This window comes from Mycobacterium fragae (genome assembly GCF_002102185.1).
Classification (GTDB): domain Bacteria; phylum Actinomycetota; class Actinomycetes; order Mycobacteriales; family Mycobacteriaceae; genus Mycobacterium; species Mycobacterium fragae.
Map to the genome: position 1 here is coordinate 108,542 of NZ_LQOW01000016.1, position 57,211 is coordinate 165,752.

Genomic DNA, 57,211 nt, shown 5'->3' on the forward strand with positions numbered 1-57,211 from the left:
CCGGCGGCGCGGCGGGTGGCCGAATCGATTGTCGGCAACAACCAGAACGCGGTGCGGGCGCTGCTGACCTCCTACCACCGCATCGACGAGTCGCAGACCGGTACGGGCCTGTGGCTGGAGGCTGAGGCAGCCAGACAATTCCGGACCAGCGGCGACGACATCGCCGCCAACCGGGAAGCCGTGCTGCAGCGGGGACGCGCGCAGGTGCGGTAGTGCTCGATGGCGACTCAGGTCCCCGTCACCGCCCAGCGACCCGAAACAGCGCGGGCGCCAACGAATATCAGCCGCAACACAATAAATGCCGTCAGCCCCGACCAGATACCCGCCAACCCCCAGCCGAACACCAGTGACAGCCAGACCAGTGGCAGGAAACCCACGAGCGCGCTGAACACGGTCGCGGTGCGCATGAATGCGGCATCGCCCGCCCCGAGCAGCACCCCGTCGAGAGCGAAAACTATTCCGGCGAAAGGTAATTGGGCCACCAGGAACCACCATGGCACGGCGATCACGGCCAGTACCGAACGGTCGTCGGTGAACAACCGGGGCAGCACCGTAACACCGGCGGCGAAGATCGCGGCCAGCATTCCCGCGGCGGCCGTCGAAAAGACGGTGACCCGCCGCGCCACCGATTTGGCATGCTCCACCCGATCCGCCCCGAGCGCCGCACCCACCAGCGCCTGCGCCGCTACCGCCAACGAATCCAGAACGAGCGCAAGGAAAGTCCACAACTGCAGCACCACCTGATGCGCGCCAAGGGCCGCGGCGCCGAACCGGGCCGCCACCGCCGCCGCCGAAACGAAGCAGGCCTGGAAAGCCAAGGTCCGCACCATCAAGTCGCGGCCCATCACCAGCTGCGCCCGTAGTGCAGCACGGTCGAACCGCAGCGGCACCCGCTGCGCCAGCAGCGCACGTCCGAACAGCAGAGCGGCCAGCCACTGCCCCACAAGGTTGGCCACCGCCGACCCGGCCAGCTCGAGGCGGGGCAACCCCAGCCAGCCGTAGACCAGCGGCGGGCACAGCAGCGCCGACAGCCCGAACCCCGCGACCACATAGCGCAGCGGACGGACGGTGTCCTGGACGCCGCGCAGCCACCCGTTGCCGGCCAGCGACACCAGGATCGCCGGTGCACCCAGGATCGCGATCCGCAGCCACGGCAACGCGGCGGCGGCGATATCGCCGCCGGAGGCAATCCCCGCCACCAGTGGCACCGCGGCGACCTCCACCACGACGACGATCAACGCACCGAGACCCAGCGCCAGCCAGGTCGCCTGCACACCTTCTGCTACCGCCGAAACCCGGTCGCCGGCACCGAAATAACGGGCCGATCGCGCCGTCGTGCCATACGACAGGAACGTCAGATCCGAGGCGACGAGCCCGAGTATCAGTGCCCCGACAGCCAAACCGGCCAGGCTCAGTGCGCCGAGCCGACCGACAACCGCGGTATCGAACAACAGATAGAGCGGCTCGGCCGCGAGCACGCCCAACGCCGGCAGCGCCAGGCCGATGATTGTGGCGCGCTGGTCAGCCAAGCGCCGAGCGCAGGCTCGCCACCACGTCGTCGATCGAGCCGGCGCTCGAGTAGCCGGCGGCCAGCTGATGGCCACCGCCACCGAACGTCGACGCGACCGCCGCGAGATCCACCGCGGCCTTCGCGCGCATCGACACCGACCACTGCTGCGGCTCGATCTCTTTGAACACCGCCGCCACCTCGGCCTGCTCGGTGGTGCGCACGATGTCCACGATGCTTTCCACTTCCTCCGGGCGTGCGCTGATCCATTCCTGGTGCCCGACAACGACGTACACCAGCCCACGTCCGCCGACGGCGTCGGGCAGCAGCTGCGCCGAGCCCAGCACCCGGGACAGCATCGTGAGCCAGGCAAACGGATGGGTGTCGAGCAAGGAGCGGCTGATCGCGGCGTTGTCCACACCGAGCTCAACCAGCCGCGCCGCCAACCGATGTGCGCGGGCGCTAGCCCAGCGGAACGACCCGGTGTCGGTCGTCAGCCCGGCGTAAATACAGTGCGCCACTTCGGTGTCGATCGGCTTGCCCCATGCGTCCAGCAGCTCGGCGACCAGCAGCGTGGTGGAGTCCGCCGACGGGTCGACGAAGTTGGCGGTGCCGAACAGCTGATTCGACGCGTGGTGGTCGATCACCAGCAGCTCCTGGCCTTCAGCCGCCAGATCGCTCAGCCCGCCGAGTCGGTTGACGCTCGGAATGTCCACGGTCACAACCAGATCGACGTCGCGGCGCATCGTATCGGGGTTGACCAGAAGCCGACCGCCGGGCAGCGACTGCAGGGACTCCGGAAGCGCCGCCGGTGCCGCGAAGCTGACCTGGACGGCCTTGCCGCATTGGTCGAGCACCAAAGCCAGCGCCAGCCCGGCTCCGATGGTGTCGGCGTCCGGATAGACATGGCAGACCACCCCGATCGTGGCTGCCTCGGACAGCAGCTCGGCGGCGCCCATCGCGTCGACGCGTCGCCCGGTGGCGGTCGGCTCAGTCGTCGGTTTGATCGTCGTCACCGGCGTCTCCCTTGCTGCGGTAGGGATCGGCCTCCCCGGCCGGTTTGGCGCCCGCGCGCACGCGGGCCAGATCGGCGTCGGCGGCGCGGGCGCGTGACAGCAGCTCCTCCATCCGATGCGCGGCATCGGGCACCGTGTCCCTGCTGAACGTCAGCGTGGGGGTGAACCGCACACCGGTCCCCGCGCCGACCTTGGTGCGCAGCACACCCTTCGCGCTTTCCAGCGCCGCGGCCGCCCCCGCGTAGTCCGGCTCGTCCTCCAGCGTGCGCCCCATCACCGTGTAGTACAGGGTCGCGTCATGCAGATCGGCGGTCACCTTGGCATCGGTGATCGTGACACCCGCCAGTCGCGGATCTTTGATCTCGTACTCGATCGCCGACGCGACGATCGTCGAGATCCGCTTGGCCAGCCTGCGCGCGCGGGCCGGGTCAGCCATCAGGCGCGTTCCTTTTGCACCAGCTCGTAGGTTTCGACGACATCGCCTTCCTTGATGTCGTTGTAGCCCAGCGTCAGACCGCACTCGTAGCCGTCGCGGACCTCGGTGACGTCGTCCTTCTCCCGGCGCAGCGACTGCACGGTCAGGTTCTCGGTGACCACGATGTTGTCCCGCAGCAGCCGCGCCTTGGCGTTGCGGCGCACCACCCCGGAGGTGACCAGACAGCCGGCGATGAGCCCGACCTTCGAGGACCGGAACAGCGCCCGGATCTCGGCGCGGCCCAACTGCACCTCTTCGTAGATCGGCTTGAGCATGCCGCGCAGGGCCTTCTCGATCTCGTCGATCGCCTGGTAGATCACCGAGTAGTAGCGGATGTCGACGCCGTCGCGGTTGGCCAGCTCGGTCGCCTTGCCCTCGGCGCGCACGTTGAAACCGATGATCACCGCATCCGAAGCCGATGCGAGGTTGACGTTGGTCTCGGTGATACCGCCGACACCGCGGTCGATGACCCGCAGCGCCACCTCGTCGTCGACCTGGATACCCATCAGGGCCTCCTCCAGCGCTTCGACGGTACCGGCGTTGTCGCCCTTGAGGATCAGGTTCAGCTGGCTGGTTTCCTTCAGCGCCGAATCCAGGTCCTCCAGGCTGATCCGCTTGCGTGACCGCGCCGCCAGCGCGTTGCGCTTGCGTGCGCTGCGCCGGTCGGCGATCTGACGGGCGATGCGGTCCTCGTCGACGACGAGGAAGTTGTCACCGGCGCCGGGCACCGAGGTGAAGCCGATGACCTGCACCGGACGCGACGGCAGCGCCGCCTCGACGTCCTCGCCGTATTCGTCGACCATCCGTCGGACCCGGCCGTAGGCGTCGCCGGCCACCACCGAGTCGCCGATGTGCAGCGTGCCGCGCTGCACCAGCACGGTGGCCACCGGCCCACGGCCCCGGTCCAGGTGGGCCTCGATCGCCACACCCTGGGCCTCCATATCGGGGTTGGCCCGCAGGTCCAGGGCCGCATCGGCGGTCAGCAGCACCGCCTCTTCCAGCGCCTCGATGTTGGTGCCCTGCTTGGCGGAGATGTCGACGAACATCGTGTCGCCGCCGAATTCCTCTGGCACTAGACCATATTCGGTGAGCTGCCCTCGGATCTTGGCCGGGTCGGCGCCTTCCTTGTCGATCTTGTTGACCGCCACCACGATCGGCACGTCGGCAGCCTGGGCGTGGTTGATGGCCTCCACCGTCTGCGGCATGACGCCGTCGTCGGCGGCGACCACCAGGATCGCGATGTCGGTGGCCTTGGCGCCGCGGGCACGCATGGCGGTGAACGCCTCATGACCCGGGGTGTCGATGAAGGTGATCGGCCGCTCGGTGCCGTCGAGGTTGACCGACACCTGGTAGGCGCCGATGTGCTGGGTGATGCCACCGGCCTCGGCCTCGCGGACGCTGGCATTGCGGATGGTGTCCAGCAGTCGGGTCTTCCCGTGGTCGACGTGGCCCATCACGGTCACCACCGGCGGACGGGTCTGCAGGTCCTCCTCGGTGCCTTCGTCTTCGCCGTAGGTCAGGTCGAAGGATTCCAGCAGTTCACGGTCTTCGTCCTCCGGGCTGACGACCTGAACGTTGTAGTTCATCTCGCTGCCCAGCAGTTCGAGTGTCTCGTCGCCGACCGACTGGGTGGCCGTCACCATCTCGCCGAGGTTGAACAGCGCCTGCACCAGCGCGGCCGGGTTGGCGTCGATCTTCTCGGCGAAGTCGGAGAGCGATGCACCGCGGGCCAGCCGGATGGTTTCGCCGTTGCCGTGGGGCAACCGGACACCGCCGACGACCGGGGCCTGCATCGAGTCGTATTCCTGACGCTTTTGCCGCTTGGATTTGCGGCCACGCTTGGGCGCACCGCCGGGGCGGCCGAAGGCGCCCGCCGCGCCGCCGCGCTGGCCGGGGCGACCGCCACCACCGCCGGGACGGCCGCGATAGCCGCCCGGAGGGGCGCCAACTGCACCGCCGCCACCTCGGTAGTTACCGCCACCGCCGCCGGAGCGACCACCGGTCGGCGCACCTGGCCGGCCACCGGGCCCCGGTCGACCGGCGCCGGGCCGCGGAGGTCGGCCCTGGGCGCCGGCGGGCCCACCGGGACGCGGCGGCATGCTGCCGGGCGACACTCCCGGGCGCGGGATGCTGGGCCGGGCGCCGCCCGGACGAGGCGCCACCGGACGCGGAATCGGGCGCTCGACGGGCTGCGCGGACGAGAACGGGTTGTTGCCGACGCGCGGGGTCCGAATCCCCGGCTTCGGGGCCGGACGCGGGCCAGGTGCCGGCGCCGGGCGGGGAGGGCTGGGTGCCGCCGCGGCCGGCGGCTGCTCGGCGGCCGGCGGTGCCGGAGGCGCGGGGGGCTCGGCGGGGGGCGGCGCAGCCTCTTTGCGGGCGGTGGTTTTCTCCGGCTTGGTGCCGGGGCCGGCGTCGGCTTTGGTGCCGGCCGCGCCGTTGCCGGCGGCCTTCTCGTCCACCTTTACGGCGGGCTTGCCGCCGCCGAATGACTCACGCAGCCGTCGCGCGACGGGCGCTTCCACCGTCGAGGACGCTGATTTGACGAATTCGCCCTGTTCGCTCAGCCGGGCGAGAACTTCCTTGCTGGTAACACCGAGTTCCTTAGCCAACTCGTGTACGCGCGCCTTGCCTGCCACTACATCTCCTGTCTATGAGGCGACAGCGGTGGTGGGCGCCGCGCCTCGGGTTTAGCTATGACGCATGGTCATCGGGACTTCACGGTGTGCTCATGTTCTTTGCTACCTGTTCTGTTGCCGGGTGTGCCGAGCAAATCGATATGCCCGACCACCGCGGATGTGTCCGGTGTACCGGCGATACGCAGCGCTCGAGCGAATGCTCGCCGTCGGATCGCTTCGCGTGCGCACTGCGGTACGGGATGCAGCCATGCACCCCGCCCCGGAAGGGTACCTGCTGGGTCAACGATCACGGCATATTTGCCGTTCCCGCTCGACACAGCCACCACTCGAAGCAGTTCGACGGCCAACTCTCGCTTTCGGCACCCGACACAGGTCCGCACCGGTCCTTCGGGGCGTCGATGCGCCTTCCTAGCCTCGGGAGCCGAAATCTCGCGCTGGATCACGGCTTAGTTTACCTGCACCGAACCGATGCGCAGAACCGCCCGCGGGGTTCGGCTGAGTCGCCGGTCCGGGCCGAATTATTCGTCCCGCCGACCGTCCGCTGTTGAGTAAAGTCGGCTCGTGTTCGCGCGGTCGGCGCAGCTGGCGGCGGCCTTCCTACTCGCCGCGGTCCAGCTGGCTGGATGCGCCGCCTCGGGGCCGCCCCATTCGCATCTGGTCGAGCTGACGCTGCCTGCCGGGTCGACGCCCAGTCCGCCGCCGATAAGAGGTCAGCGACCGGCGGACGAAGAATCATGGGACATTCCGCAGCCCTACGCGGACGCTGTCGGCGCCATGCGCAAGCTGCTACCGCTGCACCGTGACTTCGACGGGGTGCCGTGGTGTGACGGCAACGAAGACCCCGGAGACACCACATGGCTGTGGGAGAAGGCCGGCGAAAAAATACAAATCGATATCTCAGGTGGCCCGCAAACTTCCGGAATGACCATCACCCGCGACCGCGGCGCCCAGCTCAAGTGCGTACCGTTTCCACGGCCTGGTCCGCCCCAGCTTTCGACAGCCGGCAACGCGACGGCGATCGGGCTGTGGTTCGAACCTTCTGAGCTGACATACAGCTCCGGCTCCGACAAGCTCTACGTCACGCAGCTCGCTTCCAAACAGGCGATCTACGTGCTGTCACTGTCAGACCTGACGAAAACCCCTCCACTACTGGATAAGTCGATCACCGACGGCACCCGTCACCTTGCGGTCAACAACAAGCTCAAACTCGGCTATGCGCTGAATAACGCAGGGGGCGTGCGGGTGTTCAACACCGACACCGACAAGCTCTTGTCGACCACGGAGCGTCGATCGTGCGAGGCGGAGGTCATCGCCGTCGACGAGGAGACCGGCGTGGTCTACGGCGGTGGCGCGTCACCCACCGGAGAGTGCCTCGTCAAATTCGACTCTGCAGGCCGCCTTCTCGCAGAGCATGACGTCGCTCCCCGACGAGCCGGCCAAAACCGGATGATCCAACGGATCGCGGCCGACCCTGCCAGCGGCGACGTCGTCTACCTGGACCCCTACAGCGTGGGACGCGCCGACCAGGCGCTGACCGAGAACTGGCGCACGCCTGCGCCGTTCGTAAGTCCTTCCGGCGACGGCATTTCCGGGCCGAAGGCGGACGACATGGGCTACGAACCGCGCTCTGCCACCGCGTATGTCTGCGTGCGCCGAACGTCGGTGACCGGGCCGGCGACGATCGTCAGCTTCGACGGACACACCGGTAAGAAGACCGCCGAGTTCATCGCGCCTGCCTCGTCAAGCCAGTTCGCCGCCGACCAGCAGGGTCGACTGTTCGTTGCGCTCAGCAACTCCCGGGACATATACGTCGTGGACGACGGGGCTCAATCGCTGACGAAGTTCGACACGTTGCCTGCTGTTCCGGACGGGTCCACGAGGAGCGTCGAGTGGTTGGCCGTTGATCCGGTCAAGCACCGGCTGTTCGTTTCTCCGGGCAGCGGAAACAGCGTCTACCAATACCCGTACTGATCCTCGTCGCTACCGGTCGTGGGCCAGCCCGTGGCTGGCGCCGTGCTCGGGCTGAGCCGCTGGTTGACCTGGTGAATCGCCGCGGATGTCGATGCGCCATCCGGTGAGCCGGGCGGCCAGCCGGGCATTCTGGCCTTCCTTGCCGATGGCCAGCGACAACTGGAAGTCGGGCACCACCACGCGGGCCGCTCGGGCGCTCTGGTCGATCACCGTCACCGAGACCACCTTGGCCGGCGACAGGGCATTGGCCACAAAGCGGGCCGGGTCCTCGTCGTAGTCGATGATGTCGATCTTCTCCCCGGACAATTCGCTCATCACGTTGCGCACACGCTGACCCATCGGGCCGATGCAGGCGCCTTTGGCGTTCAGGCCGGGGACATTCGACCGCACCGCGATCTTCGAGCGGTGGCCGGCTTCCCGGGCGACCGCGACGATTTCCACTGACCCGTCGGCGATTTCGGGGACTTCCAGCGAGAACAGCTTGCGCACCAGGTTCGGGTGGGTGCGGGACAACGTGATCAGCGGCTCGCGGGCACCCCTGGTCACGCCCACCACATAGCAGCGCAGCCGGTCACCGTGCTCATACGTTTCGCCGGGCACCTGTTCGGCGGCGGGGATCACACCTTCGGATCCCTTGGTTTCGCTGCCCACCCGAACGACGACCAGGCCACGCGCGTTGGCCCGGCTGTCGCGTTGGATCACTCCGGCGACGATTTCGCCCTCACGGGTGGAGAACTCGCCGTAGTTGCGCTCGTTCTCCGCATCGCGGAGTCGCTGCAGGATCACCTGCCGCGCGGTGGTGGCGGCGATACGGCCGAAACCCTCGGGCGTATCGTCCCATTCGCTCAAGACGTTGCCGTCGGCGTCGAGTTCACGGGCGATCACCCGGACAGCGCCGGTTTTGCGGTCGATGTCGATGTGCGCGTCCTGCTGGTGTCCCTCGGTGTGCCGGTAGGCGGTGAGCAATGCCGACTTGATGGTCTCGACAACGACGTCCACCGAGATGCCTTTGTCCGCTTCGATCGCATGCAGAGCGGCCATGTCGATGTTCATGTTCCGGCCTCCGTCTGCGCAAGCTCCAGCTCCCTTTTCGGAGGAGCCGAAAACTCAACCTGCACAACGGCTTTCACGATCTCCTTGAGAGGGATGGCCCGAAGCGCCCAGTCGCGGGCCCGGTCGTCGCGGACCACCAACGTCATTGTGTCGCCGGAGGTCTCACCGACCCGGCCGGTCAGTTGCGTTCCGTCGGCCAACGCCACTTCGACCTTGCGGCCGCGCGCGCGACGGAAGTGCTTCTCGCTGGTCAGCGGGCGCTCCACACCGGGCGAGCTGACTTCCAGCACGTAGCGGCCCTGAATGCTCTTCACGGCATCCAGCAATGTGGACGCGCGCCGGGACAGCGCGGCTATGGTGTCCAGGTCCAGTGCAGTGTCACCGTCGACAATCACCGTGATGCGCGGCAGGCGAGCCCGGGCGTCGATGACGACGTCTTCGATCTCGTAGCCTGCGCGCGCGAACTCGCCATCGAGTAGCTCGATCACCTGCGTCTGCGAAGGTAGCCCGGTGGCCACGGCGAGCTCCTCATCTTGAGTTGTCCGGTCATCAACGCTCCAGGGAGCCAGTCACCAACGATACGCCAGGAAACTGGTATCAGCCCTGATCCCGGCGCCTTGTCATCGGGCGATGCCGGCGTTCGGGGCACCGCCTACGCAATGGCAGGATGTTGGCGTGCCACCCACCGAGCCTGTTTTCAAGCCGCTCGTCGGCAGGCGACGCGTACTGGCCGGTGGCGCGGTGCTCGCCATCGCCGGGATCACCGGGGCCGGATGCGGTTCGCATCCCGCGCCGGCGTCGACCGACGAACTGGAAGCGCAATTGAGCCGCGCCCGCCAGGACAGCGAGCTGGCCACCGCGGCGGCAAAGGCGGCTCCGCAGCGGGTTCGTGCGGCGCTGACCGAGGTCGCTTCCGAACGAAGCCGACACGCCCAGGCCCTGGCCGCCGAGATCACCCGCCTCGCGGAAACGCCGACATCCACCGCCAGCGAGACGACCAGCCCGGCACCCACTTCCGCGGCGGGGCCGCCGCCGTCGCTGGCGGATGTGGTCAACTCCTTGCGCGCGTCGGCCGGTGACGCCGGCCGGCTGGCAACCACGGCGTCGGGCTACCGGGCGGGGCTGCTCGGCTCCATCGCCGCCGCCTGCACAGCCGCCTACTCCGTCGCGCTCGTGGTCGGGGAATCCGCGTCGTGACCTCCGTCGAGCCCACTCCCGACGCGTCGGCACCCTGCGACAGCGCATTGTGCGCCGCGCTCAGCACCGAGCATGCCGTCATCTACGGCTACGGCATGGTGTCGGCGCACTCGGAAGCCGACACCAACAAGCTGGTGTCCTACGCCCTGAGCCAGCACCGGGAGCGTCGCGACCGGGTGATCGGGATGCTGGCGGCCCGCTCGGTCAGCGGGCCGGTAGCCGCCGCGGGCTACAAGCTGCCGATGCCGGTGAACAATGCGACCGACGCGGCGCGCCTGGCGGTGCAAATGGAGAAGGACACACAGGTGGCCTGGCGGGCGGTCATCGAACAGGCCCAGACCCCAGAGGACCGCAAGTTCGGCGTGACCGCGTTGACCCAGAGCGCCGTCCTGGCCGCACGCTGGAACCAGGTGCTGGGGGTCTGGCCGATCACCACGGCGTTCCCGGGCGGCAGCGAATAGCGCGGCTAGCCGGAGATCGCCGTCGTGATGTCGGTGGCCAGACCGACGCCGACGGGCAGTTCACGGGTCTGGACGCTGAACCGGTTACGCAGCTCGACCACGCCCTGCGCCCAGCCTCGGCCCACCACGACGATCCATGGCACTCCGAGCAGTTCGGCGTCCTTGAACTTCACCCCGGGCGACGCCTGGCGGTCGTCGAGCAACACCTCGACACCCAGCCGGTCCAGGTCGGCGGCCAGCGTGCCGGCCCCGGCACGGGCGTCCGCGTCCTTGTTGGCGATCACCAGGTGCACGTCGAACGGCGCGACCTCGGACGGCCAACGCAGCCCCAGCTCGTCATGGTGCTGTTCGGCGATGACCGCCACCAGCCGCGACACCCCGACGCCGTAGGAGCCCATGGTCAGCCGCACCGGCTTGCCGTCCTCGCCGAGCACGTCGGCCGCGAAGGCGTCGGTGTATTTGCGGCCGAGCTGGAAGATGTGGCCGATCTCGATCCCGCGGGCGGACACCAGCGGCCCGGCGCCGTCGGGTGAGGGATCGCCGTCGCGCACTTCCGCGGCCTCGATGGTGCCGTCGGCGGTGAAGTCGCGACCGGCGACCAGCCCCACGACATGCTTGCCTTGCTGGTCGGCCCCGGTGATCCAGCTGGTGCCGTCCACCACTCGCGGGTCGACAAGATAGCGAATACCGTTGTCGCGCAACGATTTCGGGCCGATATAACCCTTCACGAGAAACGGATATCTGCGGAAGTCGTCGTCGTCGAGCAGTGCGTAGTCGGCCGGTTCGAGCGCGGCGGCCAGCCGCTTGTCGTCGACGTCGCGGTCACCGGGTACACCGATGGCCAGCAATTCCCAGTCCCCGCCCGGCTGGCGCACCTTGAGCAGGACGTTCTTCAGCGTGTCCGCCGCGGTGACCGTGCGGCCGAGGTCCGCGCCGTTGGCCCAGTCCACCAGGGTGGCGATGGTCGGCGTGTCGCCGGTGTCGTAGACCACCGGCTCGGGCAGCCCCTCGATGGGCAGGCTCTCCGGGCGCGCGGTGATGACCGCCTCGACATTGGCGGCGTAGCCGGATGCCGGGCAGCGCACGAAGGTGTCCTCGCCGATGGGGCTTTCGGCCAGGAACTCCTCGGAGGCGCTGCCGCCCATGGCGCCGGAGACCGCGGACACGATGACGTAGCTCACCTGCAGCCGATCGAAGATGCGCTGATAGGCCTCGCGGTGCGCGTGGTAGGCGGCTTTGAGCCCGGCGTCGTCGATGTCGAAGGAGTAGGAGTCCTTCATCAAGAACTCCCGGGCCCGCAGGATGCCGGCTCGCGGCCGTGCCTCGTCGCGGTATTTCGTCTGGATCTGGTAGAGCACCAGCGGGAAGTCCTTGTAGGAGCTGTACTCGCCCTTGACCGTGAGGGTGAACACCTCTTCGTGCGTCGGGGCGAGCATGTAGTCGTTTTGCCGACGGTCTTTGAGCCGAAATACGCTCTCGCCGTACTCGGTCCAGCGATTGGTGGTCTCATACGGCCCCCGCGGCACCAGTGCCGGCAGCAGGATCTCCTGGCCGCCGATGGCGTTCATCTCTTCCCGCACGACCCGTTCGATCTTGCGCAGCACCCGTAGCCCGAGCGGCAGCCAGCTGTACAGGCCGGGCGCGACCGGTCGGATGTAGCCGGCCCGAATCAGCAGTTTGTGACTGGGAACTTCGGCGTCGGCGGGATCGTCGCGCAGCGTGCGCAAGAACAGCTCGGACATCCGGGTGATCACAGCGGGCAAGCCTAATGGTCGCCGTCGAGACTGCGATGTGGGCGTCGAGACTGCGTCAGGGGCGGGGTTCTTGCCGCTTTGACGACCGTGAGCGCAGTTTCGACGGCGTTATGGCGCCTGGGACTACAGCTCTCCCGCGTCGATGGCTTGCTGGACTTCCTGGGCGTGAGCCACTTGCTTGGCGCTGTACCCGATGAGCAGGGCCACGCCGCCGGTCAGGACCGCCACGCCCGCCACCCACAGCAGGCCGTAGGTGTAGCCGTGGTCCAGGGCATGCAATTGGGCGGCGTTCATGTTCTTCACCGGTCCGTTGGTGCCGCCCAGATACAGGGTGCGCGATGTGATCACGGCCTGGATGACGGCCAGCACCACCGGCCCGCCCAGGTTCTGCAACATCAGTGCGATCGCCGAGGTGGGACCGATCCGGTCGAACCCGACGTCGGTGATCGCCGAGAGCACCAGCGGGACGATGATCATGCCGATACCGATCCCGCCGAGGCTGATCAGCACCACCAGGGTCGGGAAGTACGGCATGCCGCGGTCGAGCGTCGAGCCGTACAGCATTGCGCCCAGCACCAGGATTCCGCCACCGATCACCACCACCCGCGGCGGGAACCATGACACCAGTTGCGACGAGACGCCCAGGCCGATGCCCATGGCGATGGTGAACGGGATGAAGCCGACGCCCGCGCGCAGCGCGCTGTAGCCCATCAGCTCCTGCACATACAGGCCGATCAGCACGATCAGCGTGAACAGCACACCGCCGGCCAGGAAGATGGCCACGAACGTGGCCAGCCGGTTGCGGTCGAAGAACAGATCGAACGGCACGACGGGGTTTTCCGCGGTGCGCTCGACGACGGCGAACGCCAGGAACGCGCAAAGGGCCACCAGCCCCGAGCCGATCGTCGTCACCGAGATCCAGCCCTTTTCCGGGCCCATCGAGAAGGCGAACACCGCGGCGGTACAGGTCAGCGTCGCCAGGAATGCCCCGGTGGCGTCCAGCTTCATCCGCTCCTTGACGGTTTCCCGCAGCGTGGTGCGAGCCAGGTAGATCATCACCAGCCCGATCGGCACGTTCACCAAAAACGCCAGCCGCCACGACACCTCGGTGAGCGCCCCGCCGACCACCAGCCCCATCACCGAGCCGACACCGGCCATTGCGCCCAGGACCGCCGTTGCCGCATTGCGCGCCGGTCCCTTCGGGAAGGTGGTGGCGATCAGCGCCAGGCCAGTCGGTGTGGCGATCGCGGCGCCGACGCCCTGCAGCAGCCGCGCGGTGACCAGGGTGGGGTCGTCCCAGGCGATGCCGCACAGCGCGGAGGCGATGGTGAACAGCGTGACGCCGACGATGAACGTGCGCTTGCGGCCGATGGTGTCGCCGAGACGTCCGCCGAGCAGCATCAACCCGCCATAGGTCAGCACGTAGGCGGTGATCACCCAGCTGCGTCCGGCGTCGGACAGGCTCAGCTCGTTTTGAATCTTAGGAAGCGCGACGATCGCGATGGTGCCGTCCATGGTGCCCATCAGCTGCATGCCGCAGATGGCAATCACGGCGGCGATGAAGCGCCATGACGGCGTCCAGGTCGGAAAATACCTGGTAATCGGGTTCAAGGCGGTCTTTTCTGAGTGCACGGGGGCCATTTCGACTGTTCGTTCGGAGGGTTCAGTCGTCCGGTTTTGGACAGCCCGCTCTGCATCGTTGAGAGCCGTCATAACGGGCCACCCTACAGTAAACCTTAAGAATTGTTTAAGCTCCGAAGGCCGCCACCGCGCCGATGACGATGATCGCGGGCGGGCGGATGCCCTCGGAACGGATCTTCTCCGGGGCGTCGGCGAGGGTGGCCCGCAACGTTTGTTCTGCGGCCGTCGTGCCGTGCTGAACCACCAGCACCGGCGTATCCGCAGGTCGGCCCCCTTTCAGCAGGGCCTCGGTGAAAAGCTCGATGCGCTCGACGGCCATCAGCAAAACGATGGTGCCCGACATCGCCGCGAGTGCGTCCCAATTCACTAACGATTCGGGGTGTCCCGGCGCGATATGACCACTGACCACCACAAACTCGTGATTCACCGACCGGTGCGTGACCGGGACACCCACCGAGGCGGGCACCGCTATGGCGCTGGTCACACCGGGCACCACGGTGACCGGAATCCCGGCGTCGGCGCATGCCAGCACCTCCTCGTAGCCGCGGGCGAAGACAAACGGATCACCGCCCTTGAGGCGCACGACGAACTGGCCGGCTTTCGCCCGCTCGATCATGACCGCGTTGATGGCGTCCTGGGCCATCGCCCGCCCGTAGGGGATCTTGGCGGCGTCGATCACCTCCACGTGCGGGGGCAGCTCGGCGAGCAGTTCCGGTGGCGCCAGCCGGTCGGCGACGACGACGTCGGCGTGAGCGAGCAGACGGCGCCCGCGCACGGTGATCAGCTCGGGATCGCCCGGTCCGCCGCCCACCAGCGCCACCCCACCGCGCACGACGTCGTCGCTCTCGACGCCCTCCGGGGTGATGACGCCCTGCTGCAAGGCCTCGCGGATCGCCGAGCGGATCGCCGCCGAGCGGCGGTGTTCGCCGCCGGCCAGCACGCCTACCGACAGCCCGGCGTAGTCGAACGAGGCGGGGGTGACGGCGCTGCCTTCGACGGCAATGTCGGCGCGGACGCAAAAGATTCGCCGCCGGTCGGCTTCGGCGACCACCGCGGCGTTCACCTCCGGGTCGTCGGTGGCGGCGATCGCATACCAGGCGCCGTCGAGATCGCCGTCGTGGTAGTCGCGCAGCGACAACGTGATTCGGCTCATCGCCTCGACCGCGCGGGTGGCCGAACGCGTGATGACGTGCACGTCTGCCCCGCTGGCGATGAGCAGTGGAAGCCGGCGCTGGGCGACGGTGCCGCCGCCGATCACCACGACCTTTTTGCCGGCCAGCCGTAACCCGACCAGATAGGCGTTCTCGGTCACCGGGTGAGTCTAGAGGCTTTGGTAGCGGCGTGCGCGACGAAGCGCGCCACCGTATTCGGCGCCGCGGCCGGATGGGTGTGCAGGTACGCGGCGTGCACACCGCGGTGCACGGCACCGTCACGCTCGCCGTCGGCATACACCCATGCCGGCTGGTAGTCTTCGGTGAATTCTATTGCGGTGCGGTGAAATTCGTGTCCGACGATACGTTGGCCGGCATCGCAGAGCGATGAATCGGTCACCGCGACCGCCTCGCGATAGCCCAATGTGAGGTGCTCGGTGAAGCGGGCAGTTCCGTTCAGCACGCCGCACATCGGGTGCCCGTCGAGTTTGGAAACCAGATACAGCAGCCCGGCGCATTCTGCATGGACCGGAGCCCCGGCGGCGGCCAGCGCATTGATCTGGCGGCGGGCCGCGTCGTTGCCGGACAGTTCGGCGGCGAACTGCTCGGGGAATCCCCCCGGCAGCAGCACCGCGTCGGTGCCGTCGGGCAGGGGGTCGACGAGCGGATCGAATTCGGCCAGGTCGGCACCCGCCGCGCGGGCCAGCTCGGCATGTTCGGGATAGCCGAAAGTGAACGCCTTTCCGCCGGCCAGCGCGACGGTGACCGCTGCGCGTTCGACGTCCTCGATCGCGGCCGACGGGTCCCATGGCTGATCGGTGACGCGGGTGCGGGCGAGCCCGAACACGGCGCCGACGTCGACGTGGCGGGCGATCAGCGCCGTCATGGCTTCGACCGCGTGGTGGGCACGGCGATCGTATTCCAGTGCGGTCACCAGGCCGAGATACCTTGCCGGTACTTCTAATTCGTCTCGCCGCGGGATGGCGCCCAGCACCGCGACACCGGCCTGCTCGCATGCCTGGCGCAACACCTGCTCGTGTCTCGCCGAGCCGACGCGGTTCAGCACGACACCCGCGATGCGGATGCCGGTTTCGAACGTCGAAAACCCGTGTAGCAGCGCGGCGATGCTCTGGCTCTGCCCGCGGGCATCGACCACCAGGATGACCGGGGCGCTCAGCAGAGCCGCGACATGTGCGGTGGACCCAGGCGCCGGCGTTGTCGCATGCGTGTCGATGCGCCCGTCGAAAAGGCCCATCACGCCTTCGACCACGGCGATGTCCGCACCGGCGGAGCCGTGCGCATACAACGGACCGATCAGGTTCTCCCCCACCAGAACCGGGTCCAGGTTGCGGCCGACGCGGGCAGCCGCGAGCGCGTGATACCCCGGGTCGATGAAGTCAGGGCCGACCTTGAACGGCGCGACGGTGTGGCCGGCCTGCCGCAGTGCACCGATCAGACCCGTTGCGACAGTGGTCTTTCCGCTGCCCGACGCCGGTGCGGCGATCACGACTGCGGGAACGCTCACCATTCGATGCCTTTTTGGCCTTTGCGCCCGGCGTCCATCGGGTGCTTGACCTTGGTCATCTCGGTGACCAGATCGGCGGCCTCGACCAGCCGCTGCGGGGCGTCGCGACCGGTGATCACCACATGCTGGCTGCCGGGGCGGGCGAGCAGGGTATCGACCACGTCGTCGACGTCGATCCAGCCCCACTTCAGCGGATAGGTGAACTCGTCGAGCAGGTAGAAGTCGTGCTGTTGAGTGCTCAGCCGACGTGCGATCTCGGCCCAGCCGTCGGCGGCTGCCGCCGCGTGGTCGTCCTCGCTGCCCGTCTTACGCGTCCAGGACCATCCGGCGCCCATCTTGTGCCATTCCACCGGCCCGCCCACACCGTGCTCGTCGTGCAGCTGCCCGAGCGCCCGGAACGCCGCCTCCTCGCCGACCTTCCACTTGGCGCTCTTCACGAACTGGAACACCGCGACGTTAAGCCCGGAGTTCCACGCCCGCAAGGCCATTCCGAATGCTGCGGTGGATTTGCCCTTGCCGTCACCGGTGTGCACGGCCAGCACCGGCGCGTTGCGCCGGGTCCGGGTGGTCAGCCCGTCCTCGGGAACCGACAGCGGACGGCCCTGTGGCATAAGCGGTTACCTCTCGGCGGTTCAGGCCGCGCTGCGCACGGCCTCGGTCAGATAATCGGCCCGCAAATGCTCCAGGCGCACCGTTGGTGCGCGAAGCTGGGCGGCCAGCTGCTCGGCCAACCCAAGCCGCACATACGATGTTTCGCAGTCGACGACCACCGCGGCCGTGCCCTCGGCGACCAGCAGCGCCGCCGCGGATCGACTGCGGCCCAACGGATCCGGCCCCGCGGTGGCCCGGCCGTCGGTGAGCACCACGACCAGGGGCCGGCGCGACCGGTCGCGGGCCTTCTCGCGGAGCACAAGTTCGCGGGCGGCGAGCAGACCTTCGGCCAGCGGCGTCTTACCCCCGGTGTCAAAGCGCGCCAGCCGGCGCCCGGCGATGTGCGCCGACGTCGTCGGCGGCAGGAGCACCTGCGCTTGTTGTTGCCGGAAAGTGATCACCGCGACCTTGTCGCGTCGCTGGTAGGCGTCGCGCAACAGCGACAACGTGGCGCCGCTGACGGCGGCCATCCGGTCGCGGGCCGCCATCGAGCCGGATGCGTCGACGACGAAGATGACCAGGTTGCCTTCTCGGCCCTCGCGCACGGCGCGGCGCACATCGTCCGGGCGCAGCCGTAACGGGCCGGCTGTTTGTGCGTTTTCGGCGGCGGCCAACACAGTGCCGAACAGGTGCAAGCCGTGACCGGCCGAGCTTTCACCGGTGGCGGCCACCGCGCTGCCGGCTGCGTTGCGGGCCCGCGACCGCCGGCCCGGCGCACCGTCGCCCACACCGGGCACCGTCAACGCGCGGGTACGAAATGGGGCGGACGGCGGTGCGCTGGGCTGCGGCGGTCTCGGCGCTGAATGTGAATTCGGTTGGGAATCAGTGTCTTTGGCGCTCAAACCGCCGCCCGGCGGGTCGGGATCGGGTTCAGGGTCGCTATCTGTTTGCGCCAGTGCGGCGTTGAGTTGCTCGTGGTCGATGCCGGGGTCGTCGAACGGGTCACGGCGACGCCGATGCGGCAGCGCCAGCTCGGCCGCCACTCGGATGTCCTGTTCTTCCACCATGCCGGAGCCGCGCCAAGCCGCGTGGGCGACCGCAGTACGGGCGACCACCAGATCGGCGCGCATGCCGTCGACATCGAACGCGGCGCACAGCGCCGCGATGCGACGTAACTCGTTGTCCGGCAACACGACGTCGTCGACGAGCACGCGAGCGCCGGCTATCCGGCGGGCCAGCTCGGCGTCGTCGGCGGCATAGCGCGCCGCGAAGGCGTCCGGGTCGGCCTCGTAAGCCATCCGCTGCCGAATGACCTGCGCCCGCACGTCGACGTCCCGCGAGGCGTGCACATCGACGGTGAGCCCGAAGCGGTCCAGCAGCTGCGGGCGTAACTCGCCCTCTTCCGGGTTCATCGTGCCGATCAACACGAACCGGGCCTCGTGCGAATGCGAGATCCCGTCGCGCTCAACGTGCACCCGGCCCATCGCGGCCGCGTCGAGCAGCAAGTCGACAAGGTGGTCGTGCAGCAGGTTGACCTCGTCGACATAGAGCACGCCGCCGTGCGCGCGGGCCAGCAGCCCCGGTGAGAAGGCATGCTCGCCGTCGCGCAGCACGCGCTGCAGATCCAGCGAGCCGACCACCCTGTCCTCGGTGGCACCGATGGGCAATTCGACCAGGCGCGCTTCGGTGTTCGCGGTTGACAGCAGTGCGGCCAGCCCCCGCACGGCCGTCGACTTCGCGGTGCCCTTCTCGCCGCGGATGAGAACCCCGCCGATCTCGGGGCGCACCGCGGACAAGATCAGCGCCAGTCGCAGCTGCTCGTGACCGACGATCGCGCTGAACGGGAAGGGTTTCACGGCGATGTGCCCCCGCGAGCGGGTGGTACCCCCACCGTACCGGTCCCGGGCTTCAGCATCGGCACATGCGGAATGCCGTCTTCGACGAAGTCGTCGCCGTCGCGGACGAATCCGTGCCGGGCGTACATGTCGGCCAGATAGACCTGGGCGTTGATCCGGCACGGGTAGTCGCCCACCTCTGCCAACGCCGCTTGCAGCAGTCTGGTGGTGTGGCCTTGTCCGCGGGCGCCGCGTTTGGTGCACAGCCGACCGATCCGGAACGCCTTCTCGCCGCCGGCGTGCTCCTCCATCAGCCGCAGCGTGCAGATCACTTCCCCATCGGGGGATTCCAGCCAGAAATGTCGCGTTTCGGCGAACAGGTCGCGCCCGTCCAGCTCGGGATACGGGCAGGCCTGCTCGACGACGAAAACCTCGACCCGCAGCTTGAGCAGCTCGTAAAGTGTCGGCGCATCAAGGTCTTTGGCCCATGCGCGGCGCAACGCAATGGTCATAGCCCCAGCACCTTGCTGCCCCACGTCCACACCTCCTCGAATAGTGCCGGCTCACGCGACAAGGTTGCGCCCAACGACGGCACCATCTCCTTGAGGGTAGGCAGCCAGGCCTGATACCGGTCGGGAAAGCAGCGATGCAGCACGTCGAGCATGGCCGATACCGCCGTGGACGCCCCCGGCGACGCCCCGAGAAGACCGGCGATGCTGCCGTCGGCGGCGCTGCACACCGTGGTGTCGAACTCGAGCCTCCCCCGGCGGATCACCTGCACGCGTTGGCCGGCCACCGTCGGCTCCCAGTCGGAGTCCTCCGCGCTGGGCGCGAATTCCCGCAGCGTGTCGACGCAGGCGGGTTGGGCCAGCTGCAGTTGACCGATCAGGTAAGTGACCAGTTTGAGCTGGCTGATACCGGCGGCGAGCAGTGACACCAGGTTGGCCGGTGTCACCGAGCGTGGCAGGTCGGTGATGCGGCCCTGTTTGAGGAACTTCGGCGACCAGCCCGCGAACGGCCCGAACAACAGCCAGGGCTTGCCGTGCACGATCCGCAGGTCCAGATGCGGCGCCGTCATCGCCGGGGCACCGGGCGCGGGCAGACCATACACCTTGGCGCGGTGTGCCCCGACGATCGCAGGATTGCCGCTGCGCAGGAATTGGCCGCCGATCGGAAACCCACCGAATCCCTTGATCTCCCCGATGGCGGACTTCTGTAACAGCGGAAGCGCCCCGCCGCCCGCCCCGACGAAGACGAATCGCGCTCCGAGCCGGCGGTTTTCGCCCGTGCGGCGATTGCGGATCGTCAGCGTCCAGCTGCCGTCGCGCTGCCGGGAGAGGTTGCGCACCTCGTGTCCGAACAGCGCAGTGGTGCCATTGCGCACGGCGTAACCGATGAGCTGCCGGGAGAGCACGCCGAAGTCGACGTCGGTGCCGTCGGCGACCCAGTCGAGTGCCACCGGTTCATGCAAGTCGCGTCCGGCGGCCATGAACGGCAGCCGGCGGGCGAACTCGTCGGAGTCGTCGATCAATTCGGTGCGGGCGAAGAGCGGGTTGGCCGCCAGCGCCTGTCGGCGGCGCCGCAGGTAGCCGACTTGTTCGGTGCCCTGCGCGAAGCTGACATGCGGAATCGGGTTGAGGAAGCTGCGCACGTCGGAGAGGATGCCGCTTTCCACCGCGTAGGCCCAGAACTGACGGCTGACCTGAAACTGCTCGTTGACGCGCACGGCTTTTTCCGGGGTGTAGAACAGCTCGCACAGCCCGGAATGTCCGGTACCGGCGTTGTTCCACGCGGCGCTGCTCTCAGCCGCGGCGGCGTCGAGCCGTTCGACCAGGGTGATCGACCAGTCCGGCTCGAGACGCCGCAGCAGCGCACCCAACGTGGCGCTCATGATGCCCGCTCCCACCAGCGCGACGTCGACCTTTGCCGTTTTGGTCATCGGTCATCAGGTTATCGGCAGCGGTCACAAGGCACGCTTTGAGCTGGCCTCTAAGCTGGCACCGTGACTGGCTGGCAGCCCGATGTCCTGCCCGGTTACTGGCAGCTCACCATCGGCCTGGGCGCCGATCCCGACGGCGAGGGCGATATCTTCGCGACACTGCTTCGCCGCGGCCGGGAAGATGATGCCGCTGCGGCTTCCCACGCCGTGCTGGCGGTGCACGGATACACCGACTACTTCTTCCACACCTCGCTGGCCGATCACTTCGCCCGTCGCGGGTTCGCGTTCTACGCGCTGGACCTGCGTAAATGCGGGCGGTCGTGGCGGCCCGGCCAAACCCCGCACTTCACCACCGACCTGGCCCGCTACGACACCGAACTCGACCGCGCTCTGGCCGTGATCCGCGAGCAGACCGATTCGGCCCAAGTACTGGTGTACGGCCATTCCGCCGGGGGATTGATCGTGTCGCTGTGGCTGGATCGGCTACGAGAGCGCGGCGCGACCAGGCGCGCGGGCGTCGGCGGCCTGGTCCTCAACAGCCCGTTGCTGGACCTGCCCGGCCATGCGATCCTGCGGTGGGCGTTGACCTCGGCGCTGATCGCCGCCGTTGCGCGGGTGGCCAAATTACGCGTGGCGCGAGGGCCGGGCCAGGGTGGCTATGGCGCCAGCCTGCATCGCGACTATCACGGCGAGTTCGACTATGACCTGCAGTGGAAACCGCTGGGCGGCTTCCCGATCACCTTCGGCTGGCTGCATGCGGTCCGGCGCGGTCAGCTGCGACTGCATCGAGGGCTGGATGTCGGTGTGCCGAACCTGATTCTGCGCTCGGATCACAGCGTGACCGAGACCGCAGACCCCGTCGGCCTGCAATGCGGCGACGCGGTTCTCGACGTCACACAGATCGCGCGGTGGGCCGGCTGCATCGGTAACCGCAGCACCGTCGTTCCGATCATCGACGCCAAACACGACGTGTTCTTGTCGATGCCGCAACCGCGGCAGGTGGCCTACGACAAACTGGATACCTGGCTTGACGACTACCTCGGTGCGTCGGCACCGGCAACGTCCGGGAAGGGATGACGCCCGTGGAGACTTACGATCTGGCAATCATCGGAACCGGTTCGGGCAACAGCATTCTCGATGAACGCTATGCCGGGAAACGAGTGGCGATCTGTGAACAGGGCACCTTCGGCGGCACGTGCCTCAACGTGGGCTGCATCCCCACGAAGATGTTCGTCTACGCCGCCGGGGTCGCCGACACCGTGCGCACCGCGGCCCGCTACGGCGTCGACGCGCACATCGACCGAGTGCGTTGGGATGACATCGTCTCGCGCATCTTCGGGCGGATCGACCCGATTGCGATCGGCGGCGAAGATTATCGGCGGGCCGCGCCCAATATCGATGTCTATGACCGGCATACCCGGTTCGGGCCGGTGCAGCCGGACGGCCGCTATCTGCTGCGCACCGACGACGGGGACGAATTCACCGCCGATCAGGTGGTGATCGCCGCGGGATCACGACCGGTGATCCCGCCGGCCATCCTCGACTGCGGAGTTGACTATCACACCAGCGACACCATCATGCGGATTGCGGATTTGCCCGAGCATCTGGTGATTGTCGGAGGTGGTTACGTAGCAGCCGAATTCGCGCATATCTTCTCCGCGCTCGGTGTCCGGATCACCTTGGTGATCCGTGGCGGCACCCTGCTGCGGCAATTGGATGACACCATTGGCGAACGGTTCACCCGCATCGCATCGGCGAAATGGGAAATGCGGTTCCGGCGCAACGTCATCGGCGCGCACCGCGAGCGGTCGGGCATCGTGCTGGAACTCGACGACGGCTCAAGGCTGCCCGCGGACACCGTGCTGGTGGCCACTGGGCGGATTCCCAACGGCGACCTGCTGGACGCCGAGCAGGCCGGGATCGACGTCGACGGCACTCGGGTAGTTGTTGACGAATACCAACGAACTTCAGCACGTGGTGTTTTCGCGCTCGGCGATGTGTCGTCACCGTATGAGCTCAAGCATGTGGCCAACCACGAAGCGCGCGTTGTGCAGCACAATCTGCTCTGCGACTGGGACGACACCGAAGCGATGGTGGCCACCGACCACCGCTACGTCCCCTCCGCGGTGTTCACCGATCCGCAGATCGCCAGCGCGGGGTTGACCGAGAATCAGGCTGTCGCAAAGGGCTTCGATGTCTCTGTGGCGGTTCAGGACTACGGGGACGTCGCTTACGGCTGGGCCATGGAGGACACCTCCGGCATTGTCAAGCTGGTCGCCGAGTGCGGGACCGGGCGGCTGCTCGGTGCGCACATCATGGGGCACCAGGCGTCGTCGATCATCCAGCCGCTGATCCAGGCGATGAGCTTCGGTCTCTCTGCCCAGCAGATGGCGCGCGGCCAGTACTGGATTCACCCGGCGTTGCCGGAGGTTGTCGAGAACGCGCTACTCGGATTGTCCTGATGGGGTCTGGCTGTTGGACTGGCACCGCGGGCACAGGCCGTGCAGGGTGAGACCGGCGTGCTCGGACAGCGCGAAGGAACTGCCCGCCATCGCATGTTCCAGTGCCGAGGTGAGCCGTCCGGCGGGCACTTCGATGATCGACCCGCATCGTGTGCACACCGCGTGATGATGCGGCTTTGAGGCCAGCCCGTACGTGGCGACACCGCTCTCCAGGGTCAGCGCATGCAGCACACCTTGGTCGACGAGGGTGGTCACTGTGCGGTAGATCGTCGCAAGATCCGGCGGCTGATCCTCGTCGGGCAGGCACTCATGCACCCGCTGATCGATCTCGGCGACCGACAGGTGACCCTGGACCGGCTCGAGCACCGCCAACACGGCTATCCGCGACGCCATTCGCCGTAGCCCGTGGGCGCGCAGCAACTCGCCGATCCGTTCCGTGACGGCGGGATCCAAAGCCAGCGGCCTAGCCACCCACCCAGTATTGCGCAGGATGCTCGGCACGACTGCCAGACTGACGTCATGCCCTCCATCTGCGATGTGCTGCCGAGCGCGGCCGCAGTGCTCTCGGCCGCGGGCGCGGTCGACACATTGGGGTTGACCGAGCGGATCGGCGACGTGCGTCGGGTGGCGGTCATGCTGGTCGACGGTATGGGCTGGCACCTGCTGCCGGAGTTGTGCGCCGATGCACCGCTGCTGGCCACGGTGCTGGCCGGTGACGCTGGACGGCTCGACGAACTCGCCTGCACCTTCCCCTCGACCACACCGACGAGCCTGGTGTCCTTGGGAACGGGGGCCACACCGGGCGAGCATGGCATTCTCGGCTTCACCGTCAAGCTCCCCGACGCCGACCGGGTGCTCCCCCACATCATCTGGCGCGACGATCCGCCGGCGGCCCAATGGCAGCCTGTCCCAACGTGGTTCGAGCGGTTGCATCGGGCTGAAGTCAGCGCCCGCGCCGTGCTGCCCGCGCCGTTCATCGGCAGCGGCCTCACCGAGGCGGCGTACCGCGGTGCGGAATTCCACGCGACGACCACCGGCGAGGACTATGCGGCCAGGGTGGCCGAGCAACTGCGGGCGGCGCCCGGGCTGGTCTACGGCTACACCGCTGAACTCGACACCGCGGCGCATCTGTTCGGCATCGGGTCGCCCGAGTGGCACGCCGCGGCCGCCCGCGTCGACGCGCTGCTGACCCGACTGGTCGAGGCGTTGCCGTCGGATGCCGCGCTGCTGGTCACCGCCGACCACGGCGGTGTGAACGTGCCGGCGAACTCACGGATCGACCTTGACGCCGACCCTCGGCTCAGTGCGGGAATACGCGTGGTGGCCGGCGACCCGCGAGTGCGCTACCTGCATACCGACCCGGGCGCCGCATCTGACGTGCTCGCCGCCTGGACCGAGCTGTTGGACGGGCGCGCCGAGGTCCGCAGCCGCGACGACGCGGTGGCCGCCGGGCTGTTCGGGCCCGTGCACCCGGACCACCTGGCCCGGATCGGGGACGTCGTCGTCAGCTGCATCGGCGACGCGGCCGTACTGGCCACCGCGCACGAGCCACCCGAGGTGGCCAAGCTCGTCGGCTTCCACGGCGCGGACACGCCAGCCGAGATGGCGATCCCACTGATCACCTTCCGGGGCTGACTTGGGCAAACACCGGACACAAAGGCTCTTCCTGCGAAATACTTGCAGAATTCCTGCCAATCGTCTGCATGACGTTTCCCAGTGGTTTACCCTCGTCTGCGGTCGGGATTCTATTCCGGATGGGACGCGACATGGCCGCTGAGGAACTCAGCCGCCAATCCTCATCGTGGTCTCGGCTGCGGGGGGCTTTAGCACCCGACGAGTGGATACGGCTTGGCTCGATGCTCGCGCTGATCGTCGCCCTGCACGTAATCGGTTGGGCCACATTGGTGCTCGTCGTCGAGCCCGCCCACCTCAGCGTCGGCGGCAAGGCTTTCGGCATCGGCATCGGGCTGACGGCATACACGCTGGGGCTGCGCCATGCATTCGACGCCGACCACATCGCCGCGATCGACAACACCACCCGCAAGCTGATGAACGACGGGCAGCGGCCGCTTGGCGTCGGGTTCTTCTTCTCACTGGGCCACTCCTCGGTTGTCTTCGGGTTGGCACTGCTGATCGCGATCGGGGTCAAGGCGATCATCGGGCCGGTCGAGCAGGATTCGTCGGCGCTGCACCACTACACCAGCTTGATAGGCACCAGCGTTTCCGGTGTATTCCTGTACCTGCTCGCGATCATCAACGTGGTGATCCTCGTGAACATCCTGGGCGTGTTCACGAGGATGCGCCGCGGGGTCTACGACGAGGCAGAGCTCGAGGCGCAGTTGAACAACCGCGGATTGCTCAACCGCTTCCTCGGCCGGTTCACCAAATCGGTCACGGCGTCCTGGCACATGTATCCGGTCGGCTTGTTGTTCGGCCTGGGATTCGACACGGCCACCGAAGTCGCGCTGCTGGTGCTGGCGGGTACCAGCGCCGCCGCCGGCCTGCCGTGGTACGCCATCTTGTGTCTGCCCGTGTTGTTCACCGCGGGGATGTGCCTGCTGGACACCATCGACGGCTCGTTTATGAACTTCGCCTACGGCTGGGCGTTTTCCAATCCGGTGCGCAAGGTCTACTACAACCTCACCATCACCGGCCTGTCCGTCGTTGTCGCTCTGCTCATCGGCACCGTCGAACTGCTGGGTTTGCTCGCCGATCAGCTCGGCTGGAGCGGCGGATTCTGGACCTGGATCGGTGGCATCGACCTCAACGCCATCGGTTTTCTCATCGTCGGCCTGTTCGTGGCGACTTGGGCTGTGGCCCTGCTGGTCTGGCGATACGCACGTATCGAGGAGAAGTGGATGGGGCAGGCCGAACGCGTCGGCTGAAACGCGTCGCAAAACCGGCTTGGATTCACGACAAGCCGCGCGCACCTCCGAACCCGAGTCGGGTTGGACGCCGGCCCGCGTCGATACACCCGCGACAATTCGATGGCCGTCGCTAACTAACCGGTCCCGGCGCTGCGCCAAGCCATTTAGCACACACGTCTGCAACCTGCGACGTGTGCGGTTGGCGTGCGCCCTCTGACAGATCAACCGAAGGAGCAGTCCAATGTCATTCGTCAGTACCGTACCGGAAATGCTGTCCGCAACAGCGGAAGATCTGCAAGCTGTCGGCTCGGCGGTAAGTGCCCAGAACGCGGTCGCATTGGCCCCGACCACCGGGCTGATCCCGGCCGCCGCCGATGAGGTATCCGCCTTGACCGCAATGCAATTCGCTGCGCACGCCCACATGTATCAGGCGGTGAGCGCACAGGCCGCCGCGATCCACCAGGCGTTCGTGGCTGTCTTGGCGACAAGTGCCGGTTCCTATGCGGCCACCGAGGCCGCCAACGCGATCGCCACGAGCTGAGGAGTGAGCGATGGATTTCGCAGCACTACCGCCGGAAATCAACTCCGCGCGCATGTATGCCGGTCCCGGCTCGGGGCCGATGATCGCCGCCGCGGCCTCCTGGGACGGCCTGGCCGCCGAGATGTCCACGGCCGCAGGTAATTATCTGTCGTTGGTCTCCAACCTCACCAGCGGTCCGTGGCGAGGTCCGGCATCCGCGTCGATGGCGGCCGCCGCCACTCCCTATGTGGCGTGGATGGGGATGGCCGCCGCCCAGGCCGGGCAGACCGCCAGTCAGGCGAAAGTGGCTGCCGGCGCGTATGAAACCGCGTTCGCAATGACCGTGCCACCTCCGGTGATCGCGGCCAACCGAACGTTGTTGATGTCGTTGATCGCCACCAACTTTCTCGGTCAGAACACTCCCGCTATCGCGGCGACCGAAGCGCACTATGCGGAAATGTGGGCTCAGGACGCCGCTGCGATGTACGGCTATGCCGGATCCTCGGCGGCCGCATCCGCGTTGCCGCCGTTTACCCAGCCACCGCCGACCACCACCGTCGCGGCACCGGCTGTGCAAGCCGCCGCGGTCACCCAGGCGGTTGGGACAGCGACCCCGACAACCGTGTCGCGGCTGACCTCCGCAATCCCGCAGGCACTGCAAGGGCTGGCCTCGCCGTCGTCTGCCTCGTCGACGTCGGGACTGGGCGGGATCCTCGGAGTGTTGTTTCCCGATGGCCTGCTTGGTTCGGAGGGCCTGGGGTTGAACGACAACCTTTGGAACACCATCTTTTCGTCCGGGTTCTATATGCCGGGCAACTGGATCGGTACCCTCTCCGAAATCCCCGGGCTTCTTGGAGCTGAGGCCGCGGGTGAGGGCGCTGTGGCCGAAGGTGCGGCGGCCGCCGAGGGGCTCGGTGGCGCGTTGACAGCTCCGATGGGCGGACTGGGCGGCCTCGGCGGCGTGTCCGCAGGTCTGGGCCAGGCAGCCACCATCGGCCCACTGTCGGTGCCACCGGCATGGGCGCCGGTCACGCCGACGGGTGCGGCCGGCGCGGCGCTGCCCGGGCCCACGCTGGGCGGAGTGCCGCCAGGCAGCGCGGGCGGGCCGGGAAGCCTGCTCGGCGGAATGCCACTTGCGGGCCCGACCGGCCATGGCATGAACGGTGTCGCGCCCCGATACGGATTCCGCCCGACGGTGATGGCCCACCCGCCGTCGGCCGGGTAGCCTGCAGCGCTACCCCGCAAACCCGAGCGCGCGCTGCTACAGTTGGGCCACTGTGAGTTACAGCGGCGCACGCGCGCCGTCACGGGCGCGAACGGTCATCGCCATTGCTGCGGCGGCAATCATGCTCGTCGCCATTGCCGGGTGCTGGCTGCTGCGGTTCGAGCGCGCGACATCCGACCCGGGCTCGCTGACATCGGTTAGCGCCGTTCACAGCGACGACGCACAGCTCGATCACGCGTCGTCACCTACCAGCCATACGCCGTTCAAATCCGCAGGCATATTCCGCAATCGGCCACCGACTCAGTCTCGCTTCCTGCCGCCACCGGAGTCGTCACCATCGCCGACTTCGATGCCGACTGTGTGGTCCTGGCGCGACAGCACGCAGCCCCGCGCCCCTGCCGCGGATCATTCCGGGCGAAATCTCTTGACGCAGTTCTGTATCGCGCGTCGCTGATCGGTCAGCACCGAGCCGTTGTGTGTCGCCATGACGGCCGGTGAACGCTGACCAACGCCATCAGCCTGTGCCGCGGCACGACTTCCGGTGCCCCCGCACGCGCAGCGTTGGTCTGTAGTTATCGGAACCCGCCTATCCGGCGTTCCGCCAACGTCACTATGACCGACCAAAGGATGTGTATAGCAATGGATTACGGGATGTTGCCCCCTGAAATTAACTCTGCCCGAATGTATTCCGGTCCCGGGCCCGCGTCGCTTCTGACCGCTGCGTCAGCCTGGAACAAGTTGGCCACCGAGCTGGCCTCGGCGGCGGTCTCCTACTCTGCGGTGATCGCTGGTCTGACCAGCTCGTCATGGCAGGGTCCGTCGTCGGCCTCGATGGCGACCGCGGCCGCGCCCTACGTGGCGTGGCTTCACACCGTCGCCGCGCAAGCCGAGGAGTCGGCCACCCAGGCCAATGCCGCAGCCGGCGCCTACGAAGTGGCGTTTGCGATGACGGTGCCGCCGCCGGTGATCGCGGCCAACCGCGCTCAGTTGATGTCTCTGATCGCGACCAACGTCCTGGGTCAAAACGCCCCGGCGATCGCGGCCACCGAGGCTCACTACGGCGAGATGTGGGCGCAGGATGCCGCCGCGATGTACGGGTATGCCGGCGCCGCCGGAGCCGCCTCGACATTGACGCCGTTCACCGAGCCGCCGACCGCCACCAACCCGGAGACGCAGAGCCTCGCGTCGCCGTCGCCGTCTTCCACATCGCCGATATCAGCCGTTAATGCGTTGAATACGCTTGCGATGCCGCTTCGGAATGCCGCGTATTTGGCGACTACGCCCATAACGGCGATGAATTCGCTGAATTCGATGGCGAAATCTATGGGTTCGACGACCGCCGTAACCGCTTCAGGCGTCAAAGCGGCGGGCTCCGGGATGACGGGCGGACTCGCTTTGACCGCATTGGGCTCAGCACCAGCCTTGGGCGGAGGCGGCGCGGCGGTGTCCGCGGGCATAGGCAGGGCGGTTTCAATCGGTCCGTTATCGGTGCCGCAAGCCTGGACCGCAGTCCCCGCCGCCGCGAGCCCAGCCGCCGCGGCGTTGCCGGCAACCAGCGTCGGCGTCGCCCCGGTGACGGGGTCGGCAGGTGTACCACCCCTGATGCCGATCACGAGTATGGCCGGGCGCACCGCCAACGGTGCGACGCCGCAATACGACATGCGCCCCAGCGTGATCCCGCGCTCACCGTCCGCCGGCTGACCCCTGGAGTCGACAGCTATGCAACAGTTCATCGTGAGCTACAGCTACCTCGCCGTATTCGTGCTCATGGCAGCCGAATCGGCTTGTATACCAATACCTTCGGAGCTGATCATGCTGTTCGGTGGGGCGTTGGCGGCTCCGGCCATACCCGGTGCCCACCCCAACGTCATTCTGATCGTCGTGGCAGGCGTAGCGGGCAATGTCGTCGGCAGTTACATCGCATGGGCGGTCGGACGTTACGGCGGTCAGGCCGCCTGGCACCGCTGGGGCCGCTATATGTGGCTCGGCGCCGACGATCTTGACCGCGCCGAACGCTGGTTCGCCCGCTACGGTGCACCGGCGGTGTTCATCGGCCGGCTGCTGCCGGCGGTGCGCACCTTCATCTCGCTGCCCGCAGGCATCTCCGCGATGCCGCCGATCCGGTTCGGCGTCTACACCGTTGCCGGCTGCATCCCGTGGACCGCGGCGCTGGCCGGCGCGGGCTATGCCCTCGACCGCGATCCGAAGACCATTGCGGAGGCGTTGCACGGCCCCGGCTGTGCGATTTCCGGCCTCATCGGAATACTCGTTCTCGCCGGGTTGGCCGTGTTCTTCCGCCGTCGCCGTGCCGACCGGCGTGCCGCCTACAGCGGGGTGACGTAGGCCGCGCTGATGCCGCCGTCGACCAAAAACGTCGACGCGGTGATGAACGACGCGTCGTCGCTGGCCAAAAACGCCACGGCGGCGGCGATTTCGTCGGCCTCGGCGAAGCGACCCATCGGCACGTGCACCAGCCGTCGTGCCGCACGTTCGGGGTCCTTGGCGAAAAGCTCCTGCAGCAGTGGCGTATTCACCGGGCCGGGGCACAGCGCGTTGACGCGGATGCCCTGCCGGGCGAACTGCACACCGAGCTCCCGCGACATCGCCACGACCCCGCCCTTGGACGCAGTGTAGGAAATCTGCGAGGTGGCCGATCCCATCACCGCGACGAATGATGCGACGTTGACGATCGACCCCGCGCCCGCGGACGCCATGTGTCGCAGCGCCGCGCGGCAGCACAGGTATACGGATTTCAGGTTGACGTCTTGCACCCGCTGCCACGCCGGCAGATCGGTGTTCTCGATCAGCTCGTCGTCGGGTGGCGAGATCCCGGCGTTGTTGACCGCGATGTCCAGCGATCCGTAGGTGTCCGCCGCGGTGTCGAAGAGCCGATAGACCGCGGCTTCGTTCGAAACGTCCACCTCGACAAACAAACCGCCCAGCTCGTCGGCGGCGGCGGTGCCGGTGCGCCGGTCGATATCGCCGACGACGATGGTGGCTCCTTCGGCGTGCAGCCGCCGCGCCGCGGCCAGGCCGATGCCGCCACCGCCGCCGGTGACGACGGCGATCTTGCCGGCGAGCCGTCGGCTCAAATCCACACTCATCTGCTCACCCGTCCGCCGGCGTATGTCCGGGCCGCCTCCACGATCGCCCCGAACAGCCGCAGGTCGTCGAGACTCTCCTCCGGATGCCACTGCACCGCGAGCACGAAGCCGTCCCCGGGCAGCTCGAGCGCCTCGACCACGCCGTCGCCGTCCCACGCGCTGACGATCAGGCCTTGGCCCAGCTCGGCGATGGCCTGATGGTGATAGCACCGCGCGTCGACGGACTCGCCCACCAGAGCGGCCAGCCGGGTGCCGGGCACCGTGCGCACCGGCAACGTGGTGAAGACCGCGTTGCCGGCCCGATGCCCGTGGTGGCCGAGGACGTCGGGCAGGTGCTGATGCAGCGTTCCGCCGAGCGCGACGTTGAGCACTTGGGCGCCGCGGCAGATGCCCAGCACCGGCAGCCCGCGCTCGAGCGCCGCGCCCAGCAGCGTGAACTCCCAGGCATCGCGCTGCCGGCCGGGCTCGTCGGTGGCCGGATGCGCCGTCTGGCCGTAGGCGGCGGGGTCGATGTCCTTGCCGCCGGTGATCACCAGGCCGTCCAGGCCGTCGAGCACCCGCTCGGCAATGTCGGAATCCACCGGCTGTGGCGGCAGCAGCATCGCCACCCCGCCGGCGGCGGTGACGCCCTGGAAGTAGGCGGCGGGAAGGAAACCGGCGCGGACGTCCCAAACGCCGGTCTGGGCTTGCTCCAGGTAGGTGGTCAGCCCGATCACCGGCGGGCTCGACCTAGAGGCGCTCAAAGCCACGCACCCTCTCCCAATCGGTGACCGCCGCGTTGAACGCGGCCAGTTCGATCCGGGCGTTGTTCACGTAGTGGGCCACGACGTCGGCACCGAATGCCTGCCGGGCGACGGTCGAGCCCTCGAAAAGGGTCGCAGCCTCGGCAAGCGTGCCGGGCAGCCGTTCGGCGTCGGCAGCTTGATAGGCATTGCCGGTACAAGGCGGTGGCAGCTGCAGGTCGCGCTCGATGCCGCTCAGGCCGCCGGCTATCAGCGCGGCGACGGCCAGGTACTGGTTGACGTCGCCGCCGGGCACCCGGCATTCCACCCGCATGTCCCGGCCGCGACCGACGATGCGCAGTGCGCACGTCCGGTTGTCCAATCCCCACGCCACCACGGTAGGCGCGAAGCTGCGATCGGCAAACCGCTTGTAGGAGTTGATGTTCGGCGCAAAAAACAATGTGAGCTCGCCCAATGTTGCCAACTGGCCCGCGACAAAGCTGCGGAACGTCGGCGACATGCCGTGCGGTTGGCCGTCGTCGGCCAGCACCGCAGAGCCGTCGGCGGTCCGAAGCGACATGTGAATGTGACAGCTGTTGCCTTCGCGTTCATCGTATTTGGCCATGAACGTCAGTGACTTGCCGTGCTGGTCGGCGATCTCCTTGGCCCCGTGCTTGTAGACGCTGTGGTTGTCGCAGGTGATCAATGCCTCGTCGTAGCCGAACACGATCTCCTGCTGACCTCGGTTGCACTCACCCTTGACGCCTTCGCAGCGCAGACCCGCACCCTGCATGTGACGCCGGATGTCGCGCAGCAGCGGTTCGAGCCGGGTGGAAGCCAGCAGCGCGTAGTCCATGTTGTAGTCGCTCGCCGGGGTCAGCCCGCGGTAGCCCGCAGCCCACGCTTGGCGGTACGTGTTGTCGAAAATCATGAATTCCAGTTCGGTGGCGACATAGGCGCGCAGACCGTATTGATTCAGCCGGTCGAGCTGGCGGCGCAGGACCCGACGCGGTGCGGGTTCGACGACGCTGCCGTCGTGCCACATCAGATCGGCCAGCACCAGCGCGCTGCCCGGCAGCCATGGGATGAGCCGCAGCGTCGTCAGGTCCGGCATCATCACCATGTCGCCGTACCCGGTGTTCCAGTTCGACATCGCGTAACCGGCCACCGTGTTCATGTCGACGTCGACGGCGAGCAGATAGCTGCAACACTCGGCGCCGCGCTCGGCCACCTCGTCGGCGAACATCCGCGCCGAGACTCGCTTGCCGGTCAGCCGGCCCTGCATGTCGGTGAACGCAACGATGACAGTGTCGATATCACCGGCGGCGACGCGCTGCTCGAGTTCGGTGCGTGACAGGTTCACCAGGTACTGGTGCGCAGGACGATCTCGGCAGCCAGTTGCGCAGTCGACTCTTGCGCGCTACGCCGTCCCAGCAGTTCCACCACCCGGTAATCGCCGTAGACGAACCGCTGGCTGGCGCGCGCCACCGCGCGCGCGGCCGGGGTGCTGACCAGCGCAGTCGTGTTGATCTCGACCGGCGGGCAGTGCACATCGCGGATCACCCCGGTCAGATCCGCCACCCGCGGATGCCCGCGGTCGATGGCGACCAGACCGGTGAAGCGGTCGAGCCTGGTGGCCGCCAGCTCCCAGGCCAGCTCGCCCCCGACGCGGTCGCCGACCAGCACACCCCAGTTGATGTCGAGCACATCGAGGATGCCGACCACCGACTTCGGCGTCAGGCGTGGGTCGGCGCCCATGACGACGGTCCGCAGCGACGCGGTGTGCAGACGTTCACACACGGCGTCGTATGCGGAGAGCGCCCGCTGCGCGGAACCGAGCACCACCACGACGGAGCCCTGCTCTGGACCGGTTACGCCGACTTCGATGGGAAAGCCATCGACGGTGGTCATCATCGTGGTGGTCGAGGGCACTTCCGCAAGCTACGCCAATTGGCCCGCGCGCGGACCATTTTCGCGGTGTATCTCAGCGCATTTTCAGGACTACGCGTGCTCGCGCTGTAGACCTTACGGCGATAGCAAGAACGGCTATTGTCGAAAACCGGTAACTGGCTGGGGTTCTGAGCGACTGCTCGGCTATCCACGCAGCGCCGCGACGATGTGTGGACGCGGCGGCGGTCCACCGTCCAACAAACCGATGACGGCGTTGATGTCGAGGTGCGCGTCCAATACGTCGGAAACTGCATCCAGTTGGGCGTCACGCCGCGCCGCGACGTCGACGTCGTCGGCCACCACAAAACCGTCCCGGCCGCCGGCGGCGGCGACGACGGTCAGCCACTGCCGGCGGAAATCGTCGTTGTCGAACAGGCCGTGCCAATGGGTTCCGAATACCTGGCCGCGTCGATATCCCTGGACAGATCCGTCCATCCCGAACCATGCGGCCTCCAGGCAACGGGTCACGCGCCCGTGGTGGATCTCGTAACCCTTCAGTGGCCCCGGCGAGCGTCGCAGCACCTTCTCAGGGGCGAACTCGATGTCGACGTCCAGCAGCCCCAAGCCCTCGACGCGGCCCGATCGGCTTTCGACCGGGTCGTCAATTGAGCGGGACAGCATCTGAAAACCACCACAGATGCCCAGCACCGCTCGACCCGACGTGGCATGGGCGACGATGGTCCGGTCCAGGCCGCGGTCGCGCAGCCAGTGCAGGTCAGCGACGGTGGCCTTACTGCCCGGCACCACGATCACATCGACGTCGGCCAGATCGGCGGGTTCGGAAACCCAGCGCACCAGCACGCCGGGTTCACACGCCAGCGCTTCGACATCGGTGGAGTTGGAGATGCGCGGCAGACGCAATGCGCCGACCCGAAGCCATTGCGTGCCGCGCGGAGCCTGCGGGGCGCCCAGAACGCGGTGGGCCAACACCGAGACGGAATCTTCGGCGTCGAGCCAGAGATCGTCGAGGTAGGGCAGCACCCCGTAGGTAGGGCGGCCGGTGAGCGCGGCCAGTTGGCGCAGCCCGGGCTCCAACAGTGCACGGTCGCCGCGGAATTTGTTCACGATGAACCCCGCGACGAGCGCCTGGTCTTCGGGCTCGAGCAGCGCGACTGTCCCGAACAAGTGAGCCAGCAACCCGCCGCGGTCGATGTCGCCGACCAGGATCACCGGCAGGTTTGCCGCCCTGGCCAGCCCCATGTTGGCCAAATCCGTTGCCCGCAAGTTTGTTTCGGCCGGCGATCCGGCCCCCTCGCAAATTACGGCGTCGAATTCCGCACGCAGACTTGATAATTCGTCGGCCACCACATCGAAGAGCCGATCGCGATGCGACCAGTAATCGGTCGCGGTGACCGAGTCGGCGACCCGTCCGCGGATCACCAGCTGCGACGTCGCATCGCTGCCGGGCTTGAGCAGAATCGGGTTGAACCGGATGCTGGGCTGCAGGCCGGCTGCCCGCGCCTGCATCGCTTGCGCGCGGCCGATCTCACCGCCCTCGACGGTGACCGCGGAGTTGTTCGACATGTTCTGCGCCTTGAACGGCGCGACCCGAATACCCTTGCGCGCAAGCAACCGGCACAGCCCCGCGACCACCACCGACTTGCCGGCCTCCGAGCTGGTGCCGGCGACCAGCAGCGCCCCGCTCACGTTGCTATGGCGGCGAAGGCTAGAGGCATGTCAGGATTTCGGCGCCGCTGTCGGTGACCAGCAGGGTGTGCTCGAACTGCGCCGTCCATTTGCGGTCCTTGGTGACCACCGTCCAGCCGTCGTCCCAGATCTCGTAGTCCAGCCCACCGAGGTTGATCATCGGCTCGATGGTGAACGTCATTCCGGGCTCGAGGATCGTGGTGACCGATGGTTGGTCGTAGTGCAACACCACCAGCCCGTTGTGAAACGTGGTGCCGATGCCGTGCCCGGTGAAGTCGCGAACGACGTTGTAGCCGAACCGGTTTGCATACGACTCGATGACACGGCCGACGACCGACAACGACCGGCCCGGCTTGACGGCCTTGATCGCGCGCATCATCGCCTCACGGGTGCGCTCGACGAGCAGCCGGTGCTCTTGGGCGACGTCGCCGGCCAGAAACGTCGCGTTCGTGTCACCATGCACGCCGTCGATGTAGGCGGTGACGTCGATGTTGACGATGTCGCCGTCCTCGATCACCGTCGAGTCCGGGATGCCGTGGCAGATGACCTCGTTCAACGACGTGCAGCACGACTTGGGGAAACCCTTGTAGCCCAACGTCGACGGATAGGCGCCGTGGTCGACCATGTAGTCATGGGCGATGCGGTCCAGTTTGTCGGTGGTCACCCCGGGCGCGACCGCCTTGCCCGCCTCGGCCAGCGCGCCGGCAGCGATCTTGCCGGCGACCCGCATCTTCTCGATCACCTCGGGTGTTTGCACCCACGGCTCGGTGCCCTCGCGTGCGGTCGCCTTGCCGACGTATTCCGGACGCGGGATTGACTTGGGCACCGGCAGCGTCGGGGACAGCACGCCGGGCGAGAGCGCGGTGCGAACAGGCATGTGGCCAGGGTACTGGGGGTTCAGCGCCGATGTAGCAACGAGCGTCGGGGCCCGCGGATGACAACGGAGCCGCACACCACCCGGCCGGTCAACACCACATGCGGGGTGCCCTCGGCGGGTGCGTCCTTCCGGCGGTCGCTGGCACTGCCGACGTAAACCTCGACATCGTCGATCGATGCGCTGGCGCCGTCGGGCAAGCGGATCTCCACTCCACCGAACTTCATGTCGAGCTCGACGACGACCACCGGTCCCGCGAAGCGGGCCCTCACCAGGTCCAGTTCGACCGATCCCATCCGGCGCACCAGCGCCAGCCGGGTCGGCACAGTCCATTCGCCGTGCCGCTTGAGCGAACCGGCCCAGCCGCGCAGCTCGACCCGGTCAGCGGCCGAGGTGACGATCGCCCCTGGGCCGGGCAGATCACCGACCAGGCTGTCCAGCTCGGTGCGTGTCCGGGCGTACGACACATGCGATGAGCGTTCCTCGAACTCGCTGATGTCGATCAGCCCGAGCGCGACCGCATTGTGCAGTCGGCGCAGTGTGCCGTTGCGGTCTGCATCCGAAACCCGCAGCTCGGTCAGTTCGTCTGGGCGCGTCATAGCTGTACCAATCTACCGCCATCAGCGAATCACGCCAGGTAGTCGGCCGGCAGCTCGTCGAGCATCCGCTTGGTCATCCGCACCGCGTATTCCGAACTGCCGCCCCCGACGATCAGCGCCGCGAACGCCATGTCACCGCGATAGCCGGCGAACCAGGAATGCGAGCCGCCGGGGAATTCGGCTTCACCCGTCTTCCCGAACACCGCGCCGCAATCTGCGATGTCCTTGCCGGTGCCATTGGTCACCACCAGCCGCATCATCGGACGCAGACCGTCGAGCATTTTCTCGCTGATCGGCGTGGTATCGCCGGTGACCGTCGTCGGGCGTCCCTCGATCAGCTTCGGCACCGGGGTCTTCCCGGCGGCGACGGTGGCCGCGACCAAGGCCATGCCGAACGGGCTGGCCACCACCTTGCCCTGCCCGAATCCGTCTTCGGTGCGCTCGGCCAGATTGACCGTCGGCGGGACAGAACCGGTCACTGTGGCGATTCCGTCGACCTGATAGTCCAGCCCGATCCCGTAGCGGGCGGCGGCCTGGGTCAGCCCGCGGGGCGGCATCCGGCTTGCCAGTTCGGCGAACGTGGTGTTGCACGAACTGGCGAACGCCCGCGACATCGGCACCACGCCCAAATCGAAGCCGCCGTAGTTGGGAATGGTGCGATGTCCGATGTCCACCTGTCCGGGGCAGCCCAACAGCGTGTTCGGGTTGGCCATGTCGCGCTCGAGCACCGCGCCGGCGGTGATCATCTTGAACGTCGACCCCGGCGGGTAGAGGCCGGTGGTGGCGATCGGGCCCGCGGCATCGGCGGCGGCATTCTGGGCGACGGCGAGAATCTCGCCGGTCGACGGTTTGATCGCCACGATCATCGCCTGCCGGCCCTGCCCGTCGACGGCGTGCTGGGCGGCGTTCTGCACGGCCCGGTCCAGGCTGATCGAGATCGACGGCGCCGGTGACGGTTCCACCTCGTGCAGCACCGCGACGTCGACGCCGTTCTGGTTGACGCTGACCACCCGCCAACCGGCCTGCCCGTCGAGTTGGTCGATGACGGCCTTCTTCACCTGGCTGATCAGGGCCGGCGCGAACTTGTCGTCGGTCGGCAGCAGTTCGGCCTGCGGGGTGATCACCACGCCGGGCAGGTTGCCGATCGCCGGGGCGACGTTGTTGTTGTCGTCTGTGCGCAGCGTGATCAGATCCAACGGTTTGGCCGACGAGCTTGCCTCTTCGGCAAGCCGCTGCGGGTCGTTGAAAGTGTCGTCGAACGGTCGCAGCGCGTCGACCACCGCGCGGGCCGTCGTGATCAGATACCCGCCTGCGCGCGAGGCGTCCAGCGTGTAGTGGTACAGGTAGCCGGGAGCCAGCACGTCGCTGCCGCCGAGTTCGTTGACGGCGGCGCGCCGCGGCGGGTCGGCCCGCAGCGCGAACGTCTGATGCTCACCCAGCCGCGGATGTAGCCCGGTGGTGGTCCAACGGACTTGCCAGCGGCCCTCGTCTCGGGCCATCTTCAGCTGACCGTCGTAGGTCCAGGTCCGCTTCTTCGGCAAGTGCCATGTGAAGCGGTATGCCACCGTGCCGGTGTCCTCGGTGTACTTCGTGCCGAGAATCTGTGCGTCCAAGTGGTTGGCCTGCAGCCCGGCCCATGCGGCGTTGAGGGCTTCACGCGCGTCGCTGGGGTCGTCGCTGAACTCAGCGGCCGCCGCCGTGTCGCCCGTGGACAACGCCGCGAAGAACCGCTCGGCGACCGGCGCTGGACCGTCCGGACGCGGCGTGCACGCCGACACGGCCGCAAGCATCGCGAGACATGCCACTGATACCCATGTGGTTTTAGTTGCCATTGTGGCTGATGTTACGCGGGGTGTGCGGCGAAACTTAAACGTCTGCGACCCGGCCCGGCGTGTCGTCGCAGACGTTTAAGTGTCGCGCCAGCGAGCCGCCAAAGTCAGTCGAGCAGGACGGTCGCGAAGGTGCCGATTTCGACGAAGCCGACCCGCGCGTAGGCGGCGCGCGCCACCGCGTTGAAGTCGTTCACGTACAGGCTGGCGATGCGCCCGGTGCCGACGATCACCGCCGCCAGCGTCGCGGTGCCGGCGGTCCCCAGCCCGTGACCGCGCCAATCCGGGTGCACCCATACCCCTTGGATCTGGCCGACCGCGGGCGACTGCGACCCGACCTCGGCCTTGAACACGACCTCGCCGCGCTCGAAGCGGGCCCAAGCCCGGCCGGCCGCGATCAAGCTGGCCACCCGACGCCGGTAGCCGCGGCCGCCGTCGCCGAGCCGTGGATCCACGCCCACCTCGCCGATGAACATGTCGATCGCAGCCACCAGGTAGGTGTCGAGCTCGTCGGGCCGCACCTGTCGCACACCGGTGTCGATCGCGCAGGTCGGCATCGAGCTCAGCGCCATCAACGGCTGGCGGTCACGTACGTCCCGCGCCGGGCCCCAGGCCGGCTCCAGCCGCTGCCACATCGGCATCACCAGCTCGGCCCGGCCGACCAATGACGAACATCGCCGCGAGGCGCTCATCGCCGCATCGGCGAACGCATTCAAGTCCGCCCGCCCGCCGCGCAGCGGTATCAGGTTGGCGCCGGCGTAGCACAGCGACTCCCGGGGACCGCGCCGGGTCCACAACTCCCCACCGATCGAATTGGGCTCGATGCCGTGATCGGCGACCCGCGCGGCGACCATGCATGACCCAACCGGATCGTCGTCGAAGACGCGCCGCACGGCGGCGGCGTCGCGCACCACCGACACCCGTCGCTCGTTGACCAAGCGCTGGATGGGCGGAGCCGACATAGTGATTCTTTCCTTGGCGGCCTGACTCGGCCCTATCAGCTTACGGTCACAACCGGGGAACCGCTCGCAGAAGCGCCCTCACCCTGCTCGCCGGCCAACCGCATGGCCTCTTCGATCAGTGTCTCGACGATCTGCGCTTCGGGCACGGTCTTGATCACTTCGCCGCGAACGAAGATCTGCCCTTTGCCGTTGCCCGACGCCACTCCGAGGTCCGCCTCGCGCGCCTCGCCCGGGCCGTTGACGACGCAGCCCATCACGGCCACCCGCAGCGGTACGTCGAGTCCCTCCAGACCGGCGGTGACCTCGTTGGCCAACGTGTAGACGTCGACCTGCGCGCGACCGCACGACGGGCAGGACACGATCTCTAGCGATCGCGGCCGCAGGTTCAGCGACTCCAGGATCTGGTTTCCGACCTTGACTTCCTCCACCGGCGGCGCCGACAACGACACCCGGATGGTGTCGCCGATGCCCTTGCTCAGCAACGCGCCGAACGCGACCGCCGATTTGATGGTGCCCTGAAAGGCCGGGCCGGCCTCGGTGACACCGAGGTGCAGCGGGTAGTCGCATTGGGCGGCCAGCAGCTCATAGGCCTGAACCATCACCACCGGGTCGGTGTGTTTGACGCTGATCTTGATGTCGCCGAAGCCGTGCTCCTCGAACAACGACGCCTCCCAGAGCGCCGATTCGACCAGCGCCTCGGGAGTTGCCTTGCCGTGCTTGGCCATGATCCGTTTGTCCAGCGAGCCGGCGTTGACGCCGATGCGGATCGGGATTCCGGCGGCGCCCGCGGCCTTGGCCACCTCTTTGACCCGGCCGTCGAATTCCTTGATGTTGCCGGGGTTTACCCGCACCGCGGCGCAGCCGGCGTCGATCGCGGCGAAGATGTACTTCGGCTGGAAGTGGATGTCGGCGATCACCGGAATCTGGCTGTGCCGGACGATCTCGGCCAGCGCGTCGGCGTCTTCCTGCCGCGGGCAGGCCACCCGGACGATGTCGCATCCGGTGGCGGTCAGCTCGGCGATCTGTTGCAAGGTCGCGTTGATGTCGTGCGTCTTGGTGATGCACATCGACTGCACCGAAATCGGGTAATCGCTGCCCACCCCGACGTTGCGGACCATCAGCTGACGCGTCTTGCGCCGCGGCGCCAAGGTCGGCTCGGGCGATGCCGGCATTCCTAAGCCAATTTTCTGGCCGGCGGCCATCATCTCTCCTACTGGAACAGCCTGATCGGGTTGACCACGTCGGCGGTGACGGTCAACAGCATGTAGCCGACCAACAACACCAAGACTACGTAGGTTGCTGGCATCAGCTTGAGATAGTTGACCGGCGCGGCCGCGACCATGCCGCGCGCCGACCGGATCATGTTGCGGATCTTCTCGTACACAGCGATCGCGATGTGCCCGCCGTCGAACGGCAGCAGCGGCACCAGGTTGATGGTGCCCAGGATGAAATTCAGCTGGGCCAGGAAGAACCAGAACGCCACCCAGAGTCCGTGGTTGACGGTGTCACCACCGATGATGCTGGCGCCGACCACACTGATCGGTGTCTCCGGGTCACGCTGCCCGCCGCCGATGGCGTGCACCAGCGCGCCGACTTTCGTCGGGATGGCGGCCAGTGACTTGCCGAGCAACACCGACAGGTCGCCGGTGAAGGCGAACGTGGCCGGGACCGCGGTGACGACGTTGTATTGGGTCGGCGCGGGAGGCGGGGCGGCCGCCACTCCGATCTTGCCGACGGTGGACGGCGCCTTGCCGCCGTCGCTGACCTGTATCTGCACGACGTCGACGTACACGGTCATCTTGCTGCCGTCGCGTTCGATGACGATCGGAACCGTGCCGTGCTGCCGGCGGATCGCGGTGGCCATCTCGGTGAAGTCGGCCACCGGGGTGTCACCGACCTTGAGCACAACGTCACCGGGCCTGATTCCGGCGGCCGCCGCCGGCCCCTTGGCGGGGCCGATGCATGGACCGGACTGCCCTTTGGCGGTTTCCGGTGTGACACAAGCGGTTTGACCGACGACCGCACGAGTGTCGGGGTTCAGATTCGGCAGCCCCCAGATCACCGCGATCGCATAGATCAGCGCCAGGCCGACGATAAAGTTCATGCCCGGCCCGGCGAACAGCACCGCAGCGCGCTTCCAGGTCTTCTGCTTGTACATGGCGCGGTCGCGTTCGTCGGGGCTGAGTTCCTCCACCGACGTCATGCCGGCGATGTCGCAGAAGCCGCCGGCCGGGATCGCCTTCACGCCGTACTCGATCTCGCCCCGCCGCGTCGACCACAACGTCGGGCCGAAGCCCACGAAGTAGCGCCGGACCTTCATGCCGGTGGCGCGCGCGGCCCACATGTGCCCGCACTCGTGCATCGCCACGGAGATCAGGATGAGCAGTGCGAACAGCACGATGCCGATCACGAACTTCATCGGGTGGGTAGAACCTCCTGTGTGGCTCGCCCGATGCCGCGCCTTGCCTTATCACGGGCCCAGCGCTGCGCGTCGAGTACGTCATCCACGGTAGCGGGTTCAGCGCTCCACTGGTCGGCGGCGCTCAGCACCTCGGCGATCGTGCGCACAATTGCCGGGAACCCAATCCGGCCCGTGAGGAACGCCTCTGCTGCTTCTTCGTTGGCGGCGTTGTAGATCGCGGTCATGCAGCCGCCCGTCTCGCCGGCCTGTCGGGCCAGTTCGACCGCCGGGAAAACCCGGGTGTCCAGCGGCTCGAACTCCCAGCTCGAGGCGGTGGCGAAATCGCACGCGGCGGCGGCGCCGGGCACCCGGGCCGGCCAGCCCAGGGCCAGCGAGATCGGCAGCTTCATGTCCGGCGGGCTGGCCTGCGCGATCGTCGAGCCGTCGGTGAACGTGACCATCGAATGAACGATCGACTGCGGATGCACCACCACGTCGATGCGCGGGTAGGGGATGCCGAACAGCAGATGCGTTTCGATGAGTTCGAGCCCCTTGTTGACCAGCGACGCCGAGTTCAAGGTGTTCATCGGCCCCATCGACCAGGTCGGGTGCACGCCGGCCTGTTCGGGGGTGACGTGCTCGAGTTCGGCTGCGGACCAGCCGCGGAACGGCCCACCGGAGGCTGTCAGCACCAGCTTGGCGACTTCGTCGGCGGTGCCGCCGCGCAGGCATTGCGCCAGCGCGGAGTGCTCGGAGTCGACGGGCACGATCTGGCCGGGCTTGGCCGCCCTGAGCACCAGCGGACCGCCGGCGATCAGCGATTCCTTGTTCGCCAGGGCCAGCCGCGCGCCGGTGGCCAGCGCGGCGAGTGTCGGCTGCAGCCCGCGCGCGCCGACCAGCGCGTTGAGCACGACGTCGGCCTCGGTGTTCTCGACCAGCCGGGTGACGGCGTCGGGTCCGCGGTAGGTGACGTCCCCGATGGCCTGCGCCGCGTCCTCGTCGGTGACGGCGACGTTCGTCACTCCTGTCGCGGCCCGTTGGGCGGCCAGCAGGTCGGGGTGTGCGCCGCCGGCGGCCAGCCCGACCAGCTCGAATCGATCGGGGTTGGCGGCGATGACCTCCAGCGCCTGGGTGCCGATGGAGCCCGTACTGCCCAGCACCAGGACTTTGCGGCAGTGCTCACCAGGGTCGGTCACCCACCTATTGTGCCGCGTCTCGACCGCCCCGGTCCCATCCGACGGCGCCGCCACTCCGAATCCTCGGTGTCCCGAAAGCGACGGCAGGTGACCGTCAGGAACCAAGGAGTGAATCGCAGATGATTACCGTTCAGCCCAAGACCCTCGGGGTCGCGAGCCTTGCAGCGCTGGCGATCGTGGGCTTCTCGGCGTGCTCAAGCAGCAAATCCGAGCCCGCGAACACCACCAGCGCACGTCCGGCGACCAGCATGATGGCCCCGGCGCCGACGGCGGACCCGGCCGCAGATTTGATCGGATCGGGGTGTGCGGGTTACGCCGCGCAGCATCCCAGCGGGCCGGCGTCGGTCACCGGGATGGCGCAGGACCCGGTCGCGACGGCCGCGTCCAACAACCCGATGCTGAGCACTTTGACCGCGGCGCTATCCGGCAAGTTGAACCCGAATGTCAACCTGGTCGACACCCTCAACAGCGGCCAGTACACGGTGTTCGCGCCCACCAACGCGGCCTTCGACAAGCTGCCGGGTTCGACGATCGACGAACTCAAGACCAACGCCGACATGCTGAAAAGCATCCTGACCTACCACGTGGTGCAAGGTCAGCTGAGCCCGGCGAAGGTCGATGGCATGCACAAGACGCTGCAGGGCGCCAGCGTGACGGTGCGGGGCCAGGGAAACGACCTCAAGGTCAATGACGCCGGCCTGGTCTGCGGTGGGGTGCACACCGCCAACGCGACGGTGTACATGATCGACACCGTGTTGAACCCGCCGAGCCAGTGACAGTTTCAGCATCGCCCCCAGACAAGGCAGCCCGGTACGCCGGCTGCCTTGTCTGGTTCACGGCACCCACCCAAAGGCACCGCGGCGGCGAATGGTTGTTATGTTCACCCTCGCCCTGATCGGTCTCATCGGAGGCCTCGTCACCGGAGTATCGCCGTGCATACTTCCGGTGCTGCCGGTCATCTTCTTCTCAGGTGCGCAGAGCACCGACCAAACACCTGTCGCCCCAGCGGAATCCGGTGGCGGGGTCGCGGTGGCGGCCAAGCCCGGCCGTGCCCTCGCAGACACTTTGCGCCCGTACCGGGTGATCGGCGGGCTGGTGTGCAGTTTCACGTTGGTCACCCTCGTCGGCTCGGCGGCGCTGTCGCTGCTGCACCTGCCGCAGGACGCGATTCGCTGGGTGGCGCTGGTCGCGCTGGTCGCGATCGGCCTCGGCCTGATCTTTCCCCGCTTCGAGCAGCTGTTGGAGCGGCCCTTCTCCCGGCTTCCGCAGCGACAGGTCGGCGCGGGCAAGAGCGGATTCGGGCTGGGCTTGGCGTTGGGCGTGCTCTACGTGCCCTGCGCCGGCCCGGTTCTCGCCGCGATCGTGGTGGCCGGTGCCACCGCGAGCATCGGGCCGGGCACGATCGTGCTTACCTGTGCCTTCGCGCTTGGCGCGGCGCTCCCGCTTCTGCTCTTCGCGCTTGCCGGCCAAAGGGTGGCCGAACGGGTCAGCGCCTTCCGGCGCCGCCAGCGCGAAATCCGAATAGCCGCAGGGATTGTGACGATACTGCTGGCGGTCGCGTTGGTGTTCAACGTGCCTGCGGCGCTGCAGCGGGCTATCCCGGACTACACCAGTTCGCTGCAGAACAAGCTCGGCGACGACGAACAGATCCGCCAAAAGCTCAACCTCGGCGGCATCGTGAACGGCCAGAACGCGCAGCTGTCAAACTGCACCAACGCCGCCGCGCAACTGGAAAACTGCGGGCCCGCACCGGATCTGAAAGGGATCACCGCCTGGCTCAACACCCCCGCGGGCAAACCGATCGACGTGCACTCGCTGCGAGGCAAAGTCGTGTTGATCGATTTCTGGGCGTATTCGTGCATCAACTGTCAGCGCGCCGTCCCGCACGTCGAAGGCTGGTACCAGGCCTACGAACGCAGTGGTTTCCAGGTCATCGGCGTGCACACACCGGAGTACGCCTTCGAAAAAGTCACCGACAACGTCAAGAAGGGCGCCGCGGACCTGCACATCACCTACCCGGTTGCCCTGGACAACGGCTACTCCACCTGGACGAACTACCGCAACCGGTACTGGCCCGCCGAATATCTCATCGACGCCACCGGCACCGTCCGGCACATCACGTTCGGCGAAGGCGACTACAAGGGCACCGAAACGCTGATCCGACAGCTACTGGTCAACGCCAAACCCGGTATCAAACTGCCCCCGCGGGTGGACGCACCCGACAGGACTCCGCGACTCGAGCTGACTCCAGAGACGTACTTCGGGGTGGGCAAGATGGTCAACTTCGGAGGCGGCGGCGTATACGACGAGGGGACAACGACATTCGCCTTCCCGCCGTCACTGCCGAACGACTCGTTCGCCCTGCAGGGCAGTTGGAAACTCGACTATCAGGGCGCGACCGCACAGAGCAACGCGTCGGTCATCGAGCTGAACTACCGCGCCAAGGATGTGTACCTCGTCGTGGGCGGCACCGGAAACCTGACCATAATGCGCGACGGAAAGTCGAGCACGCTGCCGATCGGCGGGCCGCCGACGTCGCGCCGGATCGTCGCCGGAAAGGACGTGGTGCGCGACACCCTGCAGGTGCGGCCAAGCCGGGGACTGACGGTGTATTCCTTCACCTACGGCTGACGGTAACCGGGCATGTGCCAGAATGGCCCTGCAATTCCAGCCAAGCCGAATCGGAGGAACCGCCGTGGCCAGTACTGAGGTGGAGCGCGCCACCGGGGTCGACGTCGCCGACGTACCGTCCGCCCACTGGGGCTGGAGCAAGATCAACTACCGCACCTGGCAGGTGACGGGGTTGTGCATCGCCGGCTTTCTGTTGCTGATGCTGCGCGGCAACCATGTCGGCCACATCGAGAACTGGTTTTTGATCGGCTTCGCGGTGCTGGTGCTCTTCGTCGTGGGGCGCGACTGGTGGGGTCGCCGGCGCGGCTGGATCAGGTAGCGGCGTCACTTTGCGGCGCGGCGTTGCCGCGCCCGTCGATACCATTCGCCGGCAAGTGCGCCGACGATCAGCACGACGAACGCCAACACCCACGGCCACGCGCCATGCCGGTGCACCCAACCGGCCAGCAGCCCTTGCACGCGGCCGACCGCCGTGATCACCGAATCGGAGGGATGGCCGCCGCCGGCCAGCATGCGGGCCTCGTGAAAACCGTAGTAGCCCACGTAGAGTCCGACCAACACCAGCAGCACACCGCTGATCCGGTTGACGTAGGGCAGGATTCGTCGCAAGTGGTTCACCAGCGCCGAACTCGCGGCGGCGACGGCCACCGCCAACACTCCGACGACCAAGGTGAGGCCCCCGATATAGGCGAGATAGATCGATGCGCTCCCGACCAGCGAGCCGCGGCGCAACCCGGCGCCGGTGACCGCCAAAAACGGTCCGATGGTGCATGACAGCGAGGCGATCGCATAGCTCACGCCATAGCCGTACATGGAGCCGAGCCGAGCCGTCGGCGCCCATCGCCCGCCTGGATGCCGGGGAGTCAACAGCGTCAGCTCCCGACCTGACAGCAGCCAAATCCCCAGTGCGACAAGCGCAATGCCGATCACGATGGTCAGGTACGGCAGATATCGCTGCACGGTGGCAGCCGCCGATATGGTGAGCGCTCCGAACAGCCCGAACACCGTCAAAAACCCCAGCGCCATCCCGCTGGTCGCCGCAAGCGCGCGGCCGACCGAGACCAATCCCGTCGGCGCGCCGGTTCCCGTCTCGGGGCTTTCGCCGCGTACCACCAGAATCAGGTAGCCGGGCAGCATGGCAAACCCACACGGATTCAGCGCTGCCACCAGTCCGGCGGCGAAAGCCAAACCAACCAGCGCCCGATCCACGAATGCCGCTACCTCAGCGCCGTCACCCGATCGGACAGTTCCTGCTGGGACATCGCCGCGGTGGTGTTGTTGACGAATGTCGATGTCCCGTCGGAGTTGTAGAACACCCACGCAGGCTGCCATGGCACGTTGTAGGCGCTCCAGATGGCGCCGTCGGCGTCGTTGAGGTTGGTGAAGTTCAGGTTGTACTTCGAGACGAAGTTCTGCATGGCCGCAACCTCGGATCGGGCCGCGATGCCCACGAACGTCACTGCCGGGTTGGCGGCGGCCACTTGGCTCAGCCCGGGAGCCTCGGCGTTGCAGTACGGGCACCACGGTGTCCAGAACCACAGCACGGAACGCTTGCCCTGCAGGCTCGCGCCGTTGAACGGCGCACCCGACAGCGTCGTTCCGGTGAACTGCAGACGATCGTCAGCCGCCTGCGCCCGCGGCGCACTGCACAGCCCGAGCAAGATGCCCGCCGCGATCAGGACGGCGGTCAGGGCTTTGGTGGCGGACACAAGGCGAATTCCCATGGCATACCTCTTTTCTGATGCTATGCCTTTGTTACGCAATCTCGGCTGATTTGGTTCAGTTACTCCGCTGCGGCTAGCCCTCGGCGGCCAACTGACCGCACGCGGCGGCGATCTCACGACCGCGAGTGTCCCGCACCGTGCAGGGCACGCCGCTGGCGCGAATGCGCCGGACGAATTCGCGCTGAACGGGTTTGGGGCTAGCGTCCCAGTCGCTGCCCGGCGTTGGGTTCAGCGGAATGACGTTGACGTGCACCAGCGGCCCGAGTGCGCGATGCAACCGCTTACCCAGCAGATCGGCGCGCCAGGGCTGATCGTTGACGTCGCGGATCAAGGCGTATTCGACGGAGACCCGTCGCCCTGTCCGATCCGCGTAGTAGCGGGCGGCGTCCAGCGCTTCGCCGATTTTCCACCTGTTGTTGACCGGCACCAGAGTGTCGCGCAGCTCGTCGTCGGGCGCGTGCAACGACAGCGCCAGCGTCACTGCAAGCCGCTCGTCGGCGAGTCTGCGGATCGCGGGGGCCAGCCCGACCGTCGACACCGTCACCGACCTCGCCGAGATGCCGAAACCCGACTTCGAGATGATGCGGCGCACCGCCGCCAGCACCCTGGCGTAGTTGGCCAGCGGCTCCCCCATGCCCATGAACACCACGTTGGACAGCCGATCCCCCCAGTCGTCGCGCAGCGCCACGGCCGCCGTGCGCACCTGCTCGATGATCTCGGCGCTGGACAGGTTTCGCGTCAGACCGCCCTGTCCCGTCGCGCAGAACGGGCATGCCATGCCGCACCCCGCCTGCGACGAGATGCACACCGTGTTGCGTTGCGGGTAGCGCATCAGCACCGATTCGAAGCTGGTGCCGTCGATGGCCCGCCACACCGTCTTGCGGGTCTGGCCGGCGTCGCAGGTGATTTCCCGGGTCGCGGTCAGCAGGTCCGGGAACAGGGCGTCGGCCACCCGATCGCGCACCGCGGCCGGCAGGTCGGTCATCTGCCGCGGGTCGGCGATCAACCGGCCGTAGTACTGGCGAGCGAGTTGGTCGGCACGAAACGCCGGCAGGTCCAGCGCCGCGACGGCCTCGGCTTGCTGCGCCTCGTCGAGGTCGGCCCAATGCCGCGGCGGCAGCGTGCGGCGCGGTGCCTCGAATACCAACTGTTGGACCATGACGTGTCCAGTATCAGGGCACCAGCGTCAGCACGGCCCAGGCCGCCACCGCCGAGGGCAGGAACCCGTCGAAGCGGTCCAGCACGCCGCCGTGACCGGGCAGCAGGCTGCCCATGTCTTTGATCCCGAGATCCCGCTTGACCTGTGATTCCACCAGGTCGCCGAGGGTGTCCGTGGCGACCAGGGTCAGACCCAGCAGCACACCGATCCAGACCGGCTTGCCTGCGAAATAGAAAACGGTGAGCGTGGTGGCGGTGACTCCCAGCAGCAGCGAGCCGGCCAGGCCTTCCCAGGTTTTCTTGGGGCTGATCGCCGGCACCATCGGATGCTTGCCGAACAACACCCCGACGGCGTAACCACCGACGTCGGAGCTCACGACGCCAACCGCCAGGGCAAACGCCCGCCCCGGGCCGTCCTGCTGGTAGACCAGCAGCGCGGCAAACGACGCGAACAGCGGGACCCAGGCGGCCAGGAAAACGGTCGCCGAGACGTCCCGCAGATAGTTGGCCGGAGCGGCGTCGGGACCCGTCGCTGCGCTACGGCCGTGACGGCTCAGCAGCCGCCAGAACATGCACATCACGACGGTGGCGCCGAAGCCGGCCAGCGCGCCACGCGTCCCGTACGGCCAGGTCAGCCACAGTGTGGCCTGGCCGCCGACAGCCAGCGGGATGACCGGAATCACGTATCCCGCGGCGCGCAGGCGCCGCACCACCTCGAATGTGCCCAGCAGGACACCGGCGGCGAGGATGCCGACGAACGCATACCGCGCATACACCAGGCTGGCGACGACGCCGCCACCCAGGACAGCGCCTACGATGATCGCAACCGGCAGGTTGCGTCCGGCCCGTGAGGAGTTCTGCGCCGCCGGGGTACCTGCGCCGGTATCAGTGCCTGCCACGGACATGGTTGCTGAGCGGCCGCTAGACCTCCAGCAGCTCGCCTTCTTTGTGTTTGACCAGCTCGTCGATCTGGGTCACGTACTGGTGCGTGGTCTTGTCCAGGTCTTTCTCCGCGCGCGCGACGTCGTCCTCACCGGCCTCACCGTCTTTTTTGATGCGGTGCAACTCCTCCATCGCCTTACGACGGATGTTGCGCACCGAGACCCTGGCTTCCTCTCCCTTGTGTTTGGCCTGCTTGACCAGCTCGCGCCGACGTTCCTCGGTGAGCTGTGGGACCGCCACGCGGATCACATTGCCGTCGTTGGTGGGGTTCACCCCCAGGTCGGAGTTACGGATCGCGGTCTCGATGGCGTGCAGCTGGTTGTTTTCGTACGGCTTGATGACGACCAGGCGCGCCTCGGGCACGTTGATGCTGGCAAGCTGGGTGATCGGGGTGTTGGTGCCGTAGTAGTCGATGACGATCCGGGAGAACATGCCCGGGTTGGCTCGCCCGGTTCGGATGGTCGCCAGGTCGTCACGAGCCACCGACACGGCCTTTTCCATTTTCTCTTCGGCGTCGAAGAGAGCCTCGTCTATCATTTGCGCCGCTCCTCCTAGGTGGTGACCAGCGTCCCGATCTTCTCACCCGCGACCGCGCGCGCAATATTGCCGTCGGTAAGCAGGTTGAACACCAGAATCGGCATGCCATTGTCCATGCACAAACTGAACGCGGTGGCGTCGGCCACTCGCAGCCCCCGGTCGATGACCTCGCGATGACTGATCGCGGTGAGCAGCTCGGCCTGCGGATTGACTCGCGGATCCTCGGCGAAGACACCGTCGACCGCCTTGGCCATCAGCACCACGTCCGCGCCGATCTCCAATGCCCGCTGCGCGGCGGTGGTGTCGGTGGAGAAATACGGCAGGCCCATGCCGGCCCCGAAGATCACCACTCGTCCCTTCTCCAGGTGGCGTCGCGCCCGCAGCGGAATATACGGCTCGGCCACCTGGCCCATCGTGATGGCGGTCTGGACCCGGGTGGCTATTCCTTCCTTCTCTAAAAAGTCTTGCAGTGCAAGGCTATTCATCACCGTGCCCAGCATCCCCATATAGTCTGACCGGGTGCGCTCCATGCCGCGCTGCTGAAGCTGCGCACCGCGAAAAAAGTTGCCGCCGCCGATCACAACGGCGACCTGCACGCCGGTTCGGACGACTTCGGCGATCTGGCGGGCGACCAGTGCCACCACGTCGGGATCCAGTCCGACCTGTCCGCCGCCGAACATCTCGCCGCCGAGTTTGAGCAGCACCCGGGAGTACTTGGGCCGGCTCGCCGGTTCCCCAAAGGCCTCGGCGCCGTTACTGCCCGTCTGCTCCTGCTCCGTCATCAGACTCCTCGCACGCGAGGGCGCCATCCGGCCACCCCCCAAAGTCAGCACGTCCATCCTGCCTCATGGCCGATCGCCGCGTGACCGGAGTCGAGCGAATTCTACGAGGACGCGGTGAGCCCGCGAGTCGCCGGTCCTTCCAGCAGCGTGCCATCCGGCGCGAATCGCGATCCGTGCAGCGGGCATTCCCATGACTTGTCGGCGTCGTTCCAATTCACGATGCCGCCCAAATGAGGACACACCGGCGAAACCCGGTGCTGCACGCCGTCGACCGCGCACTGCGCCTGCAAATGCCATGGCGGCCCGCTCACCAGACCGCCTTCGCTTGGTACGGAGGCACCCGAGCGCGCGATCGGCATCAGCCAGCCCTTGGTCATATGGAATCCGACTTCGAGATTGGCCTGCATCGCCGTGGTGATACCGGTGACTTCATGCGGGCTCCACGCGGCGAACGCACGGGCCCAATCCATCCGCCCACCGAGGATCCGGCTGCTCAGCAGAAGCGCCGCAGCCACGCCAGCGGTGAGTCCCCATTTATTGAAACCCGTTGCAACGAAGATCTTTTCGTTGCCGGGCAGAATCGGCCCGACATATGGTAGCCGGTCGATGGGCGTGTAGTCCTGGGCCGACCACTCATGCGTTTGCACCGCACCCGGAAAGTGCGTCTGCGCCCATGACGACAGCTCTTTCAGTTCAGCGGTGGGACTCTTGCGCCCCACCGTGTGGTCGGCGCCCGCGACGATGAGCCGCTCGCCGCCGTCGACCGGGGCATAGCGCACCGACCTGGTCGGCGAGCCCGCGGAGATGAACATCGGCCGGGGGATGTCACCCGGAACTTCGAATGCGAATGAATAGGATCTGCTGGGTTTGAGTCTGGCGAAGAACCCGCCGCGATCCAGGATCGGGATGCCGGTGGCCAGCACGCATTGCCCTGCGTCGACGTCGACTTCGCCCTGGCCGCTGTGGACCCGCAGCCGCACCCGGCCGCGCTGCTGGGACACCGAACGCACCCTTGCACCCTCACCGATCCGACCGCCGCGGTTGTTGAGCTCCGCAATCAGACTGTCCAGCAACGGCATTGGGTTGAACTGAGCCTGATCGGCCAACCGCACACCGCCGTGATACGGAAAGGGAACACCGGCGTCGTCGTCCCAGTCGACGTCCAGGCCGGCAAGCCGACCGGCCGTCAGCTCGGCGCGCGCCGACGGCACTTCCTTCGCGGATTGGGCGTAGGTATAGGCATCCTCCTGCTGCACCAGCACACCATTGGCCTCGCAGTAGCGCAGCACCCAATCCTGCCCCTCCCGATTGCCACGCACGTAGTCACGCGCGATGTCTGCGCCGTGACGGGCAACGATTTTCGACAGCATTGTGCTCTGCAACAGGCTGATCTTCCCGGTGGTATTGCCCGTGGTCACCGCGCCCGCAGTGCGGGCTTCCAGCACGAGCACGTCCTTGCCGGCGCGGGCCAAGAGCACGGCGGTCACCAGTCCGGTGATGCCCGCGCCCACCACGACCACGTCGGCGGAGGGTTGTCCGAAATCCGATTCAGCCGGCCTATGTCTGTCGGCCAGCCACAAAGATGTTGTCATCGCCCACCCGCATACCCGGCCCTCGGGCACCGGAAACCGCGCGTCCCCGGGGCTAGATCCACCCGCCGGCCCCCGACGTGTTCGGCGTCACACCGAGCGAGATCGGCGTTCTACCAGCGCAGAAAATCCGGCCGCGACGAGGCCGTGGACGCGTCTCGGCAAAAAGGTTTGAGCATCCGGCGCGTTGGGAATCCGCCGAGACGCGGTGCGAAGAGGCGACCCTCCTCTGTGCCGCGCTGATAACCGGTCTAGGGATCGGCCGGTACTGAGCCACATGCTCAGTGACACGAGCCAACAAGGAGGAAGTCCATGTCGGACGACAAGAAGAGTGGACCCGAAGAAGGCGTGCGCGGCGTCGTCGAAGGCGTGAAGGGCAAGGTCAAGGAAGCCGCCGGAACGGTGCTTGGCCAAGACGAGCTCGCCCGTGAAGGCGAGGCGCAGCAAGACAAGGCCCAGGCGCAGCGCGATGCCGCGAAGAGGGAAGCTGAAGCCGAATCGGCCCGCAGTGGCGCGGAGACCGCAGAGAAGCGTCAGCAGTCCCACCAGTAGCTCGATACCACGGCGGGCCCGGTCTGTGACGGACCGGGCCCGTCGCCTGTGTCGGGTTGACGAGTGTGGCGAATTAGCTTGGCCGGCAAGGAGGTAACGCGGTCACCCGAACACGGGGAATGCCCGCTGGCGGGCCAGGGCGTCCATACCACGCTGAATGCTGTCCTGGACCTCGTGGTACTTGCGGTCGAGATATTCTTCGTCGTCGACGAGCGCCGGGTCGTTTTCCACCTCGACCGCGGGCATGAAGCGGGTCCTGATCTTGGCCGGCAGAGGCAGCTGCGGCAAGGCGGCCGGGGCGATCCCCCAGGGCAGTGAGATGGCGAGCGGAAAGACCTTGAGCCGCAACATCCGGTCCAATCGCAGGGCCCGCGAAAGCCGGTCGCCTCGAATCAACACCGGCATGGCGTCGGCGCCGCCCACGGTGGCGATCGGCACGATCGGCACCCCGGCGCGAATCGCCATCTTTATGAAGCCTTTTCGACCGGCCAGGTTTGCCCGGTCCCGCTCGCGCCACGGCCGCAGCGAGTCCACCTCGCCACCGGGCCACACCGCGACATCGCGTCCTTCAGCCAGTGCAGTTGCGATGGCGTCGGGGGCCGCGGGTAGCACACCCATCGATCGGAAGAACCGGCCGAACCCGGGAATGGCCATCAGCACGTCGTGAGCGGTGCCGTGCAAGGTGCGCTCGGGACCGAAACGTCGCCACCACTGCAGGCCAACGGTCCATGCGTCCCAGACGAATGGGGCGCCCGAGTGGATGCCGACCAGCAACACCGGGGGATCTCCAATGTTCTCCCAGCCGTCGATCTCCATTCGGAACCAGTAGTCCACCAGCGTATTCCAGAAAAACTTCTGACGCTGCAGCGCGGTCTCGTCCTGTCCGGCGAGATCCCATTCGCCTGCGCGCTTGGCCACCCAGCCACTCAGCCCGCCCTTCTGCCCGGTGCGCCGGTCCTCCATTGCAGCCTTCGCCTGCTCAGCCTGCCGGCGCGCCTGCCGACGAACTTCGATAGGCCTTCGATCGCTAGCGTTCATGATTATCCAGGTACCCGATTTGGTTGCGGGCAAAGCGGTTTCGGATTTCTCACACAAACACCGCCTCCCCGCGCCAAGGCGATGACGCGGGGAGGTCGATGATTCCTACTGCTGGCCGGCGTTCGTGTTGCCCGGCTGGCCGGCGTTGGCGTTGCCCGGCTGGCCCGGGTTGACGCCTCCCGGCTGGCCGGTGTTCGCGTTGCCCGGCTGGCCGGCGTTACCCGGCTGGCCCGTGTTCGCGTTACCCGGTTGGCCGGTGTTGGGGTTGTTCGTCCAGATGAGGACGTCCTGCACTCCGTCGTTGTAAACGACGCCATTCGGCGGCGGTCCAGTGACGTCGAAGTAGACCTTGCCGTTCGTCGTCTGGCCCTGGTTGAGCGGTGTCGCAGGAATACCGTTCGGCACCGCAACCGTGTCGATCACGTGATAGCTCTGACCGCTGGCCGCACGGGCATTGAAGTCCGAGATCACCGGAGTGACAACCCCGCTGTTCGACGTCGCGGTGACGTCGGCTTGGTAGAGCTGTCCCTGCGGCGTGTAACCCGGAATCGTTACGTTGCTCGGCTGCAGGTTATTGACCGTGTACGCCGTGACCAGTGGCCCGTCGACAAGCTGCTGGCTGGTGCCGAATCCCTGAACGGTCGGCGGAGCGGCCGCGGCCATTCCAGCAGAGAAAACACTGACTGCTGCTATTCCGGCGGCTCCTATTGCCGTCTTTACGGCGGTCCGGGTGAACTTCACGCTGACTCCTTTCGATCGTGCAGTTCGCACCTTGTGTTCGAGCGGCGGATAACCGCGGTACCAGGTAGTACTGGGTATCCACCGCACCCCGTTCCCATTACCCATCCACGGCAACCTCAAACCGTCGCCTCAAAATGCGCGACCGCTGTTGTCTAAAGGGGAAAAAGAGAAAGTTGTGCAGGCAAACCTCCCCGTGATTAGCCGGCCCCTGCCCCGGGTAGCCGACCGGAGTACCCGCCCGTCGCCCAGATCATCACAACTCGTTTAAACGGAGGTGAAGGCTGTGGCTCGACACGTCGAAGTCGATCCCGGTTTGTGGGAAGAGTTTCACCGCGTCGTGAACATGTCTTCGCGGGAGTTATCCGAGTGGCTGCGGACGCGTTCGGCCGGTGAGAACGCCGAGGAGCTACCCGACCGCGCCGGCACCGAGACCGGGCGCCGCGTGCTGGACGTCCTGCAGAAGCGCCGGGTAGACCTCGACGAGGACGACGAACAAACGATGCGCAAGGTCGTCGATCGCATTCACGCCGAGCGCAGTGCCGATCTCGAGCCGAAAGCCGGTCAAGAGAATTGGCGACATCGACTGATGACCATCGGTCATGACCCATTGAAGGAGCCCCGCTGATGGGACGCGAAAGCGCCAAACACAGCCCGCGCGACGACGAGCGGCTCAAGCAGGAGCTGAGCGGCACGCTGCAGGGCAATCGCTCCAGCCGTGCCGAGGAATGGCGCGACCCGGAGCCTCCCGCCGACGACGACCCGGATGTCCCTAGCGCAGGTCCGTCCGCACGGTAATGCCGCGCTGCACTTGCGATTTCACCACGCGATAGGCCCAGAGAGGACTGGCGATGAGCTTTCCCGAGCAGCAGCAGACTGCGCCCGGCGTGCAAGCACGGATGAACCCGGTCCCCGATTGCGGTGAAAAGAGTTATCGCGGTTCGGGCAGGCTCAGCGGGAAACGGACGGTGATCACCGGTGGCGACAGCGGCATCGGGCGCGCCGTTGCCATTGCCTACGCCCGTGAAGGCGCCGACGTACTGATCGCCTACCTCAACGAGGACAAGGACGCGCAAGACGTGGCCCGCTATGTCGAGGACGCCGGCCGCAAATGCGTGCTGGTCTCCGGCGACTTGTCCGACCCCGCGCATTGCCGCGCGGTCGTCGACCGGGCCGTCCAGGAATTCGGCGGTGTCGACGTGCTCGTCAACAACGCCGCCTATCAGATGACGCATCAAACCCTTGGCGAAATCAGCGACGACGAATGGGACTACACCTTTCGGCTCAACGTCGGCGCTTATTTCTACCTCGTGAAGGCGGCGCTGCCGTTCATGGGCGCGGGCTCCTCGATCATCGGTAGCTCGTCGGTCAACTCCGACGCACCCAATCCCACGCTGGCGCCGTATGCGGCGACGAAAGCCGCGATTGCGAATTTCTCCGCAAGTCTTGCTCAGCTCCTTGGCGACAAGGGAATTCGCGTCAACAGCGTGGCGCCCGGTCCGATCTGGACGCCGCTGATCCCGTCGACGATGCCTGCGGAAAAGGTGAAATCGTTCGGAGAGAACGTCCCGCTGGGCCGTGCCGGTCAGCCCGCGGAGCTTGCATCGATCTATGTGTTGTTGGCATCCGACGATGCCAGCTACATCTCGGGAGCACGGGTTGCCGTCACTGGCGGCCGGCCGATTCTGTAAAAGAAAGGCAATAGTGGACCGAAACCGCAATCGGTGGTACAGAATTGGGTAAGACGCGCACATAGCTTCTGCACTCGGCCGTATGGCCGTGGGCGGTAGGCCAGCGTCCCGCCGGAGGTGTGTATCACGGCGGTACACGCTTCCGGCTGACCGAGAGGTGGGCCAGGATGAAGACGGCGACACATCACCACGCGAAGTTTGGTGAGCCGACAACATTGCCGGCTCTGCTTCGGCTACTGGGCGTGGATCATGAGCCGGCTGCTCGGCAGTGGGATTCGATCATGGGGTGGCTCGAGGAGCACCCCGCCAGCTCGGAGCTGTGGGTCAGTCTGCTTGCCAACGGCTACGGGCTCATGCTCAAGCAAGGTGTTCCCGCCGGGCATCATGCGGCCGCCGTCTCAAAAGACAAGTCGTACTTGTAAATCGTTCGCAACATGGCGAATTGCGCCGAATCTATGGTTTGACCTCAATAGCGGCGGGTACCGTAGCCGGTGACGGGCCAAACCGGTCGGGTCGGGGTGACTGACGATCTGGCAGCGGGGTGACTGTCATGGCTGAGAGGCCTGGCGGGATGCCGAGCTTCGACGCGGCCCAAGCCGTGGCGGACGCGATCCTCTACGAGGGATACCTGCTGTACCCGTATCGGCGCTCCTCGCCGAAGAACCGCGTGCGGTGGCAGTTCGGGATTCTCGCCCCACGCCAATGGCTTTCGCCGGAAG

57 protein-coding genes and 1 pseudogene (2 of these 58 cut by a window edge) are annotated in these 57,211 nt (G+C 67.2%); 21 read left to right on the forward strand and 37 right to left on the reverse strand.

What is annotated here, in order from left to right:
- Window positions 1–213, forward strand: partial view of an enoyl-CoA hydratase gene (locus AWC06_RS08515; RefSeq protein WP_085196345.1) — the final stretch only. The gene continues 537 nt to the left of window position 1, outside the view; only the last 213 of its 750 coding nucleotides appear in the window; its start codon lies beyond the left edge, outside the window; it ends in the stop codon at window positions 211–213.
- Between the two features lie 14 nt (window positions 214–227).
- Here AWC06_RS08515 and AWC06_RS08520 read toward each other — a convergent pair whose 3' ends face one another.
- The 5 genes from AWC06_RS08520 to AWC06_RS08540 form a co-directional block, all read right to left on the reverse strand.
- Window positions 228–1,529: an MATE family efflux transporter gene (locus tag AWC06_RS08520; RefSeq protein ID WP_085196346.1), complete on the reverse strand. Its 1,302-nt coding sequence runs from the start codon at window positions 1,527–1,529 to the stop codon at window positions 228–230.
- Window positions 1,522–2,523, reverse strand: a complete 1,002-nt coding sequence (locus tag AWC06_RS08525; RefSeq protein WP_085196348.1) for a DHH family phosphoesterase — start codon at window positions 2,521–2,523, stop codon at window positions 1,522–1,524. The genes AWC06_RS08520 and AWC06_RS08525 overlap by 8 nt, the downstream gene beginning before the upstream one ends.
- Window positions 2,498–2,959 (reverse strand): 30S ribosome-binding factor RbfA, encoded by a 462-nt coding sequence (gene rbfA / locus AWC06_RS08530; protein WP_085196350.1) that lies wholly within the window; start codon window positions 2,957–2,959, stop codon window positions 2,498–2,500. The genes AWC06_RS08525 and rbfA overlap by 26 nt, the downstream gene beginning before the upstream one ends.
- Complete coding sequence (gene infB / locus AWC06_RS08535; protein WP_085196352.1) at window positions 2,959–5,634, reverse strand: translation initiation factor IF-2; 2,676 nt, start codon at window positions 5,632–5,634, stop codon at window positions 2,959–2,961. The genes rbfA and infB overlap by 1 nt, the downstream gene beginning before the upstream one ends.
- Window positions 5,635–5,702: 68 nt before the next feature.
- Window positions 5,703–6,077 carry a YlxR family protein gene (locus AWC06_RS08540; protein WP_211281931.1) on the reverse strand — a complete coding sequence of 125 codons (375 nt, stop codon included), beginning with the start codon at window positions 6,075–6,077 and terminating at the stop codon, window positions 5,703–5,705.
- 118 nt (window positions 6,078–6,195) lie between these two features.
- On the opposite strand from AWC06_RS08540, the gene AWC06_RS08545 reads away from it, so the two are divergent.
- A complete protein-coding gene (locus tag AWC06_RS08545) occupies window positions 6,196–7,605 on the forward strand; it encodes a YncE family protein (RefSeq protein WP_085196356.1) in 1,410 nt (469 codons plus the stop codon).
- A gap of 9 nt (window positions 7,606–7,614) precedes the next feature.
- Here the strand turns inward: AWC06_RS08545 and nusA are convergent, their stop codons facing one another.
- Together nusA and rimP are read right to left on the reverse strand one after the other, a co-directional pair.
- Window positions 7,615–8,658: a transcription termination factor NusA gene (gene nusA, locus AWC06_RS08550; protein ID WP_085196358.1), complete on the reverse strand. Its 1,044-nt coding sequence runs from the start codon at window positions 8,656–8,658 to the stop codon at window positions 7,615–7,617.
- Entirely contained in the window at window positions 8,655–9,176 is a 522-nt protein-coding gene (gene rimP / locus AWC06_RS08555; protein ID WP_085196360.1) for a ribosome maturation factor RimP, read from the reverse strand. The genes nusA and rimP overlap by 4 nt, the downstream gene beginning before the upstream one ends.
- A 157-nt stretch (window positions 9,177–9,333) precedes the next feature.
- On the opposite strand from rimP, the gene AWC06_RS08560 reads away from it, so the two are divergent.
- Window positions 9,334–9,855, forward strand: a complete 522-nt coding sequence (locus AWC06_RS08560) for a hypothetical protein (RefSeq protein ID WP_085196362.1) — start codon at window positions 9,334–9,336, stop codon at window positions 9,853–9,855.
- Window positions 9,852–10,316 carry a ferritin-like domain-containing protein gene (locus tag AWC06_RS08565; RefSeq protein WP_085196364.1) on the forward strand — a complete coding sequence of 155 codons (465 nt, stop codon included), beginning with the start codon at window positions 9,852–9,854 and terminating at the stop codon, window positions 10,314–10,316. The genes AWC06_RS08560 and AWC06_RS08565 overlap by 4 nt, the downstream gene beginning before the upstream one ends.
- A 5-nt stretch (window positions 10,317–10,321) precedes the next feature.
- Here AWC06_RS08565 and AWC06_RS08570 read toward each other — a convergent pair whose 3' ends face one another.
- The 8 genes and pseudogenes from AWC06_RS08570 to mqo form a co-directional block, all read right to left on the reverse strand.
- The gene (locus tag AWC06_RS08570; protein ID WP_085196366.1) at window positions 10,322–12,070 is read right to left on the reverse strand and encodes a proline--tRNA ligase; all 1,749 of its coding nucleotides are present in this window, start codon (window positions 12,068–12,070) and stop codon (window positions 10,322–10,324) included.
- Between the two features lie 123 nt (window positions 12,071–12,193).
- Window positions 12,194–13,783, reverse strand: a complete 1,590-nt coding sequence (locus AWC06_RS08575) for an MFS transporter (RefSeq protein WP_085196368.1) — start codon at window positions 13,781–13,783, stop codon at window positions 12,194–12,196.
- Between the two features lie 23 nt (window positions 13,784–13,806).
- Window positions 13,807–15,023 (reverse strand): annotated as a pseudogene (gene cobA, locus AWC06_RS08580) (uroporphyrinogen-III C-methyltransferase).
- Window positions 15,020–16,387, reverse strand: coding sequence for a cobyrinic acid a,c-diamide synthase CobB (locus AWC06_RS08585; RefSeq protein WP_085196372.1), 1,368 nt, complete (start codon window positions 16,385–16,387; stop codon window positions 15,020–15,022). Before AWC06_RS08585 ends, cobA begins: the two are co-directional and overlap by 4 nt.
- Window positions 16,384–16,998: a cob(I)yrinic acid a,c-diamide adenosyltransferase gene (cobO, locus tag AWC06_RS08590; protein ID WP_085196373.1), complete on the reverse strand. Its 615-nt coding sequence runs from the start codon at window positions 16,996–16,998 to the stop codon at window positions 16,384–16,386. Before cobO ends, AWC06_RS08585 begins: the two co-directional genes overlap by 4 nt.
- Window positions 16,999–17,019: 21 nt before the next feature.
- Window positions 17,020–18,834 (reverse strand): magnesium chelatase subunit D family protein, encoded by a 1,815-nt coding sequence (locus tag AWC06_RS08595; RefSeq protein WP_085196375.1) that lies wholly within the window; start codon window positions 18,832–18,834, stop codon window positions 17,020–17,022.
- On the reverse strand, window positions 18,831–19,325 hold the full coding sequence (locus tag AWC06_RS08600) for a GNAT family N-acetyltransferase (protein ID WP_085196377.1): 495 nt from the start codon (window positions 19,323–19,325) through the stop codon (window positions 18,831–18,833). Before AWC06_RS08600 ends, AWC06_RS08595 begins: the two co-directional genes overlap by 4 nt.
- A complete protein-coding gene (gene mqo, locus AWC06_RS08605) occupies window positions 19,322–20,752 on the reverse strand; it encodes a malate dehydrogenase (quinone) (protein ID WP_085196379.1) in 1,431 nt (476 codons plus the stop codon). The genes AWC06_RS08600 and mqo overlap by 4 nt, the downstream gene beginning before the upstream one ends.
- 63 nt (window positions 20,753–20,815) lie before the next feature.
- On the opposite strand from mqo, the gene AWC06_RS08610 reads away from it, so the two are divergent.
- Complete coding sequence (locus tag AWC06_RS08610; protein WP_085196381.1) at window positions 20,816–21,829, forward strand: alpha/beta hydrolase; 1,014 nt, start codon at window positions 20,816–20,818, stop codon at window positions 21,827–21,829.
- Window positions 21,830–21,834: 5 nt separating this feature from the next.
- Window positions 21,835–23,214 carry a mycothione reductase gene (mtr, locus tag AWC06_RS08615; protein WP_085196612.1) on the forward strand — a complete coding sequence of 460 codons (1,380 nt, stop codon included), beginning with the start codon at window positions 21,835–21,837 and terminating at the stop codon, window positions 23,212–23,214.
- Here the strand turns inward: mtr and AWC06_RS08620 are convergent.
- Window positions 23,197–23,685, reverse strand: coding sequence for a Fur family transcriptional regulator (locus tag AWC06_RS08620; protein WP_227371041.1), 489 nt, complete (start codon window positions 23,683–23,685; stop codon window positions 23,197–23,199). The two genes, mtr and AWC06_RS08620, sit on opposite strands and share 18 nt — an antisense overlap.
- 48 nt (window positions 23,686–23,733) lie before the next feature.
- Here AWC06_RS08620 and AWC06_RS08625 point away from each other — a divergent pair, with 48 nt between their 5' ends.
- The 6 genes from AWC06_RS08625 (at window position 23,734) to AWC06_RS08650 (ending at window position 30,169) form a co-directional block, all read left to right on the forward strand.
- Window positions 23,734–24,849, forward strand: a complete 1,116-nt coding sequence (locus tag AWC06_RS08625; protein WP_085196383.1) for an alkaline phosphatase family protein — start codon at window positions 23,734–23,736, stop codon at window positions 24,847–24,849.
- Window positions 24,850–24,980: 131 nt separating this feature from the next.
- Window positions 24,981–26,099 (forward strand): Nickel transporter NicT, encoded by a 1,119-nt coding sequence (nicT, locus tag AWC06_RS08630; protein ID WP_085196616.1) that lies wholly within the window; start codon window positions 24,981–24,983, stop codon window positions 26,097–26,099.
- Window positions 26,100–26,322: 223 nt separating this feature from the next.
- Window positions 26,323–26,622, forward strand: coding sequence for a PE family protein (locus AWC06_RS08635; protein WP_085196385.1), 300 nt, complete (start codon window positions 26,323–26,325; stop codon window positions 26,620–26,622).
- Between the two features lie 10 nt (window positions 26,623–26,632).
- Window positions 26,633–27,826, forward strand: coding sequence for a PPE family protein (locus AWC06_RS08640; protein ID WP_085196387.1), 1,194 nt, complete (start codon window positions 26,633–26,635; stop codon window positions 27,824–27,826).
- 639 nt (window positions 27,827–28,465) lie between these two features.
- The gene (locus AWC06_RS08645) at window positions 28,466–29,527 is read left to right on the forward strand and encodes a PPE family protein (protein WP_085196389.1); all 1,062 of its coding nucleotides are present in this window, start codon (window positions 28,466–28,468) and stop codon (window positions 29,525–29,527) included.
- Window positions 29,528–29,545: 18 nt separating this feature from the next.
- Window positions 29,546–30,169, forward strand: a complete 624-nt coding sequence (locus AWC06_RS08650) for a DedA family protein (RefSeq protein WP_085196391.1) — start codon at window positions 29,546–29,548, stop codon at window positions 30,167–30,169.
- Here AWC06_RS08650 and AWC06_RS08655 read toward each other — a convergent pair.
- From AWC06_RS08655 to dxr, 12 genes are all read right to left on the reverse strand, one after another.
- The gene (locus AWC06_RS08655) at window positions 30,151–30,930 is read right to left on the reverse strand and encodes a 3-oxoacyl-ACP reductase (protein WP_085196393.1); all 780 of its coding nucleotides are present in this window, start codon (window positions 30,928–30,930) and stop codon (window positions 30,151–30,153) included. The genes AWC06_RS08650 and AWC06_RS08655 overlap by 19 nt on opposite strands.
- Window positions 30,927–31,694 carry a gamma-glutamyl-gamma-aminobutyrate hydrolase family protein gene (locus tag AWC06_RS08660; RefSeq protein WP_372458089.1) on the reverse strand — a complete coding sequence of 256 codons (768 nt, stop codon included), beginning with the start codon at window positions 31,692–31,694 and terminating at the stop codon, window positions 30,927–30,929. Before AWC06_RS08660 ends, AWC06_RS08655 begins: the two co-directional genes overlap by 4 nt.
- Entirely contained in the window at window positions 31,660–33,015 is a 1,356-nt protein-coding gene (locus AWC06_RS08665) for a glutamine synthetase family protein (RefSeq protein WP_372458083.1), read from the reverse strand. The genes AWC06_RS08660 and AWC06_RS08665 overlap by 35 nt, the downstream gene beginning before the upstream one ends.
- Entirely contained in the window at window positions 33,012–33,563 is a 552-nt protein-coding gene (locus AWC06_RS08670) for an alpha/beta hydrolase (protein WP_085196620.1), read from the reverse strand. The genes AWC06_RS08665 and AWC06_RS08670 overlap by 4 nt, the downstream gene beginning before the upstream one ends.
- Window positions 33,564–33,746: 183 nt before the next feature.
- Window positions 33,747–35,249, reverse strand: coding sequence for a cobyric acid synthase (locus AWC06_RS08675; protein ID WP_085196396.1), 1,503 nt, complete (start codon window positions 35,247–35,249; stop codon window positions 33,747–33,749).
- 19 nt (window positions 35,250–35,268) lie between these two features.
- Window positions 35,269–36,126 (reverse strand): type I methionyl aminopeptidase, encoded by an 858-nt coding sequence (gene map / locus AWC06_RS08680; RefSeq protein ID WP_085196398.1) that lies wholly within the window; start codon window positions 36,124–36,126, stop codon window positions 35,269–35,271.
- A gap of 20 nt (window positions 36,127–36,146) precedes the next feature.
- A complete protein-coding gene (locus AWC06_RS08685) occupies window positions 36,147–36,722 on the reverse strand; it encodes a DUF1707 SHOCT-like domain-containing protein (protein WP_085196400.1) in 576 nt (191 codons plus the stop codon).
- Window positions 36,723–36,751: 29 nt separating this feature from the next.
- Window positions 36,752–38,554, reverse strand: coding sequence for a penicillin-binding transpeptidase domain-containing protein (locus AWC06_RS08690; RefSeq protein WP_085196402.1), 1,803 nt, complete (start codon window positions 38,552–38,554; stop codon window positions 36,752–36,754).
- 104 nt (window positions 38,555–38,658) lie between these two features.
- On the reverse strand, window positions 38,659–39,513 hold the full coding sequence (locus tag AWC06_RS08695) for a GNAT family N-acetyltransferase (protein WP_085196404.1): 855 nt from the start codon (window positions 39,511–39,513) through the stop codon (window positions 38,659–38,661).
- 35 nt (window positions 39,514–39,548) lie between these two features.
- On the reverse strand, window positions 39,549–40,715 hold the full coding sequence (gene ispG / locus AWC06_RS08700; RefSeq protein WP_085196622.1) for a flavodoxin-dependent (E)-4-hydroxy-3-methylbut-2-enyl-diphosphate synthase: 1,167 nt from the start codon (window positions 40,713–40,715) through the stop codon (window positions 39,549–39,551).
- A gap of 8 nt (window positions 40,716–40,723) precedes the next feature.
- A complete protein-coding gene (locus AWC06_RS08705; protein ID WP_085196406.1) occupies window positions 40,724–41,932 on the reverse strand; it encodes a M50 family metallopeptidase in 1,209 nt (402 codons plus the stop codon).
- Window positions 41,929–43,110 carry a 1-deoxy-D-xylulose-5-phosphate reductoisomerase gene (gene dxr / locus AWC06_RS08710; protein WP_085196624.1) on the reverse strand — a complete coding sequence of 394 codons (1,182 nt, stop codon included), beginning with the start codon at window positions 43,108–43,110 and terminating at the stop codon, window positions 41,929–41,931. The genes AWC06_RS08705 and dxr overlap by 4 nt, the downstream gene beginning before the upstream one ends.
- A gap of 248 nt (window positions 43,111–43,358) precedes the next feature.
- Here dxr and AWC06_RS08715 point away from each other — a divergent pair, with 248 nt between their 5' ends.
- The 3 genes from AWC06_RS08715 (at window position 43,359) to AWC06_RS08725 (ending at window position 46,060) form a co-directional block, all read left to right on the forward strand.
- Window positions 43,359–43,886, forward strand: coding sequence for a fasciclin domain-containing protein (locus tag AWC06_RS08715; protein WP_372458088.1), 528 nt, complete (start codon window positions 43,359–43,361; stop codon window positions 43,884–43,886).
- A gap of 100 nt (window positions 43,887–43,986) precedes the next feature.
- Window positions 43,987–45,741, forward strand: coding sequence for a cytochrome c biogenesis protein DipZ (locus AWC06_RS08720; RefSeq protein WP_085196410.1), 1,755 nt, complete (start codon window positions 43,987–43,989; stop codon window positions 45,739–45,741).
- A 64-nt stretch (window positions 45,742–45,805) separates the two neighbouring features.
- The gene (locus AWC06_RS08725) at window positions 45,806–46,060 is read left to right on the forward strand and encodes a DUF2631 domain-containing protein (protein WP_085196626.1); all 255 of its coding nucleotides are present in this window, start codon (window positions 45,806–45,808) and stop codon (window positions 46,058–46,060) included.
- A gap of 5 nt (window positions 46,061–46,065) precedes the next feature.
- On the opposite strand, the gene AWC06_RS08730 is transcribed toward AWC06_RS08725, so the two are convergent.
- From AWC06_RS08730 to AWC06_RS08760, 7 genes are all read right to left on the reverse strand, one after another.
- A complete protein-coding gene (locus tag AWC06_RS08730) occupies window positions 46,066–46,950 on the reverse strand; it encodes a cytochrome c biogenesis CcdA family protein (RefSeq protein WP_085196411.1) in 885 nt (294 codons plus the stop codon).
- A gap of 8 nt (window positions 46,951–46,958) precedes the next feature.
- Window positions 46,959–47,465 carry a disulfide bond-forming protein DsbE gene (gene dsbE, locus AWC06_RS08735; RefSeq protein WP_085196413.1) on the reverse strand — a complete coding sequence of 169 codons (507 nt, stop codon included), beginning with the start codon at window positions 47,463–47,465 and terminating at the stop codon, window positions 46,959–46,961.
- Window positions 47,466–47,538: 73 nt separating this feature from the next.
- Window positions 47,539–48,624: a dual-specificity RNA methyltransferase RlmN gene (gene rlmN / locus AWC06_RS08740; protein ID WP_085196415.1), complete on the reverse strand. Its 1,086-nt coding sequence runs from the start codon at window positions 48,622–48,624 to the stop codon at window positions 47,539–47,541.
- Between the two features lie 13 nt (window positions 48,625–48,637).
- On the reverse strand, window positions 48,638–49,522 hold the full coding sequence (locus tag AWC06_RS08745; RefSeq protein WP_227371040.1) for a phosphatidate cytidylyltransferase: 885 nt from the start codon (window positions 49,520–49,522) through the stop codon (window positions 48,638–48,640).
- A 22-nt stretch (window positions 49,523–49,544) separates the two neighbouring features.
- A complete protein-coding gene (frr, locus tag AWC06_RS08750) occupies window positions 49,545–50,102 on the reverse strand; it encodes a ribosome recycling factor (RefSeq protein ID WP_085196418.1) in 558 nt (185 codons plus the stop codon).
- 14 nt (window positions 50,103–50,116) lie between these two features.
- A complete protein-coding gene (pyrH, locus tag AWC06_RS08755) occupies window positions 50,117–50,884 on the reverse strand; it encodes a UMP kinase (RefSeq protein ID WP_085196420.1) in 768 nt (255 codons plus the stop codon).
- 101 nt (window positions 50,885–50,985) lie between these two features.
- Entirely contained in the window at window positions 50,986–52,476 is a 1,491-nt protein-coding gene (locus AWC06_RS08760) for an FAD-dependent oxidoreductase (RefSeq protein ID WP_139819973.1), read from the reverse strand.
- A gap of 309 nt (window positions 52,477–52,785) precedes the next feature.
- Between AWC06_RS08760 and mbp1 the strand changes: the two genes are divergently transcribed.
- Window positions 52,786–53,025, forward strand: coding sequence for a microaggregate-binding protein 1 (gene mbp1 / locus AWC06_RS08765; protein WP_085196422.1), 240 nt, complete (start codon window positions 52,786–52,788; stop codon window positions 53,023–53,025).
- A 102-nt stretch (window positions 53,026–53,127) separates the two neighbouring features.
- Here the strand turns inward: mbp1 and AWC06_RS08770 are convergent, their stop codons facing one another.
- Complete coding sequence (locus tag AWC06_RS08770; protein ID WP_085196424.1) at window positions 53,128–54,063, reverse strand: lysophospholipid acyltransferase family protein; 936 nt, start codon at window positions 54,061–54,063, stop codon at window positions 53,128–53,130.
- A gap of 105 nt (window positions 54,064–54,168) precedes the next feature.
- On the reverse strand, window positions 54,169–54,804 hold the full coding sequence (locus AWC06_RS08775; RefSeq protein ID WP_085196426.1) for an MPT63 family protein: 636 nt from the start codon (window positions 54,802–54,804) through the stop codon (window positions 54,169–54,171).
- A gap of 283 nt (window positions 54,805–55,087) precedes the next feature.
- On the opposite strand from AWC06_RS08775, the gene AWC06_RS08780 reads away from it, so the two are divergent.
- The 5 genes from AWC06_RS08780 to AWC06_RS08795 all read left to right on the forward strand — a co-directional run.
- Complete coding sequence (locus tag AWC06_RS08780) at window positions 55,088–55,429, forward strand: DUF3140 domain-containing protein (RefSeq protein ID WP_085196630.1); 342 nt, start codon at window positions 55,088–55,090, stop codon at window positions 55,427–55,429.
- Window positions 55,429–55,599, forward strand: coding sequence for a hypothetical protein (locus AWC06_RS23270; protein WP_169715324.1), 171 nt, complete (start codon window positions 55,429–55,431; stop codon window positions 55,597–55,599). The genes AWC06_RS08780 and AWC06_RS23270 overlap by 1 nt, the downstream gene beginning before the upstream one ends.
- 53 nt (window positions 55,600–55,652) lie before the next feature.
- Window positions 55,653–56,492: an SDR family oxidoreductase gene (locus AWC06_RS08785; protein ID WP_085196428.1), complete on the forward strand. Its 840-nt coding sequence runs from the start codon at window positions 55,653–55,655 to the stop codon at window positions 56,490–56,492.
- A 167-nt stretch (window positions 56,493–56,659) separates the two neighbouring features.
- Window positions 56,660–56,914, forward strand: coding sequence for a hypothetical protein (locus AWC06_RS08790; protein WP_085196430.1), 255 nt, complete (start codon window positions 56,660–56,662; stop codon window positions 56,912–56,914).
- Between the two features lie 128 nt (window positions 56,915–57,042).
- On the forward strand, window positions 57,043–57,211 hold the beginning of the coding sequence (locus AWC06_RS08795) for a hypothetical protein (protein ID WP_085196432.1). It continues 1,160 nt past the right edge of the window; 169 of the gene's 1,329 nt are visible here — the first part of the coding sequence; it begins with the start codon at window positions 57,043–57,045; the stop codon falls past the right edge of the window.

What these genes read in the sequence shown, in the direction of transcription:
- AWC06_RS08690 (WP_085196402.1), bottom strand. Translation starts at nt 38,554, where the DNA reads ATGGCAACTAAAACCACATGGGTATCAGTGGCATGTCTCGCGATGCTT.
- AWC06_RS08790 (WP_085196430.1), top strand. Translation starts at nt 56,660, where the DNA reads ATGAAGACGGCGACACATCACCACGCGAAGTTTGGTGAGCCGACAACA.
- rlmN (WP_085196415.1), bottom strand. Translation starts at nt 48,624, where the DNA reads ATGGTCCAACAGTTGGTATTCGAGGCACCGCGCCGCACGCTGCCGCCG.
- AWC06_RS08650 (WP_085196391.1), top strand. Translation starts at nt 29,546, where the DNA reads ATGCAACAGTTCATCGTGAGCTACAGCTACCTCGCCGTATTCGTGCTC.
- AWC06_RS08705 (WP_085196406.1), bottom strand. Translation starts at nt 41,932, where the DNA reads ATGAAGTTCGTGATCGGCATCGTGCTGTTCGCACTGCTCATCCTGATC.
- AWC06_RS08785 (WP_085196428.1), top strand. Translation starts at nt 55,653, where the DNA reads ATGAGCTTTCCCGAGCAGCAGCAGACTGCGCCCGGCGTGCAAGCACGG.
- map (WP_085196398.1), bottom strand. Translation starts at nt 36,126, where the DNA reads ATGCCTGTTCGCACCGCGCTCTCGCCCGGCGTGCTGTCCCCGACGCTG.
- rbfA (WP_085196350.1), bottom strand. Translation starts at nt 2,959, where the DNA reads ATGGCTGACCCGGCCCGCGCGCGCAGGCTGGCCAAGCGGATCTCGACG.
- dsbE (WP_085196413.1), bottom strand. Translation starts at nt 47,465, where the DNA reads ATGGGAATTCGCCTTGTGTCCGCCACCAAAGCCCTGACCGCCGTCCTG.
- cobO (WP_085196373.1), bottom strand. Translation starts at nt 16,998, where the DNA reads ATGCCACAGGGCCGTCCGCTGTCGGTTCCCGAGGACGGGCTGACCACC.
- nusA (WP_085196358.1), bottom strand. Translation starts at nt 8,658, where the DNA reads ATGAACATCGACATGGCCGCTCTGCATGCGATCGAAGCGGACAAAGGC.
- nicT (WP_085196616.1), top strand. Translation starts at nt 24,981, where the DNA reads ATGGCCGCTGAGGAACTCAGCCGCCAATCCTCATCGTGGTCTCGGCTG.
- mbp1 (WP_085196422.1), top strand. Translation starts at nt 52,786, where the DNA reads ATGTCGGACGACAAGAAGAGTGGACCCGAAGAAGGCGTGCGCGGCGTC.
- frr (WP_085196418.1), bottom strand. Translation starts at nt 50,102, where the DNA reads ATGATAGACGAGGCTCTCTTCGACGCCGAAGAGAAAATGGAAAAGGCC.
- AWC06_RS08600 (WP_085196377.1), bottom strand. Translation starts at nt 19,325, where the DNA reads ATGACCATTGCGTTGCGCCGCGCATGGGCCAAAGACCTTGATGCGCCG.
- AWC06_RS08670 (WP_085196620.1), bottom strand. Translation starts at nt 33,563, where the DNA reads ATGACCACCGTCGATGGCTTTCCCATCGAAGTCGGCGTAACCGGTCCA.
- AWC06_RS08655 (WP_085196393.1), bottom strand. Translation starts at nt 30,930, where the DNA reads ATGAGTGTGGATTTGAGCCGACGGCTCGCCGGCAAGATCGCCGTCGTC.
- AWC06_RS08645 (WP_085196389.1), top strand. Translation starts at nt 28,466, where the DNA reads ATGGATTACGGGATGTTGCCCCCTGAAATTAACTCTGCCCGAATGTAT.
- AWC06_RS08770 (WP_085196424.1), bottom strand. Translation starts at nt 54,063, where the DNA reads ATGAACGCTAGCGATCGAAGGCCTATCGAAGTTCGTCGGCAGGCGCGC.
- pyrH (WP_085196420.1), bottom strand. Translation starts at nt 50,884, where the DNA reads ATGACGGAGCAGGAGCAGACGGGCAGTAACGGCGCCGAGGCCTTTGGG.
- AWC06_RS23270 (WP_169715324.1), top strand. Translation starts at nt 55,429, where the DNA reads ATGGGACGCGAAAGCGCCAAACACAGCCCGCGCGACGACGAGCGGCTC.
- AWC06_RS08695 (WP_085196404.1), bottom strand. Translation starts at nt 39,513, where the DNA reads ATGTCGGCTCCGCCCATCCAGCGCTTGGTCAACGAGCGACGGGTGTCG.
- AWC06_RS08625 (WP_085196383.1), top strand. Translation starts at nt 23,734, where the DNA reads ATGCCCTCCATCTGCGATGTGCTGCCGAGCGCGGCCGCAGTGCTCTCG.
- ispG (WP_085196622.1), bottom strand. Translation starts at nt 40,715, where the DNA reads ATGGCCGCCGGCCAGAAAATTGGCTTAGGAATGCCGGCATCGCCCGAG.
- mqo (WP_085196379.1), bottom strand. Translation starts at nt 20,752, where the DNA reads ATGACCAAAACGGCAAAGGTCGACGTCGCGCTGGTGGGAGCGGGCATC.
- AWC06_RS08635 (WP_085196385.1), top strand. Translation starts at nt 26,323, where the DNA reads ATGTCATTCGTCAGTACCGTACCGGAAATGCTGTCCGCAACAGCGGAA.
- AWC06_RS08720 (WP_085196410.1), top strand. Translation starts at nt 43,987, where the DNA reads ATGTTCACCCTCGCCCTGATCGGTCTCATCGGAGGCCTCGTCACCGGA.
- AWC06_RS08640 (WP_085196387.1), top strand. Translation starts at nt 26,633, where the DNA reads ATGGATTTCGCAGCACTACCGCCGGAAATCAACTCCGCGCGCATGTAT.
- AWC06_RS08575 (WP_085196368.1), bottom strand. Translation starts at nt 13,783, where the DNA reads ATGACGGCTCTCAACGATGCAGAGCGGGCTGTCCAAAACCGGACGACT.
- AWC06_RS08760 (WP_139819973.1), bottom strand. Translation starts at nt 52,476, where the DNA reads ATGACAACATCTTTGTGGCTGGCCGACAGACATAGGCCGGCTGAATCG.
- AWC06_RS08715 (WP_372458088.1), top strand. Translation starts at nt 43,359, where the DNA reads ATGATGGCCCCGGCGCCGACGGCGGACCCGGCCGCAGATTTGATCGGA.
- AWC06_RS08685 (WP_085196400.1), bottom strand. Translation starts at nt 36,722, where the DNA reads ATGACGCGCCCAGACGAACTGACCGAGCTGCGGGTTTCGGATGCAGAC.